The 57127-nt window shown below is 66.8% G+C and carries 57 protein-coding genes and 1 rRNA gene (1 of these 58 cut by a window edge); 27 read left to right on the top strand and 31 right to left on the bottom strand.

Annotated elements, in window-relative coordinates:
* The 6 genes from ACFC4D_RS23560 to ACFC4D_RS23535 all read right to left on the bottom strand — a co-directional run.
* Window positions 1–468, bottom strand: the 5' portion of a protein-coding gene (locus ACFC4D_RS23560; protein ID WP_364649375.1) for a class II fructose-bisphosphate aldolase. 381 nt of this gene lie to the left of the window's left edge; only the first 468 of its 849 coding nucleotides appear in the window; it begins with the start codon at window positions 466–468; the stop codon falls past the left edge of the window.
* An 8-nt stretch (window positions 469–476) separates the two neighbouring features.
* On the bottom strand, window positions 477–1517 hold the full coding sequence (locus tag ACFC4D_RS23555) for a PfkB family carbohydrate kinase (protein WP_376066619.1): 1041 nt from the start codon (window positions 1515–1517) through the stop codon (window positions 477–479).
* Window positions 1514–2689, bottom strand: coding sequence for an N-acetylglucosamine-6-phosphate deacetylase (locus ACFC4D_RS23550; RefSeq protein WP_376066616.1), 1176 nt, complete (start codon window positions 2687–2689; stop codon window positions 1514–1516). The genes ACFC4D_RS23555 and ACFC4D_RS23550 overlap by 4 nt, the downstream gene beginning before the upstream one ends.
* Window positions 2690–2732: 43 nt before the next feature.
* Window positions 2733–2921 (bottom strand): hypothetical protein, encoded by a 189-nt coding sequence (locus tag ACFC4D_RS23545; protein WP_376066614.1) that lies wholly within the window; start codon window positions 2919–2921, stop codon window positions 2733–2735.
* 78 nt (window positions 2922–2999) lie between these two features.
* On the bottom strand, window positions 3000–3983 hold the full coding sequence (locus tag ACFC4D_RS23540) for an ROK family protein (protein WP_376066612.1): 984 nt from the start codon (window positions 3981–3983) through the stop codon (window positions 3000–3002).
* 44 nt (window positions 3984–4027) lie between these two features.
* Window positions 4028–4972: an SIS domain-containing protein gene (locus tag ACFC4D_RS23535; RefSeq protein WP_376066610.1), complete on the bottom strand. Its 945-nt coding sequence runs from the start codon at window positions 4970–4972 to the stop codon at window positions 4028–4030.
* Between the two features lie 120 nt (window positions 4973–5092).
* Here ACFC4D_RS23535 and ACFC4D_RS23530 point away from each other — a divergent pair, with 120 nt between their 5' ends.
* From ACFC4D_RS23530 to ACFC4D_RS23495, 8 genes are all read left to right on the top strand, one after another.
* Window positions 5093–6346, top strand: coding sequence for an extracellular solute-binding protein (locus ACFC4D_RS23530; protein WP_376066609.1), 1254 nt, complete (start codon window positions 5093–5095; stop codon window positions 6344–6346).
* Window positions 6343–7239, top strand: a complete 897-nt coding sequence (locus ACFC4D_RS23525) for a carbohydrate ABC transporter permease (protein WP_375964083.1) — start codon at window positions 6343–6345, stop codon at window positions 7237–7239. Before ACFC4D_RS23530 ends, ACFC4D_RS23525 begins: the two co-directional genes overlap by 4 nt.
* A complete protein-coding gene (locus tag ACFC4D_RS23520) occupies window positions 7236–8120 on the top strand; it encodes a carbohydrate ABC transporter permease (RefSeq protein WP_376066606.1) in 885 nt (294 codons plus the stop codon). The genes ACFC4D_RS23525 and ACFC4D_RS23520 overlap by 4 nt, the downstream gene beginning before the upstream one ends.
* Entirely contained in the window at window positions 8117–8905 is a 789-nt protein-coding gene (locus tag ACFC4D_RS23515; protein ID WP_376066604.1) for a DeoR/GlpR family DNA-binding transcription regulator, read from the top strand. Before ACFC4D_RS23520 ends, ACFC4D_RS23515 begins: the two co-directional genes overlap by 4 nt.
* Window positions 8906–9168: 263 nt before the next feature.
* Window positions 9169–10770, top strand: a complete 1602-nt coding sequence (locus tag ACFC4D_RS23510) for a CocE/NonD family hydrolase (RefSeq protein ID WP_376066602.1) — start codon at window positions 9169–9171, stop codon at window positions 10768–10770.
* Window positions 10767–12296 carry a glycoside hydrolase family 20 protein gene (locus ACFC4D_RS23505; protein ID WP_376066599.1) on the top strand — a complete coding sequence of 510 codons (1530 nt, stop codon included), beginning with the start codon at window positions 10767–10769 and terminating at the stop codon, window positions 12294–12296. The genes ACFC4D_RS23510 and ACFC4D_RS23505 overlap by 4 nt, the downstream gene beginning before the upstream one ends.
* Before the next feature lie 11 nt (window positions 12297–12307).
* Entirely contained in the window at window positions 12308–13144 is an 837-nt protein-coding gene (locus ACFC4D_RS23500; RefSeq protein WP_376066596.1) for an esterase/lipase family protein, read from the top strand.
* Window positions 13145–13193: 49 nt separating this feature from the next.
* A complete protein-coding gene (locus ACFC4D_RS23495; RefSeq protein ID WP_364649402.1) occupies window positions 13194–13646 on the top strand; it encodes a DUF4254 domain-containing protein in 453 nt (150 codons plus the stop codon).
* Between the two features lie 318 nt (window positions 13647–13964).
* On the opposite strand, the gene ACFC4D_RS23490 is transcribed toward ACFC4D_RS23495, so the two are convergent.
* On the bottom strand, window positions 13965–15500 hold the full coding sequence (locus ACFC4D_RS23490; protein WP_376066594.1) for an ATP-dependent DNA ligase: 1536 nt from the start codon (window positions 15498–15500) through the stop codon (window positions 13965–13967).
* Window positions 15501–15627: 127 nt separating this feature from the next.
* Here ACFC4D_RS23490 and ramB point away from each other — a divergent pair, with 127 nt between their 5' ends.
* The 8 genes from ramB (at window position 15628) to ACFC4D_RS23450 (ending at window position 24531) form a co-directional block, all read left to right on the top strand.
* Window positions 15628–17037, top strand: coding sequence for an acetate metabolism transcriptional regulator RamB (ramB, locus tag ACFC4D_RS23485; RefSeq protein ID WP_364649408.1), 1410 nt, complete (start codon window positions 15628–15630; stop codon window positions 17035–17037).
* A 70-nt stretch (window positions 17038–17107) separates the two neighbouring features.
* Window positions 17108–18607 (top strand): serine/threonine-protein kinase, encoded by a 1500-nt coding sequence (locus ACFC4D_RS23480; protein WP_376066592.1) that lies wholly within the window; start codon window positions 17108–17110, stop codon window positions 18605–18607.
* A gap of 326 nt (window positions 18608–18933) precedes the next feature.
* Window positions 18934–20124 (top strand): urea ABC transporter substrate-binding protein, encoded by a 1191-nt coding sequence (gene urtA, locus ACFC4D_RS23475; protein ID WP_364649534.1) that lies wholly within the window; start codon window positions 18934–18936, stop codon window positions 20122–20124.
* Window positions 20125–20264: 140 nt separating this feature from the next.
* Window positions 20265–21149: an urea ABC transporter permease subunit UrtB gene (gene urtB, locus ACFC4D_RS23470; protein ID WP_364649414.1), complete on the top strand. Its 885-nt coding sequence runs from the start codon at window positions 20265–20267 to the stop codon at window positions 21147–21149.
* A complete protein-coding gene (gene urtC / locus ACFC4D_RS23465) occupies window positions 21146–22324 on the top strand; it encodes an urea ABC transporter permease subunit UrtC (protein ID WP_376066590.1) in 1179 nt (392 codons plus the stop codon). Before urtB ends, urtC begins: the two co-directional genes overlap by 4 nt.
* Window positions 22321–23124 (top strand): urea ABC transporter ATP-binding protein UrtD, encoded by an 804-nt coding sequence (gene urtD, locus ACFC4D_RS23460; RefSeq protein WP_375964053.1) that lies wholly within the window; start codon window positions 22321–22323, stop codon window positions 23122–23124. The genes urtC and urtD overlap by 4 nt, the downstream gene beginning before the upstream one ends.
* Entirely contained in the window at window positions 23117–23809 is a 693-nt protein-coding gene (urtE, locus tag ACFC4D_RS23455; protein ID WP_376066589.1) for an urea ABC transporter ATP-binding subunit UrtE, read from the top strand. The genes urtD and urtE overlap by 8 nt, the downstream gene beginning before the upstream one ends.
* Window positions 23810–23823: 14 nt before the next feature.
* Window positions 23824–24531, top strand: a complete 708-nt coding sequence (locus ACFC4D_RS23450; RefSeq protein ID WP_375964048.1) for a GntR family transcriptional regulator — start codon at window positions 23824–23826, stop codon at window positions 24529–24531.
* Between the two features lie 175 nt (window positions 24532–24706).
* Here ACFC4D_RS23450 and ACFC4D_RS23445 read toward each other — a convergent pair whose 3' ends face one another.
* The 3 genes from ACFC4D_RS23445 to ACFC4D_RS23435 form a co-directional block, all read right to left on the bottom strand.
* Window positions 24707–25246 carry a carboxymuconolactone decarboxylase family protein gene (locus tag ACFC4D_RS23445; RefSeq protein WP_376066586.1) on the bottom strand — a complete coding sequence of 180 codons (540 nt, stop codon included), beginning with the start codon at window positions 25244–25246 and terminating at the stop codon, window positions 24707–24709.
* A 76-nt stretch (window positions 25247–25322) separates the two neighbouring features.
* Complete coding sequence (locus tag ACFC4D_RS23440) at window positions 25323–25964, bottom strand: GNAT family N-acetyltransferase (RefSeq protein ID WP_375964043.1); 642 nt, start codon at window positions 25962–25964, stop codon at window positions 25323–25325.
* 292 nt (window positions 25965–26256) lie between these two features.
* Window positions 26257–27030: a TetR/AcrR family transcriptional regulator gene (locus tag ACFC4D_RS23435; protein ID WP_376066584.1), complete on the bottom strand. Its 774-nt coding sequence runs from the start codon at window positions 27028–27030 to the stop codon at window positions 26257–26259.
* Between the two features lie 119 nt (window positions 27031–27149).
* Between ACFC4D_RS23435 and ACFC4D_RS23430 the strand changes: the two genes are divergently transcribed.
* From ACFC4D_RS23430 to ACFC4D_RS23410, 5 genes are all read left to right on the top strand, one after another.
* Window positions 27150–27527 (top strand): VOC family protein, encoded by a 378-nt coding sequence (locus tag ACFC4D_RS23430; protein WP_376066581.1) that lies wholly within the window; start codon window positions 27150–27152, stop codon window positions 27525–27527.
* An 80-nt stretch (window positions 27528–27607) separates the two neighbouring features.
* Window positions 27608–28183 carry a dihydrofolate reductase family protein gene (locus ACFC4D_RS23425; RefSeq protein WP_376066579.1) on the top strand — a complete coding sequence of 192 codons (576 nt, stop codon included), beginning with the start codon at window positions 27608–27610 and terminating at the stop codon, window positions 28181–28183.
* 16 nt (window positions 28184–28199) lie between these two features.
* Window positions 28200–28556 carry a YciI family protein gene (locus tag ACFC4D_RS23420; protein WP_375964035.1) on the top strand — a complete coding sequence of 119 codons (357 nt, stop codon included), beginning with the start codon at window positions 28200–28202 and terminating at the stop codon, window positions 28554–28556.
* Between the two features lie 119 nt (window positions 28557–28675).
* Window positions 28676–29962 carry an RNA polymerase sigma factor gene (locus tag ACFC4D_RS23415; protein ID WP_376066577.1) on the top strand — a complete coding sequence of 429 codons (1287 nt, stop codon included), beginning with the start codon at window positions 28676–28678 and terminating at the stop codon, window positions 29960–29962.
* Window positions 29963–30136: 174 nt separating this feature from the next.
* Window positions 30137–30862, top strand: coding sequence for a transglycosylase SLT domain-containing protein (locus tag ACFC4D_RS23410; RefSeq protein ID WP_375964031.1), 726 nt, complete (start codon window positions 30137–30139; stop codon window positions 30860–30862).
* Between the two features lie 85 nt (window positions 30863–30947).
* Here the strand turns inward: ACFC4D_RS23410 and ACFC4D_RS23405 are convergent, their stop codons facing one another.
* Window positions 30948–31793: an SDR family oxidoreductase gene (locus ACFC4D_RS23405; protein ID WP_376066576.1), complete on the bottom strand. Its 846-nt coding sequence runs from the start codon at window positions 31791–31793 to the stop codon at window positions 30948–30950.
* 111 nt (window positions 31794–31904) lie between these two features.
* Here ACFC4D_RS23405 and ACFC4D_RS23400 point away from each other — a divergent pair, with 111 nt between their 5' ends.
* Window positions 31905–32294, top strand: a complete 390-nt coding sequence (locus ACFC4D_RS23400) for a winged helix-turn-helix transcriptional regulator (protein ID WP_375964026.1) — start codon at window positions 31905–31907, stop codon at window positions 32292–32294.
* A gap of 65 nt (window positions 32295–32359) precedes the next feature.
* Window positions 32360–32833: a nucleoside deaminase gene (locus ACFC4D_RS23395; RefSeq protein WP_376066574.1), complete on the top strand. Its 474-nt coding sequence runs from the start codon at window positions 32360–32362 to the stop codon at window positions 32831–32833.
* Window positions 32834–32985: 152 nt separating this feature from the next.
* On the opposite strand, the gene lpdA is transcribed toward ACFC4D_RS23395, so the two are convergent.
* From lpdA to ACFC4D_RS23380, 3 genes are all read right to left on the bottom strand, one after another.
* Window positions 32986–34389: a dihydrolipoyl dehydrogenase gene (gene lpdA, locus ACFC4D_RS23390; RefSeq protein WP_364649459.1), complete on the bottom strand. Its 1404-nt coding sequence runs from the start codon at window positions 34387–34389 to the stop codon at window positions 32986–32988.
* 34 nt (window positions 34390–34423) lie between these two features.
* A complete protein-coding gene (locus tag ACFC4D_RS23385; protein ID WP_376066573.1) occupies window positions 34424–34732 on the bottom strand; it encodes a nuclear transport factor 2 family protein in 309 nt (102 codons plus the stop codon).
* A gap of 88 nt (window positions 34733–34820) precedes the next feature.
* On the bottom strand, window positions 34821–35819 hold the full coding sequence (locus tag ACFC4D_RS23380; RefSeq protein WP_376066570.1) for a dipeptidase: 999 nt from the start codon (window positions 35817–35819) through the stop codon (window positions 34821–34823).
* Window positions 35820–35856: 37 nt separating this feature from the next.
* On the opposite strand from ACFC4D_RS23380, the gene ACFC4D_RS23375 reads away from it, so the two are divergent.
* Together ACFC4D_RS23375 and ACFC4D_RS23370 are read left to right on the top strand one after the other, a co-directional pair.
* Window positions 35857–36864: an AraC family transcriptional regulator ligand-binding domain-containing protein gene (locus ACFC4D_RS23375; protein ID WP_376066569.1), complete on the top strand. Its 1008-nt coding sequence runs from the start codon at window positions 35857–35859 to the stop codon at window positions 36862–36864.
* Between the two features lie 107 nt (window positions 36865–36971).
* Window positions 36972–37985, top strand: a complete 1014-nt coding sequence (locus tag ACFC4D_RS23370; RefSeq protein ID WP_376066567.1) for an NADP-dependent oxidoreductase — start codon at window positions 36972–36974, stop codon at window positions 37983–37985.
* Between the two features lie 64 nt (window positions 37986–38049).
* Here the strand turns inward: ACFC4D_RS23370 and ACFC4D_RS23365 are convergent, their stop codons facing one another.
* Complete coding sequence (locus tag ACFC4D_RS23365) at window positions 38050–38217, bottom strand: hypothetical protein (RefSeq protein ID WP_376066565.1); 168 nt, start codon at window positions 38215–38217, stop codon at window positions 38050–38052.
* A 153-nt stretch (window positions 38218–38370) separates the two neighbouring features.
* Here ACFC4D_RS23365 and ACFC4D_RS23360 point away from each other — a divergent pair, with 153 nt between their 5' ends.
* The gene (locus tag ACFC4D_RS23360) at window positions 38371–40428 is read left to right on the top strand and encodes a prolyl oligopeptidase family protein (RefSeq protein ID WP_376066563.1); all 2058 of its coding nucleotides are present in this window, start codon (window positions 38371–38373) and stop codon (window positions 40426–40428) included.
* 16 nt (window positions 40429–40444) lie between these two features.
* Here the strand turns inward: ACFC4D_RS23360 and ACFC4D_RS23355 are convergent, their stop codons facing one another.
* The 11 genes from ACFC4D_RS23355 to ACFC4D_RS23305 all read right to left on the bottom strand — a co-directional run bounded on the left by ACFC4D_RS23355 (window position 40445) and on the right by ACFC4D_RS23305 (window position 50466).
* Window positions 40445–41308, bottom strand: coding sequence for an alpha/beta fold hydrolase (locus tag ACFC4D_RS23355; RefSeq protein WP_376066560.1), 864 nt, complete (start codon window positions 41306–41308; stop codon window positions 40445–40447).
* A 118-nt stretch (window positions 41309–41426) separates the two neighbouring features.
* Window positions 41427–42059, bottom strand: a complete 633-nt coding sequence (locus tag ACFC4D_RS23350; RefSeq protein ID WP_364649483.1) for a TetR/AcrR family transcriptional regulator — start codon at window positions 42057–42059, stop codon at window positions 41427–41429.
* A gap of 456 nt (window positions 42060–42515) precedes the next feature.
* On the bottom strand, window positions 42516–42638 hold the full coding sequence (locus ACFC4D_RS23345; protein ID WP_364649487.1) for a hypothetical protein: 123 nt from the start codon (window positions 42636–42638) through the stop codon (window positions 42516–42518).
* A 92-nt stretch (window positions 42639–42730) separates the two neighbouring features.
* Window positions 42731–43351 carry a peroxidase-related enzyme gene (locus ACFC4D_RS23340; RefSeq protein ID WP_375964004.1) on the bottom strand — a complete coding sequence of 207 codons (621 nt, stop codon included), beginning with the start codon at window positions 43349–43351 and terminating at the stop codon, window positions 42731–42733.
* On the bottom strand, window positions 43344–43901 hold the full coding sequence (locus tag ACFC4D_RS23335) for a hypothetical protein (RefSeq protein WP_376066558.1): 558 nt from the start codon (window positions 43899–43901) through the stop codon (window positions 43344–43346). The genes ACFC4D_RS23340 and ACFC4D_RS23335 overlap by 8 nt, the downstream gene beginning before the upstream one ends.
* Window positions 43898–44908, bottom strand: coding sequence for a putative FMN-dependent luciferase-like monooxygenase (locus tag ACFC4D_RS23330; RefSeq protein ID WP_376066556.1), 1011 nt, complete (start codon window positions 44906–44908; stop codon window positions 43898–43900). Before ACFC4D_RS23330 ends, ACFC4D_RS23335 begins: the two co-directional genes overlap by 4 nt.
* Before the next feature lie 19 nt (window positions 44909–44927).
* Entirely contained in the window at window positions 44928–45746 is an 819-nt protein-coding gene (locus tag ACFC4D_RS23325; RefSeq protein ID WP_376066555.1) for an ABC transporter ATP-binding protein, read from the bottom strand.
* Window positions 45736–46716: an ABC transporter ATP-binding protein gene (locus ACFC4D_RS23320; RefSeq protein WP_376066554.1), complete on the bottom strand. Its 981-nt coding sequence runs from the start codon at window positions 46714–46716 to the stop codon at window positions 45736–45738. The genes ACFC4D_RS23325 and ACFC4D_RS23320 overlap by 11 nt, the downstream gene beginning before the upstream one ends.
* Window positions 46697–48532, bottom strand: a complete 1836-nt coding sequence (locus ACFC4D_RS23315; protein ID WP_376066553.1) for an ABC transporter permease — start codon at window positions 48530–48532, stop codon at window positions 46697–46699. The genes ACFC4D_RS23320 and ACFC4D_RS23315 overlap by 20 nt, the downstream gene beginning before the upstream one ends.
* The gene (locus tag ACFC4D_RS23310; protein WP_376066552.1) at window positions 48533–49693 is read right to left on the bottom strand and encodes an ABC transporter substrate-binding protein; all 1161 of its coding nucleotides are present in this window, start codon (window positions 49691–49693) and stop codon (window positions 48533–48535) included.
* A 134-nt stretch (window positions 49694–49827) separates the two neighbouring features.
* A complete protein-coding gene (locus ACFC4D_RS23305; RefSeq protein WP_376066549.1) occupies window positions 49828–50466 on the bottom strand; it encodes an HAD family hydrolase in 639 nt (212 codons plus the stop codon).
* Window positions 50467–50599: 133 nt separating this feature from the next.
* Here ACFC4D_RS23305 and ACFC4D_RS23300 point away from each other — a divergent pair, with 133 nt between their 5' ends.
* Window positions 50600–51424 (top strand): GNAT family N-acetyltransferase, encoded by an 825-nt coding sequence (locus ACFC4D_RS23300; protein ID WP_376066952.1) that lies wholly within the window; start codon window positions 50600–50602, stop codon window positions 51422–51424.
* Window position 51425: 1 nt separating this feature from the next.
* On the opposite strand, the gene ACFC4D_RS23295 is transcribed toward ACFC4D_RS23300, so the two are convergent.
* From ACFC4D_RS23295 to rrf, 5 genes are all read right to left on the bottom strand, one after another.
* Window positions 51426–51890 carry a MarR family winged helix-turn-helix transcriptional regulator gene (locus ACFC4D_RS23295; protein WP_376066547.1) on the bottom strand — a complete coding sequence of 155 codons (465 nt, stop codon included), beginning with the start codon at window positions 51888–51890 and terminating at the stop codon, window positions 51426–51428.
* Window positions 51883–52308 carry an SRPBCC family protein gene (locus tag ACFC4D_RS23290; RefSeq protein WP_376066546.1) on the bottom strand — a complete coding sequence of 142 codons (426 nt, stop codon included), beginning with the start codon at window positions 52306–52308 and terminating at the stop codon, window positions 51883–51885. Before ACFC4D_RS23290 ends, ACFC4D_RS23295 begins: the two co-directional genes overlap by 8 nt.
* 133 nt (window positions 52309–52441) lie before the next feature.
* Window positions 52442–54487, bottom strand: a complete 2046-nt coding sequence (gene fusA, locus ACFC4D_RS23285) for an elongation factor G (RefSeq protein WP_376066544.1) — start codon at window positions 54485–54487, stop codon at window positions 52442–52444.
* A gap of 312 nt (window positions 54488–54799) precedes the next feature.
* Window positions 54800–56938 carry a hypothetical protein gene (locus tag ACFC4D_RS23280; protein WP_375963979.1) on the bottom strand — a complete coding sequence of 713 codons (2139 nt, stop codon included), beginning with the start codon at window positions 56936–56938 and terminating at the stop codon, window positions 54800–54802.
* Between the two features lie 98 nt (window positions 56939–57036).
* Window positions 57037–57127: ribosomal RNA gene (gene rrf, locus ACFC4D_RS23275) — 5S ribosomal RNA — on the bottom strand; the annotation flags it as partial.

Here is a 57127-nt window from a genome sequence, read left to right as displayed (position 1 = left end):
GGCCACCGCCTCGTCCGGATCGGTGCGCACGCCCGGGACGTGCGCGCCGTTCTTGCCGCCGACCTCACCCAGTTCGGCCTCGACGTAGACCTCGCGCTCATGACACCAGCGCGCGATCTCCGCTGTGACAGCGACATTCTCGGCATAGTCGAGCGCCGCCCCGTCGTACATGACCGAGCCGATCCCGACCTCGACGGCCTCCTTGATCAGGTCGATCTCGGTGGCATGGTCCAGATGCACCGCGAGCGCCGCCGAACTGTCCTGCGCGATCTGCAGGCAGGCGCGGGCCAGCGGTTTCACACTCCCGTGATAGCGCGCGGTGTTCTCCGAAATCTGCAGGATCGCGGGCCTTTCCACGGCTTCCGCGGCGGCGGCGATGGCCTCGGCGTGTTCGAGGGTGATCACATTGAACGCGCCGAGTCCGCCCGGCCGGGCCAGTTCGATCAGTCGTGGAATCGGGGTGAGCATGAATTCTCCTAGTAGAGCCAGGTGTTCCACTCCCGCACCCGGATCTCCGGAATGAGGCGGGCGCGTAGGTCGAGATCGATCTCCCCCGCCACCGGCCGGGCCACGGCCGCGGCGGAGGTTGCCACCACCTCGGCGACCAGTGCGGGCCAATCGAGTTCGGGCGCACCGAGCCACCCGGGCGGGACGGTCGCCAGAAACGGCAGCTCCGGCGGAATATGGCGCGGAAGTTGGGGCAGCGCCGCCAACCCCGCGATGAGCGCGGCGGCGGCCGCATCCCCCGCCCCGGTCGGATTCCCGCTGATCTCGGCGGGTGGCGCGGCGGACCAGCCCTTACCGCGCACCATCGCGAACACCCCGTCCCGGCCGCGCGTCGCGACGATCACCGCCGCCCCCGACTTCTGTAGCGGCTGCACCACATCCAGCAACCGCCCTGGATCGTCCGGCACAGCTCCGACCGGCGCGGCACGGTCGCCCGCGACCCCGCCCAGTAGCGCGGCGAGTTCGTCCGCGTTCGGCATGAGCACGACGCCCTCGACCTTGGCGGCCTGCCGCAGGGCTTCGCCGTCGACGTCGCAGATGACCGGGACGTCGGCGCGGATCGCGAGGCGGGCCAGGGTGGCGGGGAAGGCGGGGTCGAGACCGGCGGGTAGTGAGCCGGAGATGACCAGGCCGCGTGCCTGCGGCAGCCGGGCGGCGATGCGGTCTTTCAGGTCGTCGGGGGCGGCCGGATCATTCAGTGCCGCACCGGGTTCCCACAGGCCGGTGGTGGTGCCGTCGGCCTCGCTGAGTACGACGGTGCGCCGCACGAACGGGAGCGCTTCGACGAAGTCGACCGGCAGTTCCGCTGCGGCCGCGCGGGCGAAGGCCGCATCGGCGAATCCCATCGCCACGACCTCGTGTCCGAGCGCGCGAAGCACCCGCGCGACATTCAGGCCCTTACCGCCGACTCGCTGTTCGACCTCCGGAATGCGCTGTACCGCAGCGTATTCGAACTTCGCCAGCCGATAGGTCAGGTCGTAGGCCGGATTCATGGTGACGGTAAGGATCATGACAACCACCGCCCGCGATGCAGTACCCGGCGCAATGCCAATTTCTCGTCCACGGCGATGATGTCGGCGTATCCGCCCGGTTTGAGATCCCCGATATCGGTGAGCCCGGCGGTGGTCGCGGGCGTCATGGTCGCGGCGCGCACCGAATCATCAAGGGACGCACCGCATTCCCACACCGCCCAGGCCACGCAGCGCAGCAGATGCGCCGTGCCACCGGCGATGGACCCGCTCGCGATGCGCGCCACACCCTCGCTGACCTGAACCTCCTGCGGACCGAGCCGGTACGCGCCGTCCGGCATTCCGGCCGCGGACATGGCATCGGTGATGAGTGCGATCCGCTGCGGGGCGGCGGCGAAAACCAGTGCGCCGAAACCGGCGTCGACATGCACCCCGTCACCGATGAGTTCCACGGTGGCGTGCCCGCGCGCGGCGGCCGCGACGGCCGCAGCCACCGGCCCGCCCGATCGATGATGCAGTGGCCGCATTCCATTGGCGAGATGCGTGACCGAGCGGGCAACACCGTTGGGCTGCACGGCATCCCGGAAGACTCCGAACTCGGCGTCGGTATGCCCGAGCGAGACGGTCACCCCGTGATCGGCGAGCAGACTCGCCACGGTGGCGTACCCGTCCCGTTCGGGTGCCATGGTCATGATGCGCAGATGCCCGCCCGCGGCTTCGAGCAACCGCCGCGCCAGCACCGGATCGGGATCACTGAGATAGCGCGCATCCTGTGCACCACAACGTGTTTCGGACAGGAACGGCCCCTCGGCATAGATCCCGCCGATCACCCCGTCCTGCGCCAGCTCCCGCAGCGCCGCCGCCTGCGCGACCATATCGTCGGGCGCGGCCGTAACTATCCCCGCCAGCACGGTGGTGCTCCCCCGCGACCGGTGATACGCCGCCGCCCCGGCGGCCTCCTCCTGATCGACCGTATCGAACCGATGCCCCGCCCCACCGTGCACATGAATGTCCACCAACCCCGGCAACAGCATCCCCTCGAACGGCAACTCCCCCGACCCCGGATGCGTCACCGCCCACTGCTCATGCGTCCGCACCGCGATAATCCGTTCCCCCAGAACAGATATCACCCCATCCTCAACCACATGGCTCGGCGCGAAAACCCGCCCGCGAATATGCACCCCGGCATCCACCGCGAAGCTAGGCACACTCACCGCAGCGTCCTCGACTTCAGCCTTCCGCCGCGACCTGCTCCGACTAGACCGGCTCATACCCCCACCCCATCCATATATCGCCCGGCACCACGCCGCCCGCCGTCACATCGCCCGGCGTCACCTCGACCGCCGTCCAGTCGCCCGGCATCACGCCGCCCGTCCTCCAGTCGCCCGGCGTCACGTCGCCCGCGGTCACATCGCCCGGCGTCGCAGCGCGACCGCCCCTCGTCATCCCGGCGTGCTCTTGGCCGGGATCCACACCGGCCGCGCACCAGCGGATTTCGGTGCGATGGTGAGCTCAGCCCGCACCTCATGCCAGCACTCCGTACCGGGCGAAGAGCGCCGCGCCGGTAAGTCCCGCGCGAGCGCCGAAGGCTCCCAACACCACTTCGGGCGCGGGAACGACGCGCAGTCGCGCGGCGAGCGCATCGCGCAGCGGTTGGGCGAGCGCTTCACCCGCACCGGCGAGACCGCCGCCCAGCACGATGCGTTCGGGGCAGGCGGCGTGGATGACACCGAGCAAGCCGTCCGCGAGTGCGTCGACGGCATCGTCCACCACGGCGCGCGCGTGCTCGTCGTACGCGCGCGTACCGCCATCGCGGACGTCGGTATCGTCCCCGGCATCCGCAAGTCGCTCGAATACCATTGCCGCGCTGTCACATTCGATACCCGTCCGCCGAGTGTAGGCGCGCGCTATGGCGGCGGCCGAGGCGACCGTTTCCACGCAGCCGGTATTGCCGCAGGGACAGGGCAGTCCGTCCGGCCGCACCGCGATATGCCCGTACTCCCCGGCCTGCCCGATCCCGCCGCGCACGAATCGCCCTCCGACGGAGAGGGTTCCGCTGATCCCGGTGCCGATGATGACCACGCACACACTGTCCCGGTCACCGCCAGCCCCGAAGCGCCATTCGGCCCATCCGGCGGCCGCCACATCGTGTTCGATCACCACCGGCATGGCCCACCGTTCGGTGAAGCGCGAGCCGACTTCGATATCCCGCCATCCCACGTTCGCGCTGAACACCGCGATGGAGTTGGCTGTATCGACCACCCCGGGCAACAGCACCGCCGCCCGCTCCACGCGCGCCCGCTCCGATTCGGAGAGCTTGTCCAGCAACGCGTCTCCGAGCGTCAGCATGGCGTCGAAGGCGGCCGGACCGCGCGGGGTGGCGACATCACCGGCGGCGAGCACCGCGCCCGCGGCATCGCTGATCTCGGCCTTGATGGTGGTGCCGCCGACGTCGAGGCCCAGTACCAGGGCCTGCGGGCCGAGTCCGATGACGGGTTGCAGGTTCATATCGGGCTCCGATCGGACGAACACGCTCAGGCTCACATCATGACTCAGAAATCGAGGACCACTGAGCGAGTGAGGCTACGCGGATGATCGGGATCCAGCCCGATATCGGCGGCACGAAGTACGCAGAGCCGATGTACTCGAACCAGATCCGCCATCGGATCGATATCCCGATGCTCGAGGTGCGCGCCGGTGGCGGCGATATCGGCGGTGAAGCCGGGCAGCAGCGGTCCGAGCGCCCAGACCGCGCGGCCGGGCGCGGCAATGCTGATCGGCCCGTGCCGGTATTCGGTGGCGAGATAGGACTCGGTCCAGGACTGGCAGGATTCGCGCAGTTTGAGCGCGGCCTCGTCCGCGAGCGCGGCCGCGAATCCCATTCCGGTGAAGGTGATCTGGTCGGCGTACCGCACGTCGGCGAGCCCGCTCGCGGGCTCCTCGGCCAATACCGCGCGAGCCTGCGCGATCACCGGGGTGAGGTCTTCCCCCAAACTCCAGCGCAGGATGGCCAGCGTGGTGGTGGCGAACCGGGTCTGCACCACCGAGCGCTCGTCCACCTCGTCGATGAGGATCGAATCGCCAAGAGCGAGAACGGGTGTGCCCGGGCTCGAGCAGATGATCACGCGCGGTGTCCCGGCCGGGAGCGCGCGCACCGCGTCGATCACCTCGGTGGTGGTGCCGGAGCGGCAGATGATGACGTAGCGGTCGTACTCGCGCCCGATCGGCGGTTGCCCGGCGGGCCAGGCGTCGGTGAGTCCGTGTCCGGCGCGCTCGCGCAGCGCGGCGTAGGCCCGCGCCATGAAAAGCGAGGTGCCGCAACCGATCGCGGCCACGCGTTCGCCGGATGCGGGCAGCAGTGCGCGATTTCGCTCGGCGATGACCCGCGCGTGGACCCAGTTGTCCGGCTGCGAGGCGATCTCGGTGGAGAGGTGGGTGGCTGGGGTGTGTTCGGCGGAGGACAGCACCAGCCCAGCGTGCGCCCAGTGATCGTTCATGTCAAATTTACAGCCAAAGTAGTCACAATCAATCACGGCTGGGTTAGATTCGACAACGATCACCCGGTCGACCCATCATCCCCCGTTTGACCCGGGTGTGTGTATCGAAAGGTTCGACAAGTGAAAAGACGTCTCCATCGGACACTCACCGGCGTAGCCGTGCTCACCGCGGCGGTGCTGGCCACCTCGTCCTGCGGCTTCGGTTCCAAGAGCTCCGACGATAACGACCCGAACACCGTCAAACTGCTCGTGCCCTCCTACAGCGATGGCGCGCACGGCACCAAGGCGCTGTGGGACAACATCATCAGCGGATTCCACGACAAGAATCCGGGCATCAAGGTCGATCTCCAGATCGAGTCCTGGAACAGCATCAATGACGTGGTGCGCACCAAACTGCAATCGCAGTCCACCACCCCGGACATCCTGAACATCGACGCGTACTCCACCTTCGCCAAGGACAAACTGCTCTACTCGGCCAAGGAGGTCACCTCCGACGCCACCCTGGCCGATATCCAGCCCGCCTTCGCACAGAACGCGACCATCGACGGAACCCAGTGGGCACTACCGCTGTTCGCCTCCACCCGCACGCTGTTCTACAACTCCGAGCTATTCGAGAAGGCCGGCATCACCACCCCGCCCAAGACCTGGGCCGAACTCACCGACGACGCCAAGAAGATCCAGGCGCTCGGCGGCGGCGTCTCCGGTTACGGGCTGCCGCTGGGAAGTGAAGAGGCGCAGGGCGAAACCTCCATCTGGACCTTCGGCGCGGGCGGAAACTGGTCCGACGGCGGCAATCTCACCATCGACACCCCGCAGAACCTGGCCGGCGTGAAGGCCATGAAGGCGATCGCCGATGCCGGTGTGACACAGCCGAATCCGGGCGCGACCGACCGCAAGGACGTGATCAACGCCTTCATCCAGGGCAAGATCGGCATGATCGAGGGCCTGCCCCCGGTGCTCGGCATGATCAGCGATAAGAATCCGGCGCTGAAGTACGCCACCGCGCCCTCGCCCACCGAGACCGGCGCACCCGTCACACTCGGCGTGGCCGATCATCTGATGGCGTTCAAGAAGGACGGCAAGAAGCAGGACTCCATCCGAAAGTTCCTGGACTACTTCTACACCGCCGACGTGTACTCGAACTTCGTCAAGAGCGAGCACTTCATTCCGATCACCAAGAGCGCGGTCACCGCATTGGCCGACGATCCGGTGACCAAGATCTTCGCCGCCACCCTCCCGGTCGCGAAGTTCTACCCGAGCAACAATCCCAAATGGGGTGCGGTGCAGGGCGCGATCAAACAGCAGATGGGCACCATCGCGCAGGGCGCGGATCCGGCCGATGTGCTGAAGAAGATCACGCAGGCGGCGAGTTGAGCAGGCGGACAACACGATTCACGGCGGGGCTGGCCGCCCTGCCGTGGATCGGCCCGGTGCTGGTGCTGATCGCGGCGATCGTGGTCTTCCCGGCCGGGTACATGCTGTGGACCAGCACCCGGGCGCTGAGCCCGTACGGGCAGGATCAGGGGCCGGCCGGATTCGCCAACTACCGCAGGCTTTTCGCGATTCCGGAGCTCGGGCCGATCCTGGTGCACACGGTGGTGTGGGTGGTGGCGGTGGTCGGATTGACGCTGCTGCTCTCGGCCGCGCTGGCGCAATTCCTGAACAAGGATTTCCCGGGCCGCACCGCGGTGCGCATGGCGGTGCTGGTGCCGTGGGCGGCGTCGGTGGTGATGACGACGACGATCTTCTACTACCTGCTCGATCCGGATGTCGGCATCGTGAACCGGTTCCTGGTCGATATCGGCCTGCTCGATCGCGGTTACGGTTTCACCAAACAGCCGACGCAGGCGTTCATCGTGGCGGTCGTGGTCGGCGTATTCGTCTCGGTGCCCTTCACCACGTACACGATTCTGGCCGGACTGCAATCGATTCCGGCCGAGGTGCAGGAGGCGGGCCGGGTGGACGGCGCGAATTCCTGGCAGCGCTACCGGCACATCACGCTGCCGCAGCTGCGCCCGGCGATCGCGGTCGCCGCCATCATCAACATCATCAACGTCTTCAATTCGCTGCCCATCCTGCAGGTCCTGACGGGCAGCATCGCGGGCTTCTCCGCCGACACCACAACCACCTTGACGTTCAAGCTGATTCGGCAGAACCAGCAGGTCGATACGGCCGCCGCCATGAGCGTGCTGAACTTCGTGCTGATCGTGGTGATCATCGCGATCTACGTGAAGGTGATCCGCCCGACCGAGCAGGTGGACGCATGACGATCGCAGCGCCGCTGCCGCACGAACAGCGCAAGCCGGACGCCCGCGCACCGCGACGCAAGCGGCGGCGCTGGGAGCTCACCGCGGTGGGTGTCCTACTCGCGGCGATCTTCCTGATCCCGTACATCGTGATGGTGCTGGGTTCGCTGAAATCGCGCGCCGAGATCCTGCACATCCCGCCGACGTATCTGCCGCAGCAGTGGCATCCGGACAACTACTCCACCATGTGGAACACCCCGGAAACCCCGCTGGCGTTCAATATGGTCAGCACCATCGTCATCTCGGTGGCGGCAACCCTGCTGGTCCTCCTCGTGGCGATCCCCGCCGCGTATTACACCGCGCGCCGCCGCTTTCCGGGCCGCGTGGCCTTCCTGGGCCTGGTGCTGATCACCCAGATGCTGCAACCGACCGTGCTGGTGACCGGCCTGATCCGGGAGTTCTTCACCCTCGGCATCAATGACACCTGGCTGGCCATGATCCTGGTGAACTCCGCCTTCAACCTGTCCTTCGCGGTCTGGATCCTGCACAGCTTCTTCGCTTCGGTCCCGGTCGAGATCGAGGAGGCCGCCCAACTCGACGGCCTGTCCCGCCTGCAAATCCTCACCCGGGTCAGCCTGCCCCTGGTCTGGCCCGGCATCGTGACCGCCACCATCTTCACAGTGGTCGCCTGCTGGAACGAATTCGCCGCCAGCCTGGTCATTCTCACCACCCCGGAGAACCAGCCGCTCTCCGTAGCCCTCACCAAATTCATCGGCCAATACGACACGGCTTGGCAATACGTCTTCGCCATCTCTACGGTCGGTATCGTGCCGGTCGTCATCCTCTTCGCAATTATCGAAAAACGCCTGGTCGCCGGTCTCACCGCGGGAAGCGTGAAATGACCGCAGCGGCCGATAGGCCCATGCGCTGGAACCGTCTGCTGGAGTTGCTCGCCGAGGCGGGGCGGCTCTCGGTGGAGGAGGCGTCCGAGCGACTCGGCGTCTCCCCCGCCACGGTGCGGCGGGACTTCACGGCGCTGGCCGAGCAGCAGTTGGCGACGCGGACGCACGGGGGGATCGTGGCCACCTCGGTGGCCTATGACCTGCCCGCGCGGTATCGGCTCGGGGATGAGGCCAAGCAGCGGATCGCGGAACATGCTGCGGGGCTTATCGATACGCATGCGGTGGTGGGGTTGAACGGGGGGACGACGACCACCGCGGTCGCGCGGGCGCTGGCTACGCGGCCGGATTTGGCGGCGGCTACCGATGAGCGGTTGACGCTGGTCACCAATGCGCTCAATATCGCGGCGGAGATGGTGTTGCGGCCGTATCTGCGGACCATCTGCCTGGGCGGGATGGCGCGGCGGGAGTCGTATGAGCTGCATGGGCCGCTGGCCGAGCGGTCGCTGGCCGAATTGCGGTTGGACACGGTGATTCTCGGGGTGAACGCGATCTCGGTGGAGGGTGGGGCACAGTGCACCCATCTGGACGAGTCGGGGGTGAACGCCGAAATGGTGCGGCGCGCACAGCATGTCATCGCGGTGGCGACCTCGGACAAACTGCATCGCACCGCGCTGGCGCGGATCTGTCCCATCGACCGGATTCACGTGCTGGTCACCGACAGCGATGCCGATCCGGAATCGGTGGCCGAACTGCGCGCCGCCGGGGTCCGGGTGGACCTCGTCTGAGCCAGTGAAAACCGGAACTTCCCCGGGTACTGCCGCGTCCAGATTGAATGATTGTTAATGATCGATTTCTCTATAGACAGAGCAGAAATGCGCACCTACTCTCGGATGCACCGATAAATCCGGCGCTGTCTCAGAGGACTTCTCATGCATGAACTGCCCGCCCCAGATCTGATCGGCACGATCCTCGGATATCTGCTCATGTCACCGATGTCGTTGCTGCACAACCTCGGTCAACTGCTCGCGACCCTGCGGTGAGGGCGGCCATGCGAACACCACTGCTCGGCGCGCTCGCCGCCGCACTGCTCGCCACCGGCAGCGCGGTATGCCTCGCACCCGCCGCCGCCGTGCCGATTCCCGGCGGACAGGCGACCACGCTCTTCCTGCCCGGGGCGGACGGGGTGCCGATCAACGCGGTGATCACCGCACCGCCGGATCTGGCCGAGCACAGGAACCCGCTGGTACTGCAACCTTCCGGCTGGGGCATGCCCGCGGTCGGGAGCATCGGATCGGCGTACAAGCTCTCCAGCGGAGAGGGATTCGTCTCCATCGAATACACCGCGCGCGGTATGTACCTGTCCGGCGGTGAGGTCGACCTGCTGGGTGAGAAGGACGCCGAGGACGCGTCGGCGCTCATCGACTGGGCCATCGCGAACCTGAATATCGATCCGGATCGCATCGCCATCGCGGGCGGATCGTACGGCGCGGGCATGAGTTTGATCGCGGCGGCGCATGATCCGCGCATCAAGGCGATCGTGGCCGATTCCCCGCCCGGTGATGTCACCGAGGCGCTCGCACCCAATGGCACGCCCAAGACCGGCGGGCCGATCGCGCTCACCGTCGCGGGCGCGGCCACCAATCGATTCAGCCCGGAACTGGTGACGCACGGGCTCGACGCCATCGTGAACCACAATGCCAACGCCTTTGCCGCCCTGCCGAATCGGCATCTGCTGGCCAAGGCGATCCCGCAGCTCAATGCCAATGGCACGGCGGTGTTCCTGGCGCACGACTGGCAGGACAGCCTGCTGCCGGTCGGGCCGATCTACTCCATGTTCGACCAGCTGACCGGGCCCAAGATGCTGTACGTCGTGCCCGGTGATCACTCCACCGGCGGCGGTGCGGGCGGTGTCGCCGGACTGCCGAATTCGATCTGGGACGCGGGTCTGCGCTGGCTGTACCACTACGTCAACGGGGCCGACAACGGTATCGACCGGGAGCCGACGGTCAATATCCAGCCCGCCAATACGGTGAGCCTGCTGCCCGATCCGGCTGCGCTGGTGCACTTCTCGTCGGTCGGTGCGGCGGAGTTCGCGGCGCGCGAGTTCGCGCTGTCCGCGCCCGGCGGCGGGGTCATGGGGGCGGATCGCGGCGAATCATGGAGTCAGGCAATGATTTCCACGCCGACCACCGCCGTCGCCGCGATCCCGTATGTCACCGGCTCGCTGGCGCAATTGGGGCTGGCCCCGGCCATTCCGCTCGGCACCGTGGACCGTAACGCGGCGGGGGTATGGCGCACCGAGCCGTTCGCCGGTGGCGGCGTGCTGTCCGGTACACCGCACCTGCGCATTACCGCCGCACCGCCCGGGCCGGACCTCACCATGATCGGCATCCTCTACGACGAGAGCCCGGACGGCACCGGCAAGACCATCAGCTACTGGCCGATCACCCGGCACGGTCTCACGCCCGGTGTGCCCGCCACGCTGGAATGGGATCTCGCGCCGACGTATTGGAATCTCGCGCCCGGGCACCGGCTGACGCTCACCGTCACCACCCAGGATCCGATTCCGTTCGAGAGTTCGACGCCGATGGGGAGCACCGTCGTCTTCGGTTCGCCGTCTGCGGTCGAGCTTCCGGTTAGCGGATCGTGAAATCGTTGCGGCACAGCGTGGCCGGAAAGCCGGGTGCGCTCGCGGTGCTGGCGGCGGTGGCACTGTGCACCGTCGCCCCCGGCGCACGGGCCGACATCGCCACCCTTCCGGTCAGTGTGCCGAGCGTGCACGAGTTCGCTGCCGGATCAGGCAGTTTCACGCTCGGCGGCGCGGCGCGGATTGTCGCCCCGGGCCCCGCCGCATCGATTGCCACGCGTTTCGCGGCCGATATGAACCGAGCCGGGCGCACCATCACGGAGGGGAATGGCGCGCCCGGTCCGGGTGATGTGGTGTTGCGCATCGACGATTCCGGACCCGAACGCCCGGAGTCCTTTCGCATCGAGATCGGCGCGGCGATCACCGCCACCGCGCGGACCGCAGCGGGCGCGGTACACGCGACACAGACTCTGCTGCAATGGTTTTCCCAATCCGTCACGGTGCCCACCGGAACCGTGACGGATTGGCCGGACTACCGCGAGCGCGGGATGCTGCTGGATCTGGGCCGCAAGTTCCTCACCGTCGACTGGATCAAGCAGCGCATTCGGGAGATGGCGTACTACCGAATGAACCTGCTGCAACTTCATCTCTCGGATCACTACGGCTTCCGGCTGGAAAGCCGATCACATCCCGAGATCACCTCACCGGAGCATTACAGCCGCGCCGATATCGCCGAAATCGTCGCCTACGCGGGCGAATACGGTATCGAGGTGGTGCCGGAAATCGGCTTCCCCGGACATATGAACGCCATCCTCGCAGCGCATCCCGACTTGATCCTGCACCCGGCCACCACCGGTCCCCTGGACGCCGTCACGGACAGCGTGCTGAGCGGTTCCGCCGACGGGCGCATCGATCTGTCGAATCCCCGCGCCCGGCCGCTCATCGAAGATCTACTGCGCGAATACCTTCCGCTGTTTCCCGGCCGCTATTTCCATCTCGGCGGCGATGAGTACGTCAGCGATTACAGTCGCTATCCACAGCTCGGCGGCCCGGAACTGGTCGCGGAGACCTTCAACTGGGCCAATGACATCGTGCGTTCGTACGGTAAGACGGCGCGCATCTGGAATGACGGCATCCCTCGCGACAGCCGTGTCCCCGTCGACAATTCGATCATCGTCGATCATTGGACGGCCGGAAACGGCCTGCTGCCCTGGATCGGAACCGACGGCGGCCCCGAAGAACTCGCCGACCGCGGCTACACCCTGAGCAATGCCGCCTTCACCCCCACCTACTGGGCCACCGGCGGCTACGCCGCACCGCTGAACTCCCCGCCGGAACTGCTGTACGCCTGGGATCCGGGCCTTTTCGTGAACGGCACCCGGCTGCGCCCGGATCAGCAATCCCGGCTGCTCGGCGCGAAACTCTGCATCTGGGCCGATGATCCGACCACCATGACCGAACAGCAGATGATCGCCCCGGTACTGACTCGCCTGCCGATCATGGCTCAGCAATTATGGAGCGGGACAAAGAATATCGAGTACGGCGAATTCACTTCCGCCGTGCGTACCGTCGGGCTCCCGCACGACTGAACCGAGGATCCATGCGTCACATCATCCGGGCCGCACGCACCGCCGCGAAGACCGTACTGGCGGGCGGCATCGCGGTAGCGCTGACGGGTTCCGCGACCTTGATCGGTACGGTCGCCGCCCCGGCAGAGGCGGCGCAGACCTGTCGTCCGAGTGCGGAGCATCCGTATCCGGTGGTGCTGCTGCACGGTACAGCGGACGATGCCACCGCGTGGAATGTGCTGGGCCCCAAGCTGACCGATGCCGGATACTGCGTCTTCGCGCCCAGCTACGGCAAGGATTCGCCGCTGATTCCGTTCGGCGGTATCGCCGCGGTGCGGAGTTCGGCCGATGAGGTGGCGGCCTATATCGACGGCGTACTGGCCGCGACCGGTGCGAGCCGAGTGGATATCGTCGGGCATTCGCAGGGCGGCACCATTGCCGAGTACTACGCCAAGAACCTGGGCCGGGCGGCGAATGTGCACGCGGCGTTGCTGCTGTCGCCGGTCAGTCACGGCACCACGCTCGGCGGCGTCACCGAGCTCGCGAATCAGGTTCCAGCACTGCGCGATGCCGCCGATCGACTCGTGCTGCCCGCCATCTGCGCCGCCTGCGCGGACCTCGAGGTGGGTTCGGATCTCACCCGCGCCCTGAACGACGGTCCGATCGCGCAGCCCGGCGTGCGCTACGCGGTGCTCGCCACGCGCGACGACACCATCAGCACGCCGGCGGGCGGTGCGTCATTCCTCGAAGAGCCCGGTGTCCGAAACGAATACGTTCAGGATTTGCGCCCGGGCGTGGTGACACACAAGGACATGCCCAGGAATGACACGGTGATCGCGTGGGTGTCGGCGCAACTCGCCGCGAATTGATCAATCGTCCGCGAATGTCGTTGCCAATCGGAGATATTCGCGTAGCAGGATGGCCGCCGTGCCTCTGCTCCCGCCGAAACATCTGCTGCTGCAGGCTTGCCGCGGCCTCCCGCCCGAAGATCGACACCCGGTGCTGCACTGCGCGGGCTTATTGGCGGATCTGCACGAGAAGCGACTGACCGCGGAAGCCGGGGCGACCGGGCTGATCGACCACGAACGAGCCCGCATGGTGCTCGATATCGACCGGTGGGTGGCGATGGAACTGCCCAAGGCCGACCGCGACGCCCAACTGCACACCGAGACCGTCGGCACCGTGATCGATCGGCTCGCGCAATTCTCGGCGCTGGCCTACCTGACACTCGCGTACGCCGATGAGGCCATGCACGAGGCGGCGACGCGACTGCGCGAACTCGCCCTGGCCTACGAACATCTGGCGACCGAATTGGCCGCGGGCCGACGCCGACTGCCCAATCTGACCGGGAATCGCGAATACGAGTACTGATCGCCCGGATACGGGACTGACCACAGCGCGGATCGACTATCGATCAACGCGCGAATTCGTGTCGTCGACGGCGCCCGGCGAGGGTACGGGACGCCGTCGACAGCACAGGTGAGCCATGCGCAACCCACCGTCGAGACCCGGGCCAGGGTTTACAGCGAACAGAACCCGCGTGGGAGTGCGGTGGCAGTGCCCGTTCGCTGTTACCTGACAACCACCAGGCTCGAGCTCGACCTATGAATCGTGCGCCGCGAAGCTCGGAACCGGCATCCATCCCGCTGTGAACTTCCTGGGAACCGGGGTCCTGGGCGTAACGCCTGGTCAGTCGGCCGGTGCGGCGGCGGAGGGTTCCGGGAGCAGGGCTCGCAGGGTGCCGATGGTGTCGGCCTGATGCGGTTCCTTATCGGGGCGATACCGGACCACGCGGGCGAAGCGCAGCGCCAGACCGCCCGGATAGCGGGGGCTGACCTGGACGCCGTCGATGGCGATCTCGACCACCAGCTCCGGCCACAGGTAGACGGTGGTGCCGTCGCGCTCGCGCTCATGGCGCGGGAATTCCGCTGTCTGCCACTGCAATAGCGCATCGGTGAGGCCCTTGAAGGTCTTGCCGACCATGATCGGCTCGCCACCGTCCGGATCCCGTGCGCCCAGATGCAGATTCGACAGGTATCCGGTGCGGCGGCCGTAACCCCATTCCGCGCCCAGCACGATCAGGTCCAGGGTGTGCGTGGGTTTGATCTTCAGCCAGGACCGTCCGCGCCGCCCCGCCGCATAGGGCGCGTCCAGGGCCTTGATCATGATGCCCTCGTGCCCGGCGGCCAGCGCACCGTCGAAGTATTCGGCGGCGGCCTCGGCATCGGGGGCGATGAGCGCCGGAATGCTCAGCGCGCCAGCGACTTTCGTGAGCGCGGCGCGGCGCTCCCGCAGTGGCGCGTCCAGCAGATCGGTACCGTCCAGATGCAGGCAGTCGAAGAAGTACGGGTGCAGCAGCAATTCCTGCGCGGTCGCCGCGCCGAACCGGCTCATGGTCTCCTGGAAGGGACGCGGGCGACCGGAATCGTTGAGCGCCAACGTTTCCCCGTCCAGCACCACACTCGTGCAGTCGAGTTCCCTTACCCGCCCGACCAATTCGGGGACGCTCTTGGTGATATCGCGCAGTGTGCGGGTGAATACCCACACCTGATCGCCATCCCGGTGCACCTGAATGCGCGCACCATCCATTTTGTGCTCGACGCTGACGTCACCGTCGAATTCCGACATGGCCTCATCGAGTGCCGCACCCGGCGAAGCGAGCATGGGCTGAATCGGCCGCCCCACCTCGAGCCGGAACGCCTCCAGTGCCGCCACCCCGCCGGTCGACGCCGCGACCGCGGTCACCGGTAGTCGCCCGGACAGCATGTGCGCCCGCCGCACCGCGTCGATGGGCACCTCGAACGCCTTGGCCACCGCCTCCGCGACGATCGCGGTCAGCGCCCCCTGCCGCATCTCCCCGGTCAGCAGCCGCAGCACGAAATCGTGTTCCTCGCTTGTCGCGGCGCTGAACAGTTTCGCCAGTAATTCCCGCCTGCGCGCCGTCGACCCGCTGCCTCCGACGCCCGCGAGCTCGGTGAACACCCGATCCACCTCGCCGACCGTGAGCGTCGACTCCGCCGCGGATTCGACCTCCATCGTGGTCAGCGTCCGCCACCCGGTGCCGATCCGCCCCTGCGGCAGCTCCCCGGAAACCCAGGCCACCACCTGGGCGAGTTCATCGGGTCCGGCCTGGCCGAGCAGTTCGGCCAGCGTTGCGATCTTGATCTTTCGCGATGAAGTCGCGCGTACCGCCCGCAACGCCTCGACCACTTGCGACAAATACATCACCCGACGGTAACGCCGACGTCCGACACATCGGGGACCTTCCGCCGAGCGTCCCTGTGACGCACCCCTCAGCAAGGGTGTTAATTCCGGGTTGGCAGGGTTGCGAAACCGCCCATAAACTGGGCGCATGGCCAAGACTTTCGTCGGTGCGCGGCTGCGTCAGCTGCGCACCGAACGCGGGCTGAGTCAGGTCTCCCTCGCCAAGAAGCTGGAGATTTCGGCCAGCTACCTCAACCAGATCGAACATGACGTCCGCCCGCTCACCGTACCGGTCCTGCTGCGCATCAGCGAGGTCTTCGGGGTGGACGCCGGATTCTTCTCCTCCCAGGACGACACCCGGCTCATCGCCGAACTCCAGGAAGTCGTCATGGACCAGGAATTGAGCATCGAGGCCGATGCCCAGGAAATCGCCGAAATGGTTTCCGCGCACCCGGGTTTGGCGCGCGCCATGGTGAATATGCATCGCCGCTATCGCAATACCACCGCGCAGCTGGCCGCGGCCACCGAGGATCGTTTCGCCGACGGCAGCGGTTCCGGGGCCATCTCCAAACCGCACGAGGAAGTACGCGACTACTTCTATCAGCGGCAGAACTATATTCACGAATTGGATACCGCCGCAGAGGAACTCGCCACCAGAATGCGCTTCCACGGCGGCGATCTGAAACGCGAGATCGCGCGCCGCCTCACCACCGCGCACGGGGTGCAGATCGTCGAGCGCATCGATCTCGGCGACGGGATGCTGCACAGATACGATCCGGAATCGCGCCGCCTGGAAATCGCGCCGCATCTGTCCGGCGGGCAGCGGGTTTTCAAACTCGCCGCCGAACTCGCCTATCTGGAGTGCGGGGATCTCATCGAGAAGCTGGTCGAGGAAGGCAATTTCTCCAGTCCGGAGTCCCGGGTGCTGGCCAAGCTCGGCCTGGCCAACTACTTCGCCGCCGCAACGGTGTTGCCCTACAGCCACTTTCATGAAATGGCGGAGGATTTCCGCTACGACATCGAACGCCTCTCGGCCTTCTTCACCCAGTCGTACGAGACCATCTGCCACCGGCTCTCGACCCTGCAGCGCCCCCGCCTGCGCGGCGTCCCGTTCTCCTTCGTCCGCGTCGATCGCGCGGGCAATATGTCGAAACGCCAGTCCGCCACCGGCTTTCACTTCTCCTCCAGCGGCGGCACCTGCCCCCTGTGGAATGTCTACGAGACCTTCGCCTATCCGGCGAAGATCATGACCCAGATCGCCCAGATGCCGGACGGCCGCAAATACCTCTGGGTGGCCCGCACCGTCGAACGCCGCGCCACCCGCTACGGCGAACCCAGCAAGGTGTTCGCCATCGGCCTCGGCTGCGAACTCCGGCACGCGAGCCGCGTCGTCTACGCCGACGGCCTGGATCTGAACGAACCCAAGGCCACCCCCATCGGCGCGGGCTGCCGCGTCTGCGAACGCTCCAACTGCCCGCAACGCGCCTTCCCACCCCTGGGCAAAACCCTCGACATCAGCGAACACCGCAGCTCCATCTCCCCGTACGTCATTCAATGACACATTCGTGCGCGCGCACCCGGACTCCGTAGGGTGGAGCCGGTTTGTCGGCTGGGTGGAAGGTGCTGTGATGCAGGGGGCGGGACTCGTCACCGGTGCGATGTTCGCGGGGTTCCGCATCGAAAAGGTGCTGGGCCGGGGCGGCATGGGCACGGTGTATCTGGCGGGGCATCCGCGGTTACCGCGGCTGATCGCGCTGAAGCTGCTCAGCCGGGAACTGTACGCGGATGAGGAGCTGCGGCGGCGGTTCGAGCGGGAAGCGGATGTGGCTGCGGCACTCGATCATCCGAATATCGTCTCGGTGCTGGATCGGGGCGCGGAGGACGGGCAGCTGTGGATCTCCATGCAGTACGTCGACGGGTCGGACGCCGGGGAATTCGATGAGCCGGTGGATCCGGTGCGGGCGGTGCGGATCATCGCGCAGACCGCCGACGCACTGGATTTCGCCCATGAACGCGGTGTGCTGCACCGGGATGTGAAGCCCGCCAACATATTGCTGACCGCCGGGCGCGGCGGTGACCGAGTATTGCTGACGGACTTCGGCATTGCCCGGCTGCTCGACGATCAGCATCATCTGACCCAGACCGGTCAATTCCTGGCCACGCTGTCCTACGCTGCGCCGGAACAGCTTTCGGGCGAGCCGGTGGACCACCGGGTGGACCAGTACGCCCTCGGCTGCACCCTGTACACCCTGCTCACCGGTCAACCGCCGTTCGTGGCGGCCAATCCCGGCGAGATGGTCGCCGCGCACCTGACCCGCCCGGTGCCGCGCGCCAGCCATGCGGTCCCCGGCATACCGCCCGCCATCGATGCCGTGATCGCCCGCGCCATGGCCAAGCTGCCGGGCGAAAGATATTCCAGCTGTAGCGAATTCGCCGAGGCGGCCGCGCACGCACTGACTGTGGGATCGCAGGCCGGACAGCAGTACGCACCGCCACCGCCGGTACCGGCCCCACCCGCCCCGGCCCCGGGCTACCACGCCCTCGAACCCACCGTGATCGCCCCGGCCCGCCGCCAGGTGTCCGCGAACTGGCGGCTCACCTCGGTCCTGCTGATGGTCATGGCGCTGGTGGCCGTCGCGGGCATCGGTGCGGTGGGCGTCTACTGGAAATTCATTCGCCCCGTACCGATTCCGCCGTCCTGGGGCGATCATGCGGATATCACCTTCGCCTTCCCCGAACTCATTCCCCGGTATCCGAACGGCACCGCCTGGCACGGCGCGCGCTGCTCCGCGGTCGGCACCATCGTGGCCACCGCCGGTGATCCGCCGCCCGTCCGCCAGATCACCTGCACCGATTCGGACAACATCACCACCTGGTACACCCAATACGCCACACCCGCCGACCTCCAGACCTACCTGGAGGCGCACACCGTCCGAATTGGGCAGCGCGCCACCACGGCTCCCGCCGATATGGTGCTGCACCAGCCCAAGGACCCCGCGGCCCCGTTCGCCCTGGCCACCTACCGCCTGGTCACCCCCGACGCCCGCACACTGCTGATCGAGGTCTCCTGGCCCGGCCATACCTTCGAGCAGACCCGTGACCAATGGTGGGAACCCGCCCCGATCTGAGCCGCGCCGTGCCCGATTTCGCCCTTCAGCTGCGGTGATAGCCGAAGTGATCGACTCGAACGGCGTTGCGGTGAGCTGAAATTCACGCGTGGGAAACATCGGCAATCGGACTGTCATCGAGAGTCATTCCGGCGCAATACTTCCCGTTTACGGTTCCCCTCACGAATACAGCGGTTGTATACGCGGCCGTATTCGCAAGCGACGCACGTGGCGTCGATGTGCAAGTGAGAAGGGTCCGCCCAATGCAAGATTCCCACCGCCGGCAGCGAACTCAGCGCCTGGTCAAGGCCATCACCATCCCGACCGCACTGGTGCTGTCCGCAGCCATGATCGCCGGTTGCGGTTCCCGCGACAGCGATACCGCCGCGGGCTCCAACGCCAAGTCCTGCGTCGACACCTCCAAGGACACCATCAAGATCGGGTCGCTGCACTCGCTGACCGGCACCATGGCCATCAGCGAGGTGACCGTCGCGAACGCGACCAAGATGGCGGTGGACCAGATCAACGCGGCCGGCGGCGTCATGGGCAAGAAGATCGACCTGGTGCTCGAGGACGGCGCCTCGGATCCGAAGACCTTCGCCGAGAAGGCCGAGAAGCTGATCAGCTCCGACTGTGTCGCAGCGGTTTTCGGCGGCTGGACCTCGTCGAGCCGTAAGGCCATGAAGCCCAAGTTCGAATCCCTGAACTCGCTGCTCTACTACCCCGTGCAGTACGAGGGCCTGGAGGACAGCAAGAACATCTTCTACACCGGCGCCACCACCAACCAGCAGATCGTCCCGGCCCTGGACTACCTGAAGCAGAAGGGCATCACCTCCCTCTACCTGGTCGGTTCGGACTACGTCTTCCCGCAGACCGCCAACCGCGAGATCAAGGCGTACGCCAAGGCCAACGGCATCGAGATCAAGGGCGAGGATTACGCCCCGCTCGGCTCCACCGATTTCTCCACAATCGTCAACAAGGTCCGCAACTCCAAGGCGGGCGCGGTCTTCAACACCCTCAACGGCGACTCCAACGTCGCGTTCTTCCGCGAGTACTCCAACGCGGGCCTCAAGCCCACCGATATGCCGGTGGTCTCGGTGTCCATCGCCGAGGAAGAGGTCGCGGGCATCGGCGCGCAGAACATCGCGGGCCAGCTGACGGCGTGGAACTACTACCAGACCGTCGACACCCCGGCCAACAAGGCGTTCGTCGCCGCGTACAAGGCCGCCTTCGGCGCCAACAAGCCCACCTCGGACCCGATGGAAGCCGCCTACACCTCGGTCTTCCTGTGGAAGAACACCGTCGAGAAGGCGAAGTCCTTCGCGGTGGCCGACATTCAGGCCGCGGCCGACGGCGTCAGCTACGACGCCCCGGAGGGCACCGTCACCATCGACGGCTCCAACCACCACATCACCAAGACCGCACGCATCGGTGAGATCCGGCCGGACGGACTCATCTACACCGTGTGGGATTCGGGCAAGGCCGTACAGCCGGACCCGTACCTGAAGTCCTACGACTGGGCCAAGGGCCTCAAGTAATCAGCTAGCCGCCGATGAGGGGCGGCCGGTGCGGAACTCGTTGCCGCACCGGCCGTTACGGCGGCTATCCCGGCCATGAGGATCGCCCACGACGCGCTGCCCCGCCACGGCGGCGCGAGAGAACCACAGAGGTATTCACAATGGAAGTCGCTGTCGGACAGCTGTTCACGGGTTTGAGCCTCGGCTCTATCCTGCTGCTCGCCGCGCTCGGTCTGTCCCTGACCTTCGGTCAGATGGGCGTGATCAATATGGCGCACGGCGAATTCATCATGGCCGGGTGTTACACCACATTCGTTGTACAGCAAGTCATTCACTCCACCGGCGTCGCGCTGATCGTGTCGCTGTTCGTCGGATTCCTGGTCGGCGGTCTGCTGGGCGCCGCCCTGGAAATGGGTCTCATCCGCTGGATGTACGACCGCCCGCTCGACACCCTGCTGGTCACCTTCGGCGTCGGCCTGGTGCTCCAGCAGGTCACCCGGGACATCTTCGGCGCGCCCGCCAAGAACGTGGTGGCCCCCGACTGGCTGACCGGCGGCATCACCATCGCCGGAACCGTGGTCCCCAAGACCCGCATCTTCATCATGGTGCTGGCGGTCGCCGCGGTCATCGCGCTGGCCACCGCGCTCAAGACCACACCGCTGGGCCGGCGCATCCGGGCCGTGGTGCAGAACCGCAGTCTCGCCGAAACCTCCGGCGTCTCTTCCCGATTCACCGATATCAGCACCTTCTTCATCGGTTCGGGCCTGGCCGCCGTCGCCGGTGTGGCACTGACCCTGATCGGCTCCACCAGCCCCACCATCGGCCAGTCCTATCTCGTGGACGCCTTCCTGGTGGTCGTCATCGGCGGCCTCGGCCAGATCAAGGGCACCATCATCGCGGCCTTCGGCATGGGCCTGCTGAATTCCTTCGTCGAATACTCGACCACGGCCTCGGTCGCCAAGGTGATCGTCTTCATCGTGATCGTGATCTTCCTGCAGGTGCGCCCGCAGGGCCTGTTCACCGTTCGCACCAGGAGCCTGGCATGACACTCCTCCAGCGGCTCAACGCCAATTCCTCGCTCAAGGCCGTGGGCGGATTCGCCTTGGCCGCAATCGTTCTCTTCGGGTTGGCACCCGCGGTACTCACCGATTTCCGGTTGAGTCTGCTCGCCAAATTCCTGTGCTTCGCCATTGTCGCGGTGGGTATCGGGCTGGCGTGGGGGCGCGGCGGGATGCTGACGCTCGGGCAGGGCGTGTTCTTCGGGCTCGGCGCGTACATCATGGCCATGCATATGCAGATGGCCGATGCCGCCAAGGCGCACGAGGATGTGCCGGAGTTCATGTCCATCGCGGGCATCTCCGAATTGCCGTCGTACTGGCAGCCTTTCGCATCCGCGCCGGTCGCGATCATCGGGATTCTGGTGCTGCCCGCCGCCATCGCGGCGGTGCTCGGGTTCGGTGTCTTCAAGCGCCGCGTCAAGGGCGCGTACTTCGCCATCCTGAGCCAGGCGCTCGCGGCGGCGCTGGCGATTCTGCTCACCGGACAGCAGACCATCGGCGGGTTCACCGGGCTCAGCGATTTCAAGACGTTCTTCGGCTTCCGGCTGGACGATCCGGTGAACCGGCGCATGCTGTTCTTCATCGCGGCGGGCGCGCTGCTGATCGTGGTGGCCGTGGCGCGGCAGCTGATGCACAGCCGGTACGGCGAACTGCTTGTGGCAGTGCGTGATCAGGAGGAGCGCGTACGCTTCCTGGGCTACGACCCGGCCAATATCAAGATCGTCGCCTACGTGGTGGCGGCGTTCTTCGCGGGTATCGCGGGTGCGCTGTTCACCCCGATCGTCGGCATCATCTCCCCCGCCGATATCGGCGTGGTGCCCTCCATCGCCTTCCTCATCGGCGTCGCCATCGGCGGGCGCACCACCCTGCTCGGCCCGGCGCTCGGCGCGATCGGCGTGGCGTGGGCGCAGACCAGTTTCTCGGAGGAATTCCCGTCCGGCTGGATCTACCTGCAGGGCGCGCTGTTCATCGTGGTGGTCGGCTTCCTGCCCGCCGGTCTGGCCGGATTCGGGCCCATCGCAAAGCAATTGGCCGAACGATTGCGGTCCGCGCGCAGCGCGCCGGCCGTTCCGGCGGGCACCGCGATCGTGGCCTCGGTCATGTCCACCGGCGCACCGGCCGAACCGGAAACCCCTGCGGACGAAGCGAAGGTGACCGCATGAAAATGGACAGCGAATACCTCGAGATCCGCGGCCTGTCGGTCAGTTTCGACGGCTTCAAGGCCGTCTCCGACGTGGATCTGACTGTGCTGCAAGGGGATCTGCGCTTCCTCATCGGACCCAATGGCGCGGGCAAGACCACGCTCATCGACGCCATCACCGGATTGGCCGCCGCCACCGGATCGGCGCAGAAGTCCGGGAACGAGCTCATCGGCAAGAAGGTGCATCAGATCGCGCGGCTCGGGGTCGGGCGCACCTTCCAGACCGCCTCGGTGTTCGAACAGCTCACCGTGCTGCAGAACCTCGATATCGCCGCCGGGGCAGGACGTTCCGCGCTCACCCTGCTGCGCAAGCGCAAATCGGTGCTGCCCGCCATCGAGGAGGCCCTCGACACCATCGGTCTTACCGAACTGCGCGATAAGCCCGCCGGAATCCTCGCGCACGGACAGAAGCAGTGGCTGGAGATCGGCATGCTGCTGGTGCAGAACGCCTCGGTGCTGCTGCTCGACGAACCCGTCGCGGGCATGAGCGCCGAGGAACGCGAAGAGACCGGAAACCTGTTGCGCCGCATCGGAACCGAACGCGTCGTCGTGGTGGTCGAACACGATATGGACTTCATGCGCGCCTTCGCCACCTCGGTGACGGTGCTCGCCGGTGGCCGCGTGCTGAGCGAGGGCACCGTGGAAGAGGTGCAGGCCGATCCCAAGGTGCAGGAGGTCTACCTCGGCACCGCCGCCGCGGGCGAACTGCCGCCCGCCACCGAAGCCCCATCCACCGATGTCACGGAGGCCGCGAATGCTTGAACTCGTTGACCTGACCACCGGCTACGGCCGGACCCAGGTGATTCACGGTGTCTCCCTTAATGTTCCGAGCGATGGCGTGGTCGCCGTCATGGGGCACAACGGGGCCGGGAAGACCTCGCTGCTGCGCGCGGCGGTGGGATTGCTGCCCGCAAAGTCCGGCAAGATCCGCTTCAATGACGAGGACATCACCAAGATGTCGCCGTCCAAGCGGGTGAAGCGCGGTATCGCCTATGTGCCGCAGGGACAGCAGTCGTTCCCGCAGCTGTCCACCATGGAGAACCTCCAGGTGGTGGCGGACGGGCGCAAGCGCGCCAAGGAACTCATCGCCGAATCCCTCGACCTGTTCCCGGCTTTGAAAGAACTGCTCACCCGCAAGGCCGGGCTGCTGTCCGGTGGTCAGCGCCAGCAGCTCGCCATCGCCCGCGCGCTCATCACCGAACCGAAACTGCTCATCCTGGATGAGCCGACCGAGGGCATCCAGCCGTCCGTCGTCGCCGAAATCGAGCGCACCATCATCGATCTCACCAATCGCGGTGGTTTGAGCGTGCTGCTGGTGGAACAGCACATCGGCTTCGCGCTGCAGGCCGCACAGCAGTACTACGTGCTGCAATCGGGGCGCATCACCTCCACCGGGGCGGGTGGAGCGGGCGCGGAATCCGATGTCCGACTGGCCATGGCGATCTGATCAGGCGATCCGACATGGCGCGCAGGGGGCGTATTCCATTGTCCGAGCGGGTCTACCTGGCCCTGCAACGAGATCTGGCGGCAGGCGTCCTGACCCCCACCGAACGGCTCGGCGAGGAACGCCTCGCCGAGACCTACGGCGTCTCCCGCACCCCCGTCCGCGAGGCTCTGGCGCGCCTCTACGCCGACGGCCTCCTCGAACGCCACACCGACGGCCTCTACCCCTACCGCCCCCGCGTCAACGAACTCGGCGACCTCTACGAACTCCGAATAGTCCTGGAAGCCAGAGGAATCCAGCGGCTGCAACATGTGGACGACGACGCGTCCCAGCTGCTCCATGACGCCGAGGCATTGCGCCGCGAGTTGGAGCTGTGGCGGCAGCTACGCGACCAGCCACCCGAGCCGGGTGCGGAACTCATCGCCGCCGATGAGCGATTCCACTCCACCCTGCTCGTAGCCGCGGGCAATTCGGCCCTGGCCGACGCCCTCGCCACCGTGCACGCTCGCGTCCGCCCGGTCCGCGCCATCGATATGCCCACCGCCGAACGCGTAGCCGCCATGGCGGAGGACCACATAGCGATCGCCGAAAGCCTGCTCGCAGGCGACCTCGACACCGCCCTGCGCACCCTCATGGCCCACCTCACCAGCTCCCGAGCCCACGTCCTGACCCGAGCCAAACGCGCGATCGAAATGACGAAACTCGCCCAGGCCGTGCGGGAATGAACAAAAGAGGCCCGGAGGGCACGCGCCTCGCTACCGCGCGACCGTAGTTCCACGTCGTCCATGGCACGGCGGACGCGATCTCGGTGGAGGTTCCGCTCGCCCTGGCGCGACTCGCTCGGGGCTGCCGGCGCTGGGATGGGCCGCCGGGCAAGCATGGCGACGTCTGCCGGACTGCTCAGTGGTCGGTTTGGATGCGCAAGGCGGTGATGGTGCTGGCCAGGCCCTCGTACTGGTTTATCAGCAGCACGATTTCGATGAGGCGGCGCTCGTCGTAGTGGGTGGCCAGGGTCTGCCAGGCGGCGTCGTCCAGGTCGCGGGTGGTGACCAGTTGGTCGACGGCGGCCAGCAGGGCGCGTTCCTTGTCGTTCCAGCCGGGGGCGGTGGGACCGGTGCGAATCCAGTCGAGCTTCTCCGGGGTGACGCCCGCACGCTTGCCGAGGCGAATGTGATGATCCATCTCGTAATCGCATTCGCGCAGGTGAGCGACGCGAATAATGACGAGTTCGGACTCGTAGCGACGCAGGCGGCCGCCGGGCATGAGCTTGCCGGAGAAGTGCAGCCAGCCGCGGAACAGGCCGCCGGTGCGGCCGAGCGTGCTGAACAGGTGGGCATCCTCGGTCCCGGCGGCGCGCGAAAGCGCCTGCCAGACAACCCAGTTGATCGGACCGAGCTCACGGAGACGGCCGGGAGCTATGCGTGGCTGCGTCGACACCATGCCTCACGCTAACAGCCTGTCCCAGTCAGCGGCCACCAGATGTTCGACGCGGCGACCGCGGGCGCGCGGGCGCTCGCTACGGTTCCGCGCGGTGGCGGGCGCGGGAACCCAGTGCGAGAGGCAGGGTTTCGGCGGGGTGGTCGCCGCGGACGCGGGCGTGCAGGTGCATGTCATGCCAGCCGTCGGCGTGCAGGGTGGCGCTGCGGTTGACGCCCTCGAGGAGGAAGCCGCATTTGCCCGCCACCCGGCAGGATTGCTCGTTGTGCACCGAATGGCGCAGTTCCAGGCGGTGGAAACCGATATCGTCGAAGGCCCAGGAGGTGACCGCTTCGACGGCGCGCGGTGCGATCCCGCGGCCACGCGCGCCGGGCATCACCCAGTAGGCGACGGCCGCGGTTCCGTGCGGTAACTCCATCCCCAGGACCGAGGCGCGCCCGACCACTCGGCCCGAACGACTGTCGGTCACCGCCCAATTCGCGTCCACGCCGCCGTGCCAGGTGCGACTCCACGCCGCCACCAGCTCCCCCGCCTCCTCGATGGTCTCGGCGGTGCGCCGATGCCAGCGCTGAATGAGCGGATCCTGGAAGGCCGTGAACACCTCATCGGCGTCGCGTCGCAGCCAGGGCCGCAACACCAGATCCTCGCCCGCCGGGAGCACCGGTTGCGCGGTTCTGGTGAAGGCTTCGGCGGCAACGATTGCCGGGATGGAACGCGGCATACTTCGAATTCTGCCCCGTGCGCCGCAGTGATGTCGCGGGAAATATCGATCGGCCGCAATCGGACTGCGGGGTCGCATTGCCGCAGCGGGCCGCCGGTTGCGCGAAAGACCTTCCAGTCGAACAGGATTCGCGCCGACGGCGACAACAGACGACAGCGCCCGGCTACGTTCCCGGCGATCCCCGGCGCGATTCGGCCACTGGCGCGACTCGGACATCGGCAGCGGAATTCGTCCGGCCCACCCCGCCCGGAGCCAACCCCGCGCAACACTCACCCGACCCCGCAGGATCAGTTCACCCCGCGCGAGATTCGATCATGGCGGCGAGGCCGTCGAGGGTGCGGGCCAACCCGAAGTCGTAGGCGTGATCGGCACTGTAGGCGCTGTCGTGCGCCTGCCCGGCGGCGGCCCCGACCCGCGCGGCGAGCGGATAGCGCTCGGCGGGCATGACCCGTTCCAGCAGGGGCGCGGCGCGCTCCCACCATTCGTGATCGGATTCGCCGCTGTCGGCGGCCGCTCGCGCGGTATCGATGGCGATGCGCGCGACCGAGGTGACAAAGCCGAGCAGATAGGTCAGCGCGGCGTCCATCTCCACATCGCTCAGGCCGAGCCCGTCGAACGCCCGCAGCTCATGGTCGTATTTGGCGGTGACGCCCGGCCCCAGCGGCGGCCGCGTGGTCGGCACGTACGCGACCCACGAATGCGCCGCGAGCAATGCCCGATTCTCCGCCGCGATCACGGAAACCTTGTCCCGCCAAGGCATTCCGGTGAGATCCGCGCGCGGCATCGCGTGATAGACGGTATCGAGCATGAGATCCAGCAGTTCGGCCTTACCCGGCACATAGGTGTAGGTGGCCATCGGCGTCACCCCGAGTTTCGCCGCGACCGATCGCATGGTGAGCGCGCCCAGCCCCTCGGCATCGGCGATCTCCAGCGCCGCCGCGACCACCGCGTCCACGGTGGTGCGCTGTTTGGGCCCGCGCGCCGGACCGCCCTGCCCGGGCTCGCGCCACAGCAGTTCCAGCGTGCGCACCGGATCTCCGGCCGAACTGCGCTCTCGTGCGCCCATCGCCTCACCTCCACGCCGATCGTATCCATGTGACGCGCGTCACGATGCAGGCCATCGGGAATTTACGTACAAAGTACAGCGTACTTAGTACAGAGTTTATCGGCAGCGAGGAGCCACCCATGAAGATCACCGCATCCGCCCTTTCCCTGAACGTGCCCGATCCGGCCGCCTCGGCGAAGTTCCTCATCGACCACTTCGGCTTCACCGAGGCCATGTCCGCCGACGGCTTCGTCTCCCTGACCCGCCCGGACGCCGGAATCAATGTCATCTACCTGCGCACCGGCCTGGGCAGCTTCAAACCGGCAACCATCGCGGGCAGTGCCGGACAGGGCGTGCTCGTCGTATTCACCGTCGAGGACATCGACACCGAATACGCCCGGGTCCAGGCCGAAGGCGTCCCGATCGTCACCGAGATCGAGACCGAACCCTGGGGTGAGCGCTACTTCCAGACCCTCGATCCGAACGGAATCGTGATTCAACTCGTGCAGTGGGTCTAATCGTGTCGATTCCGTCCCTTCCCGTTCGAGGAGTAGGTGAGGACCGCTGAACGGTCCGCCTCGAACGGGAAGGACGGGCAATGCGCAAAGTAGTGGCAATCGAGAACATGACCCTGGACGGGTACGTGGACTCGCAAACCGGAATGGGGTTCGAATGGACCTTCCGCGGCTACAGCGAAGAGGTCGACGCCTTCGGTAACCAGCATGTACGCGCCGATGTGGACACCACCGTGTACGGGCGCAGGACCTTCGAGGGCATGCGCGGCCACTGGACGCAGGTGCCGTCGAACCCCGACGCCACCCCGGGTGAACTCGCGCACGCGGAATGGGTCAATAACGTCGACAAGATCGTCTTCTCCACCACCATCGGCGACCCCGAATGGGCGAACACCCGCGTCATCGCCGCCGACGCCGCCGCGCGCGTCGCCGAACTCAAGGCCGGAGACGGTGGGACGCTTGCCATTTACGCCAGCCCCAAACTCGTGCACTGGTTCACCGACAACGGCCTCATCGACGAATTCCGGATCATGGTGCATCCGGTGACCATCGGGTCCGGCACACCGCTCTTCCACGACAAGGCGAAACTGGACCTGAACCTGCTGGAATCCAAGACCTTCGACTCGGGTGCGGCATATGTCCGCTACCAGGTCGCGTGAGCGAGAGGATCGAACAATGCGACACATGGTGCTGATTCGCCTGGACCCGTCCGCCGCACCCACCGGTGGCCCGGATGAGCAGTTGATGGCGGATATGAACGTGCTCATCGAAGAGATGACCAAGGCCGGTGTACTCCTGGACACCGCCGGGCTGCGCCCCACCGAGGAGGGCACCCGCGTCCGCCAATCCGGCGGCAAGCAAACCGTCATCGACGGCCCCTTCACCGAATCCAAGGAAATCATCGGCGGCTACTGCCTGCTGCAAACCCGCTCCAATGCCGAAGCGGTGGAATGGGCCTCGCGCTTCCTGCGCGTGCACGGCCCGGAGTGGGAGATCGAAGTCGAGGTCCGGCAGCTCGACGACCAGGGCTGACCGGATGCGGCCACCCGAGCGCCCGACATCCCACAGCGGCGATGTGCCCGCCTGACGCGGAGCCTCCAGGCCGCGGGGCTGAAACCTCGCGGCCGCCGGAGGAACGCGCACGCCGAGCGGTGGAGGCGGCGTGGCGGATCGAGTGGCCGCGGCTCGTCGCCGGGCTCACCCGGATCGCCGGGGATATGGGCACGGCCGAGGAACTCGCCCAGGATGCCCTCGTGGCCGCGCTGGAACAGTGGCCGCGTGACGGGGTCCCGCCGAATCCGGGCGGCTGGCTGATGCTGACGGCGAAACACCGTGCCATCGACCGGATTCGGCGCGACGCCACCTTCGCCCGCAAACTCGAATTACTCGGACATCAATTGCGCATCGACGAGCACGGGCCGCACGCCGACGCGTTCGGCGACGATCCCGCGGCATCGGCCGTGTCGGCGTCCGATGAAGGCGACGCGTTCGATGATCTGCTGCGGATGATGTTCACGGCCTGCCATCCGGTGCTGACGCCGCCCGCGCGGGCGGCGCTCACGCTGCGCATGGTCGGCGGGCTGAGTACCGGGGAGATCGCGCGGGCCTACGTGATTTCGGAATCGACTGTGGCACAACGGATCGTGCGAGCCAAGCGCACCATCGCGAACTCCCGGGTGAAGTACGAGGTGCCGCGCGGGGCGGAATTGGCGGCGCGGCTGGACTCGGTGCTCGAGGTGATCTACCTGATCTTCAACGAGGGGTACACCGCGACGGCGGGTGATCGCTGGGTGCGCACCGAATTATGTGAGGACGCACTGCGTTTGGCACGCATCCTGACCGGACTGCTGCCCGATGAGCCGGAAACGCACGGGCTGGCGGCACTGCTGGAATTGCAGGCGTCCCGCCTCCAGGCGCGGCACGGCGCGGCCAATGAGCCTGTGCTGCTTGCCGATCAGGATCGCGCACACTGGAACGGGCTATACATTCGGCGCGGCTTCGCGGCGCTCGGGCGCGCGCACGCGCTGAACCGCGCCCAGGTCCGCCCGCCGGGACGCTATGCGTTGCAGGCGGCGATCGCGACGGTGCACGCCATGGCCCCAACCGCCGCCGATACCGACTGGCGTCGCATCGCTGGACTGTATGCCGTTCTCGCCGAACGTTTTCCATCACCGATCGTGGAACTGAACCGCGCCGTCGCGGTGGCCATGCTGCACGGTCCCGCCGCCGGACTCGAACTCGCCGACAAGGCGGCACAATCCGGCGCGCTCGACGGCTACCACCTGCTGCACGCGGTACGCGGCGATCTGCTCGCCCGCCTGGACCGCGGCCCCGAAGCCCGCGCCGCCTTCCTGCGCGCGGCCGAACTCACCGGCAACAGCACCGAACAGGCGCTGCTGACGAGCCGGGCAGCACGAATCCACCAGCAGGACGACTAGACACCGCCGTGGGTACCGCTCCGGAAAAGCTACGAGCATAGACCGCCGAACAGCGCGAACCTCGGAAGTTTCCGATTCGGCGCGCCGGTCCGGCTCCCACGCGAACCGTCGCGCGGCGCGTACGGTGGAAGCCTCTCCGCCCTAGTCGTGATTACGAAAACCATTGGAATTCTCGTGATCTCGGTCGCGCCGATCCTGTTCGGCGTCGGCAGCCCGGCCGCGTACGCGGACACCGGCACACCGCCCGCCGGAAACTCCAGCCCCACCGGCGGCAGCAGCAGCGCGCAAGCACCCACCAAACCGTCGCGGACCGGGCCGGTCTGGCAGGGCGGTGGATTGCGCTGGGTGACCGATACGGGGCAGGAACGCAGGCGGGTCACCGCGGCCGAGATCGCGCAGTTGTCGGAGTACACCAACGGGCTCTCGGACCTGTCGGTGGGATTTCTGCAATTGACCGCGGGACTCTCCCAGACCGCTCCCACGCTGCTCGGATTGGCCTCGGGCGTCACCTCGCTGTCGCCCGGGATGTCCGAGTTGTCATCCAGCCTGTCCGAACTGGCCTCCAGTTCGAGCGGTGCGGCCGGATTCCTGGAGCCGTCCTGGGTTTTCCCGCGACCGGCGCTGAAAGCCATGGCGCTGAGCATCGTTCCGCTGGATCAGTTCGGCGCGTTCGACCAGATCATCTCGCACGAGAGCAGTTGGCGGGTGTTCGCCGTCAACCCCTCCTCGGGCGCGTACGGACTGGCTCAGGCCCTGCCCGCGCACAAGATGGGCGAGGAGGGACCGGATTGGATCTTCAATCCCCTGACCCAATTGCGCTGGGCCTACAAGTACATGAACGAGCGCTACGGCAGTCCGATGGCGGCCTGGGCGTTCTGGCAGGAACACAACTGGTACTGAACCAGCCTGGATCTACAGCTCTCCGCCCCGGGGCCCGGTCGTATTCGACCGGGCCCGAACGCAATTCGAATACCGCAGACCGCGCTCAGTTGAGGGCGGTGCGGAAGACCTCGACCGCCGGGGTGGTCTCGCGGCCCAGCAGTTTACGCAGGTCACCGCTGTCGACGGCGAGAATGCCCTGGGCGATGCCCGCGTCAGCGTCGGCAAGTACGGCGGCGTAGCCCGCGGGGACACCGTTCTGCTCGAGGGCGGCGGCGTAGTCGGCCTGGGGCAGATCCTGATAGCGCACCGGCTTACCGGCGGCCTCCGAAATCGCCTGCGCCAGTTCGGCATAGGTGGCCAGATCGCCACCGAGTTCGTAGGTCTGACCCTCGTGCCCGGGGGTGGTGAGCACCTTGGCGGCGGCCTCGGCGTAATCGGCGCGGGCCGCGCCCGCCACCTTGCCCTCGCCCGCCGCGCCGTAGAAGACGCCGGACTCGGCCGCGGCGGTGACGCCGTTCAGATAGTTCTCCCAGTACCAGCTGTTGCGCAGCCGCACCACGGGTACGGACGCCTCGTCCAGCGCGGCCTCGGTGCCGCGGTGCTCCTGCGCCAGGATGAGCTCATTGCGCTCGGCGTTCGGAATGCTGGTGTAGGCCAGCAGGTTCACGCCCGCACGCTCGGCGGCGCGAATCACATTGGTGTGCTGGGCCACTCGGCTGCCGAACTCATTGCCGGAGATCAACAGGACGCGGTCGACGCCGGCGAAGGCACGGTCCAGCGCCTCGGCGTCGTCGTAGCTCGCCTCGCGAACCTCGACGCCGCGCTCGGCCAGATCGGCGACCTTCGAGGCATCGCGGACCACGGCCACGGGCTGTGCGCCCTCGCGCAGCAGCGCCTCGATGGTGAGGCGACCCAGCTGACCACTTGCTCCGGTGACGGCGACGGTCATGACTTCCTCCAGGTATTCAAGGGAATGAACTGCGGTATCGACGTGTACTAACTAATAGTAAGCACATACCATTCCCGCACCGCAACCCGAACGGTTAGGTAATCTCGAATCATGAGCACGCCCGCCCCGGATCACGACGACCCCACCCTGGAGGCCGACGTCTTCGCGCGAAACTGCGGATCCCGCCCGGTCCTGCAGAATGTGGCGAGCCGCTGGGGCGTCCTCGCCCTGGTCGCGCTCCGTGAAGGCGCGTTCCGCTTCAGCGCCCTGCGCCGCCGCGTCGACGGCATCAGCGAACGCATGCTCTCGCAAACCCTGCAGACCCTGGAACGCGACGGCATGATCCACCGCGAAGTCCAGCAATCCATCCCCCCGCACGTCGAATACACCCTCACCGATCTGGGCGCGAAGGTCGCCGACCAGCTCGAGGGCCTGGTGGTGCTGCTCGAAACCAATATCGATCAGATCCGCTCCGCACAGGAGACCTACCACCGCGACTGAGCAGCGTCGTGATCAGCGGGTCGTGATCAGCTGTGCGACAACACCATCGACGAAGGAGCGGCATCATGCCCACCGATCTGCACTACCTCGAACGCTGCGTCGAACTCGCCACCGAGGCACTGGACGCGGGCGACGAACCCTTCGGATCGGTCCTGGTGGCCGCCGACGGCACCGTCCTCGCCGAGGACCGCAATCGCGTCTCCGGCGGCGATCAAACCCGGCACCCGGAATTCGAACTGGCCCGCTGGGCCGCCGAAAACCTCACCCCCGCCGACCGCGCCACAGCAACCGTCTACACCTCCGGCGAACACTGCGCCATGTGCTCGGCCGCCCACGCCTGGGTGGGCCTGGGCCCCATCGTCTACGCCGCCTCCACCGAACAGCTCACCGCCTGGCTCACCGAATTCGGCGTCCCCCAGGGCCCGGTGAACCCGCTCCCCATCAACCAGGTAGCCCCGAATATCCCGGTCAGCGGCCCATTCCCGGAGCTGACCGAACGAATCCACGCCCTGCACAAGCGCTTACACCTGGGTGACTGATCGTTTGATGGAGTAGGACATGCCAACGCCCGGCCTACTCTCACTCCTTGTCAGCGACCGCATCCCGGCGGACCGAGCCGGATACGAAACGGCCCGGTACCGGGTGTTCCACCGGTACCGGGCCGAATGCTGTTGTACTGCGGGCGAAGTGATCAGAAGTTGATCATGTGGCCCGCGAGGCCGTGGATGGCCTCCTGGAGGGCTTCGCTCAGGGTGGGGTGGGTGTGGACGTTGCGGGCCAGTTCGTTGACCGTGAGGTCCCACTTCTGGGCCAGGGTCAGCTCGGGGAGCAGTTCGGAGACGTCGGGGCCGATGAGGTGGCCGCCGATGAGCTCGCCGTACTTGGCGTCCGCGATGAGCTTCACGAAACCGGTCGGATCGCCCAGGCCGTGCGCCTTGCCATTGGCGGTGAACGGGAAGGTGGCGACCTTCACGTCATAGCCCTCGTCGCGGGCCTGCTGCTCGGTGAGACCGAAGCTGGCGACCTGCGGCTGGCAGAAGGTGGCGCGCGGCATCATGCGGTAGTCGCCCAGCGGCAGGGTTTCCGCGCCGCCGATGGTCTCGGCCGCGACCACGCCCTGCGCCTCCGCGACGTGCGCGAGCTGGAGCTTCGCGGTGACGTCACCGATGGCGTAGATGCCGGGGACATTGGTGCGCATGTACTCGTCGATGGCGATGGCGCCGCGATCGGTGAGCTGCACGCCGGTGTTCTCCAGGCCGTAGCCGTCGACGCGCGGTGCGAAGCCTACGGCCTGCAGCACCTTGTCCACGGTGACGGTCTCGATATTGCCGGACTTGTTGTCCTTGATGGCGACGGTGACCTTGGAGCCGTCGTCATCGATGGACTGCACGGCCGCACCGGTGGTGATGGTGATACCGAGCTTCTTGTACGCCTTGGTGATCTCCTTGGAGACGTCGGCGTCCTCGTTCGGCAGTGCGCGGTCCAGAAATTCGACGATCCGCACATCAACGCCGTAGTTCTTCAGCACGTAGGCGAATTCCATGCCGATCGCGCCCGCGCCGACCACCAGGATCGAGCCCGGCAGGTCGCGGGTGAGGATCTGCTCCTCGTACGTCACCACATTCGCGGACAGCGAGGTCCCCGGCAGCAGCTTCGTGGTGGTACCGGTCGCGATGATGACATTGTCGAACGTGATGGTCTCGGTGCCGCCCTTGGACAGCGCGACCGAGAGCGTCTTGGCATCGGTGAACGTGCCAGCGCCGTCGAACTCGTCGATCTTGTTCTTCTTCATCAGGAAGTGGACGCCCTTGACGCGGCCGTCCGCCACCTTGCGACTGCGATCGAAAGCAGCGCCGAAGTCGAAGCTCACCTCACCGGAAATACCGAAGGTCTTGGCCTCTTTATGGAAAATATGGGCCAGCTCCGCGTTTCGAAGCAGCGCCTTGGACGGAATGCAGCCCACGTTCAGGCACACGCCACCCCAGTATTTCTGCTCGACAATAGCTGTTCGCAGGCCGAGTTGAGCGGCGCGGATCGCAGCGACGTAACCGCCGGGACCAGCGCCGAGAACGACGACATCGTAGTGGGAAGTCACGCCTGCGAGCCTAGCCCCGCCGCGCGCGTCGCACTCATCCAGCCTGCCCGGTTTCGAAGCGGCTGATCAGACCGTCCCGCACCGTGAAGCGCCATGCGGTGCGCATGCTCCCCCACCGGTCATTGGCGTAATCGGCGACGAATTCGGTAGGCGCGGTGACCGATTCGACCTGCATCCGGCCATTGGTGGTGAAGATTTCCGAATCGGTCCACTGGGCGAGATTCCGCTCATTGCCGTCATCGGACATGCTGGCATCGGGGGTGAGGGTCTGGAAGAACGCGTCCACGTCATGCGCGTTGACGGCGTCCACGAATTTCTGCACCGTGCGATCGAGCTGCGTCATCTGATCTCCCCTTCGATACGGAATGGGTTGAGCAGGGCAAACACCGGGTTCGAGTCTAGCGGCGAAGATCGATTACGCCAGGGGTCGTTCAGTCCCGCCAGACCTGACCGGCGATGCGGGCGAAATTGCCGTGGAAGACGGCGGCACGCTCGGCGGCCGATAAACCGCGGTTCGCGAGCACCTCGTCGAGTCCCGGCACATCGGATTCGCCGAGCAGATCCTCCGGCGGCGTCCACTGCAATGGACCCCAGCGGGTGAACTCCGCGGAGAACACCTCCGGATTCGCCGCCACCTCCGCATTGAAGTCATCACCGTCGAACGAGAAATCCGAGCTGAACCCGATGTGCTCGAATCCGACCAGCTCCGCGCCGTAGACGATGTGATCGGCCATGGCCTCGACACGTTCGGCGCGCTCACCCGGCGCATTGCGCCCCAGGAAGATGCCGACGCCGTTGATGCCGATCACCCCGCCGGTGGCGGCGCACGCCCGCGCCTGATCATCGGAGATATTGCGCGGATGCGCCCACACCGCAGCGAAATTCGAATGGCTGTAGACCATCGGAACAGTGGTGATATCGGCGATGTCCAGACCCGTGCGCGGCGAACAGTGCGAACCGTCCGCGAACATGCCGACCTCGTTGAGCGTGCGAATCAGATCGCGGCCGTATGCGGTCAGCCCGGTGTCCTCGGTATCGAGGCAGCCGCAGCCCGCCGCATTCGCGTAGTTATAGCTGGGCAGCAGTGACCGCACACCCAGGTCGTAGAACATCTTCACATTGTCGAGGTCACCGCCGAGCGGTCCGGAATCCTCCAGATCGAAGGCGAGCGCGATGAGATCCGGATCCGGATCGACCGCATCCGCGATGCGCTCAACCAGCCGGAATCGGCCGTCCGCCAAGGCATCTCGGCGGAATTGATCGATCATCCGCTCCGAATCCCGGGTGGAGTGCAGCGAATAACCCACATTCACCGAAAGATACGAACCCAGCGGATAGCGCGCCAGCTCGGCGATATCGGCCGAGGGCAGCAGCGGCAGGCAGCAGTGCTGTTCCCACAGCAATCCGGGACCTCCTGGGCGGATCGGCATAAAAACAGCAATCCTAACGACGATTAATGTTCCAGGCGTGAACCCGCTCGACGGCACCGCCTCCACCCATCTCATTCGATTGGTGCGGGACGCGGCGCTGCGGGCCGGGGTGCGCCCCGAACAGATCGCCGCCGTGCACGGTGTGGACGAAGCGGCGCTGACCGGGGAACTCAATCGGATTCCGCTCGATTCGCTGGTTCGCCTGTGGGAGTTGATCGCGCACACCCGGACCACCCCCGGCGCAGGTGTCGCGGTGGTGCGCGACGCACCGCTCGGCAGCCTCAATACCTGGGATTACCTGGTGACAACCGGTGCGACACTGACCGATTCGCTGCACGCCGCCCAGCCCTACCACCGCCTGGTCACCGCCGCCGCCGAGGGTTTCGACCTGGACGGCGACGGCGATCTCACCATCGGATACCGCACCACCGCGGGCGATCCCGCCGTCGTGGCCGTCGTCAACGAATACGTGCTCGCCTACTACCTGCGTCGCGCACGGGAGGCCACCGGTCGCCCGATCCGCCCGTCGCGCGTGACATTCGGGCATGCCGCGCCCGCCGATCACTCCGAATTGGCGGCCGCGTTCGGCACCGAGAACATCGAATTCGATGCCCCCGCCGACTCGATGACGTTCACGGCCGCCGATGCCACCGCTCCGCTGTTGCGGCCGGACCCGACCCTCAATCAACTTCTGCGCAGCCATGCCGATCTGGTGCTGGCCAGCGCCCGCCCCATCGCCGATCCGCTCGACGCCTTCCGCGCCGCGCTCGCCGAAACCCTCGATCGCGGTGAGGTTTCCCTGGATACGGTGGCGCGCCGTCTGCTGCTGAGTCGGCGCACCCTGCAACGCCAGCTCGCCGAACACGGCACCACGTGGCGGCAGGAAGTCGATCTGGCCCGCTACGAGCAGGCCAAATCACTTCTCGCGGAAGGGAAATTGACCACCGCGGCCATCGCGAACAAACTCGGCTTCGCCGATGATCGTGCCCTGCGCAAAGCCTTCCACCGCTGGACCGGAGTCTCCCCCACCGCGCTGGCGCGTTAGGGCCGGGCGGTGGCATCGCGGGACCTGGGATGCGTCGCGCACTCGCCATAACGTTATCCACATCGGAACGGACAACTCGCTCCGGATAGCGAAAAGGTTAGTGCGACATGACAACTCAGCTTCGTACCGGTCATGAGATCCAGCTCGCCGCGCGTCCCGACGGCGTGCCGACCGCCGCGAACTTCGCCCTCGTGCAGCGGCCGATCCCCGAGCTCGCGGACGGTCAGATCCTGGTGCGCAATACCTGGATGTCGGTGGACCCGTACATGCGCGGCCGGATGGACGATCGCCCGTCCTACATCCCACCGTTCGAACTGGGCGCGGCCCTGGAGGGTTCGGCGGTCGGCGAGGTGATCGAATCCCGTTCCGCCGCAATCCCGGTCGGCAGCACCGTCTCGCATTTCGGGGGCTGGCGGGAACTGGCGGTGGTCGACGCCGAGGCCGCCAATCCCATCGATACAACGCTGGCCGCGCCGCAGCAGTACCTCGGCGCGCTCGGCACCACCGGTCTGACCGCCTACGCGGCGCTCACCGAGGTGGCCCCGGTGCGGCCGGGTGACACGGTCTTCATCTCGGCGGCCGCGGGCGCGGTCGGCAGCGTCGCGGGCCAGATCGCCAAGGCGCTCGGTGCGTCCCGGGTGATCGGCTCGGCGGGCGGCGCGGCCAAAACCTCGCTGCTGCGTGACGAATTCGGCTTCGACGCCACCATCGACTACCGCGCCGGGGATCTGGCCGGGCAATTGGCCGCCGCCGCGCCGCAGGGCATCGACGTCTACCTGGACAGTGTCGGCGGTGAGCACCTGCGCGTCGCGGTCGAAGCCATCGGGCAGCACGGCCGCATCGCCCTGGTCGGCGCGATCAGCGGTTACAACGGCGTCGAGCCCGCCCGGACCCCCGACCTCTACCTCGCGGCGACCAAGGAGGTCACCCTGCGCGGCATGCTGGTGACCAGCTACCTCGGGCTCTTCCCGGAGTACATCGGCAAGGCGGCGGCCTGGCTCGCCGACGGCACCCTGCGCACCCGCGAAACCGTCTACGAGGGCCTGGACCAAGCCCCCGCCGCCTTCCTGGGCGTCCTGTCCGGAGCCAACACCGGCAAGATGCTGGTCCGACTCGGGTGACACCCGAACTCCCGGGAATCACCCTCGGCCACAGCCGCACCCGAACGGTGCGGCTGGTCGTCGTCTACTGGGCGGGCGGCTGGTGCTGACCCTCGCCCGGCTGCGGATTCTGCTGTTCCTCGCGGCGCTTGGCGCGGCTGCGACGCCAGGCGACGCCGCCCGCGGCCGCGGCGGCGATCAGGCCGCCGCGCAGTGCTCCGCCGACAACCTCGTGCAGAAGATCGGATGACATTGTTCCCCCTGGTTTTCGGTGTGCGAACGGCAGCCGAAAGACGCTCCCCCCGATTGCCTTCGCAGATTCTGACAGCACCCGCCGACACCGGCAAACGCTGGCGCAAGCGGTGACCGGACGCCGGGCGAGCGGAGGCTCGGCGACAATGTACGCATGACCGGTGTGGACGAGGGCGTGACGGATCCGTATCTGTGGCTGGAAGAAGTCACCAGTGAGCGGGCGCTGGATTGGGCGCGAGCGCATAACGAGGTGGTGCTGGAGCGCTTCGCGGCGTCGGAGCGATTCAGCGGACTCGAATCGCGAATTCTGGCCATGCTCGACACCGATACCCGCATCGCCTATCCGGGGCGGCGCGGCCGGTGGCTCTACAACTACTGGCGCGACGGCGCACATCCCAAGGGCCTGTGGCGGCGCACCACTTTCGCCGAATACACCAAAGACGAACCGGCGTGGGAAGTGCTCATCGATCTCGACGCGCTCGCCGAGGCCGAAGGCGAGAACTGGGTGTGGGGCGGGGCCGCGGTATTGCGCCCCGAACAGCAGCGCGCCCTGATCAGCCTGTCCCGGGGCGGCGCGGACGCCAAGGTGGTGCGCGAATTCGATATCGAGGCAAAGGTTTTCATCGAACCGGAGAATCAGGGCTACTTCCTGCCGGAAGCCAAATCCGAGATTCGCTGGATCGATATCGACACCGTCTACGTGGGAACGGATTTCGGTCCGGGCGCGCTCACCGATTCCGGTTATCCGCGCATCGCCAAGCGCTGGAAGCGCGGCACCCCGCTGACCGCCGCGGAAACCGTGTATGAGGGCGAGTCCACCGATGTGGCCGTCTCCGCGGGCTATGACCGCACCCCGGGCTACGAACGGCATTTCGTCGGCCGCGCCACCGACTTCTTCAACGAAGAGGTCTATCTGGTCGAATCCGATGGCACGCTACGGCATCTCGACGTGCCCACCGACGCCTCGGAATCCTGGTACAAGGATTGGCTGCTGGTGCAGTTGAAATCCCCGTGGGAGATCGCGGGCGTCACGCACCCGTCGGGCGCGCTGCTGGCCATCGATTTCGAGCGATTCCTCTCCGGCGCACGCGATTTCGAGGTGATCTTCACCCCCGACGCGCACACCGCCCTGCACGGTTACGGCTGGACCGAGAACCATCTGCTGCTCATCACCCTCGAGGATGTGCAGACCAAGCTGTACGTGCTCACCCCCGGCCCGGACGGCTGGACCCGCGAGGTGCTCGCGGACGCCCCGCCGATGGCCACCACCAGCGTCATGAATCTGGATCCGCTGGAGGGCGGTGACGAATTCATGCTCTCCACAAGCGGTTTCACCAGTCCCACCACGCTGCTGGCCAGTTCGGTGGGTGGCGGCACCGAGGTGCTGAAGAAGGAACCCGAATTCTTCGACGCCGCCGGCGTGCACACCGAACAATTCTTCGCCCGCTCCGATGACGGCACCATGATCCCGTATTTCGTACTGCGGCACCGGGATCGGCTGGACACCCCCGGCCCCACCGTCATGTCCGGCTACGGCGGTTTCGAGGTCTCCCGCACCCCCGCCTACAGCGGTGCGGCCGGAATGGGCTGGCTCGAACGCGGCGGCACCTGGGTGATGACCAATATTCGCGGCGGCGGCGAATACGGCCCGGAATGGCATACCTCCGTGCAGAAGGCCAACCGGCACAAGGTGTATGAGGATTTCGCGGCCATCGCACGGGATCTGGTGGCGCGCGGCATCACCACGCACGAACAGCTGGGCGCGGTCGGCGGCAGCAATGGCGGCCTGCTGATGGGCGTCATGCTGACCCGCTATCCGGAATTGTTCGGGGCCATCGTCTGCCAGGTGCCGCTACTGGATATGAAGCGCTATCACCTGCTGCTGGCGGGCGCGTCCTGGGTGGCCGAATACGGTGATCCGGATAAGCCGGAGGAGTGGGAGTACATCTCGAAGTATTCGCCGTATCAGAACACCGATCCGGCGGGCGCGTACCCGCCGATCCTGCTCACCACGTCCACCCGCGATGATCGCGTGCATCCGGGTCATGCCCGGAAGATGGCCGCGCTCTTGGAATCCCAGGGCCACCCCATCTGGTACCACGAGAATATCGAGGGCGGGCACGGCGGCGCGGCGGACAATAAACAGTCCGCGTTCCAGGCCGCGCTCATCTACGAATTCTTCACTCGCACACTGATCGAGCGGGACGCCTGACGATCCCGTTCGCGAATCAGCGGTCCCGGAGCCATTTCTCGACGTAGTCGACGGTGTTCCCGGGATCGCTGATCCAGCCGTTGTGCCCGTGCGGAGCCGGATTGTGCCAGGTGCTGACCTCGGCGTTGGGCAGCTTCTGCAGCAGCAGTTTCGCCGCCCGGACCGGTGTCAGATCGTCACCGGTCATGGTGATCGACAGCACCGGCAGTTTGAGCCGGGAAATGCGCTCCTCGTAATCGATATCGGCCCCGGTGGGTTCGAAGCGTCCGGTGCGCGCCACCCGCGCCCAGTCCTCGATGAGCAGCCGCGACTGCCGCCCGAAGCTGCCCGCGACCACGGTGTCGCCCGGCCAGAACCCGGCGAGGTTGGCGGTCAACGAGATTGCCGCGCTGCCGAGCAGGAACCCGGGACCCGTGAGTCCGCCGTAGCCCCGATGATGCGGCGTCCCCGAGGCCACCAGAATGAGCCCGGCCAGCCGCCCGCGAATCCGCGAGGCGTACATGAGGCCCAATTGCCCGCCCATGCTGTGCCCGAGCAGATACGGGGTGCTGTCCGGAAACCGTTCGCGCACCACCTGGAACATGGCCGGGAAATCCACCGCGACCAATTCCTGATAGCCGTAGCCGCCGGGCGCTCTGCGATTCGCCGCGCGGCTGTCGCCGTTACCGCGCATCTCCAGCAGCGCCACATCGAACCCGCGTGCCGCGAGCGGGATTCCGAAGAGCGAGTAGTACTCCCCCGGCACCCCGAGCCCGGGCGCGATCACCACCACCGGTCGCGGCGTATCGGGCGTAATCGGATGCCGGTGCGGGCCTTTCGCCGGAATAAGCCGCACCGTGACGGTCGTCCCGTCCGGCATCTGGATCGGCACACTCTCCACGCACCGCACGCTACCGCCTGCCCCGCCCGCACCCGCACAGCGGCACGAACGCGGCCCTGTGGGCAACACAGGACGCCGCACCGGCGCAAAGCCGGTGCGGCGGACGCTGTTCGGTATGTCAGGCGCTGACGGCGCCCATGATGACGCGGCGCAGCACGCTGATGACCTCGTCGAGCGGCTGGCGCGGTTCGGAACCGCTCCAGGCGTCGACGACGTAGTTCACCGCGCCGATGATGGCCAGTACGCGCATTTCGTAGTCGCCGGGCGGGATTTCGCCGTGCATGGCGGCATCCTCGGCGGCTCCGGCGAGCAGCGCGCCCCAGGCGCGGCGCAGTTCCAGGCGGAACTTCTCCACCTTCGGCCCGGCGCCCACGACTTCGACGAGGGCGACCCGCGCCTTGCGCGGATCTCGCCCGATCGACTCGATATAGGCGCGCACGGCGGCGTCGATGATGTCGATGGCACTGGCGTCGGAGTGATCGGCGATGGTGGCCGCCACGGCTTCCCGCGATTCGCGATCGATCTGCTCGTAGAGCTCGAGCAGTAGCGATTCGCGCCCGGTGAACTCCTCGTAGAACTGGCGTGAGGAGAGTCCGGCGTCCTTACAGATGGCGCCGACGGAGCTGTTGGCGTATCCGTCGCGTGCGAATACCGTCAGCCCCGACTCCAGAAAACGTGCACGACGCTGCCGTTGCCGGTCTTCTACGGGCTGCCCGGCGTACATTCTTCCCGCGTTCGTTTCCTGAGACATTGCGCCAGACAATACCGAAGGGCCCGATCCCCTCGTCATGGATCGGGCCCTTCGTTTGCACCTTCGGTATCCCGCGCGATAGCCGAAAGTTGGCTCAGTGGTTCGGAACGTTGCGGCGCACCTGGGAGCGGCGGGTATAGGCAGGGGAACCGCCCCAGGTTCGGAACGCGAATCCGGGGGGAGAATCGCTTTCCGATGCCGCATTGGACCGAAAATCACTGATCGTTTGCCACTCAGCACGATACAGAGCAGGCGAACTGGACGGAATACTTTTGCAGGAGATTTTTAGGATTTATTTCCCGGCTTATCGGTGACCGGCCGACGATCGCCGCGGCACCGCCGCGCACCCCCGACTTCGGCCGGACATGAGAAAGGGCCCGATCCCCTCGTCAAGGATCGGGCCCTTTCGTGCCTCCTCGGCTCCCGCGCAGTAGCCGAAAGATGGCATTCGCGTGGCTACTTGGCGGAACCGCTCGCCGAGCCGGTCGCGAGCAGCTTCAGGATGGTCTGCACGAGGACGTCAGAGAGGAGGTTGGTCATGGTGGTGCTCCGATCGATAACCAGTGTCAGTGCGGTCACTGACTGTTTGCCATCGGGAACATACCCAGCCCAACCCCACCCGGGGAAGCTTTTGCAGGAAAATTCTAGAATTTTTTCGATAGGGCCCTAGATCACCCTCTACCAGCGGGAACCTCCGGCTCACCGAGGGTGAGCATAAGCCGATTGGCCCAGGAGAAGGAAGCGGTCGAGAGCACCAGATCGTGGATCTCGGCCTCGGCGAAACCCAGCTCACGAAGTCGCTCGATATGCGCCGGCCGCGCCCGCGGCGGGTTCGCGGCCAGCGCGTCCACGAAATCGACGACGGCGTCCCACCTTTCGTCGATCCGCACGCCATTGCCCTCGTCCAGCAGCCGCTGGACGTCGGATTCCCGTTTGGACAGCGCCGAGGTGAAGCGCGAATGCACCGAAGCGCAATACTCGCAACCATTGTGGCGCGAGGTCACCGTGGCGGCGAGTTCCCTTTCGGCCCTGCCCAATCCATCCCGGCCGTAGAAGATCTCCCTGTCATTTCCGCTGCGATGCGCGAGCACGTCGGCATTACGCGCCAATACTCGAAAATATGGTCCGACACCGCGATCTCCCGCCAGCAGCGGAGCCTGTTCCGCGTCCGCGTCGGCGAGTTTTATCGGCTCCACCCACGGCACCCAATCCAGCTGCTCCTGCGTGAAACCCGCAGGGCGACGGGCAGGTTCGACACTGCGCACCTCGCGCACGGCCGCGTTCTCACTCATGTTCCGCTCCGATCAGCGTGAGCCCGGCCAGCAGCCGGACCTGGAAATGCACGTAGCCGATGAGCTGAGCCACGGTGACGATGTCGTTCTCGGAAAGGCCGACCGCCGCCAGCGCCTCGATATCGGCGCGCGTCGCGGTGGCGGGCGCGGTGCTCACCAGCGCGGCATGCCGCAGAATCGCCGCCAGCACCGGATCACCCTCCGCCGGAACGGTTCCCAGACCCGCGTAGTGCGCGGCCAATTCCGGCGCACCCGCCAGCTCGGCCACCGCCACGGCCGTCGCTATCAATCGCGACCGCCCCACCGACTCCGCCGCCGGACCGTTCAGCAACGCCTCGTACACGCCCTGGGTGTGCTCCACGACAGCCGGTCGCTCGTTCCGGAGGTCCCGAACGGCCGCGGCGCGGGGACCGAGCACCGCGGCGATCACATCCGCCACCTCGGCCGTGAGTTCGCGTTCGGCCGTGAGTCCACCTGCGGCAGTGCCGCTCCCACCCGGCCGCGTGTCCTCGGCCACGGGTATGCCCGTGCCGGTGGCTGTTTCGCTCACTGTTCCGTTCCTTCCCGCCGACCCAGTTGCGGCGCAACCTCGGTGGCAATGAGTTCGATGGAGCGCAGGGTCGCCTCGTGGCCGGGATCGACCGGATGCACCTGCACGATGAAATCGGTGGACTGCCGCAGCGCGGTGTCGGCGGCGAGTTTCGCGACCACCTCGCCGGGGGTGCCGATGAAGGAATCGCGCAGCACCTCTTCGACACTGCCGCCCACGTCCGGACCGCCGTTGCGGCGCAATTGCTCCAGGAAGCGTGTCGCGCCGCGTTCGGCGAACTTCCACGCGGTGTCGTGATCGTCGGCGACGAAAATGCCTCGGGAAGCGCCGATTCGCGGCTCGACCCCATCCGGCAGTGCGGCCAGGTACGCCGCCACCAGCGGCTCCTGGATCTCCCAGAGGGTGGCACCGGCGGTCTCCGCGTCCCGCGGCTGCGCCTTGGACAGCAGCAGGCCGTCGCCCGCGAGTCCGGCCCGGTGCGCGCCCGCGGCGGAGAAGGTGGCCTGCCACACCCGATTCCGCAGCGTCCCCGCCGGTGGATTCAGACCGCGATCCCCGACCAGCGCGGCACCCGACAGCGCGGCCGTCAGCACCGCGAGCTTCTCGGCGTACACCTGCTGCCGATCGGCCCCGGCGAGATCGAACAGTTCGAAGGCGTGCCTGGAACCGCCCGCGCCGAAACCAATTTCGAGCCGACCGCCACTGAGCACATCCAGTACGGCGGCGTCCTCGGCCACCCGGATCGGATCCTCCAGCGCGAGCGTCACAATCGCGGTCCCGAGCCGCAGCTTCGGATACCGCGCGGCCGCATGCGCCAGGAATACGAACGGTGACGGCAACCCGCCCTCATCCGGATCCAGGTGATGCTGCGCCACCCACGCCGCGTCGTACCCGAGCCGCTCGGCCAGCTCGAACTGCTCGAGCGCGTGCCGGTAGACGGTGGCCGCGTCCTCGGTGGCCTCCGAACGCACCAGCCTGGTGAACAGCCCCAACCGCTGTGGGGTCATGCCGTCTCCTCCCTATCGATCACGCCGTCGCCTTACCCAGGTAGGCATCACGGACCGCCGGGTTGTCGATGAGTTCCTCGGCCGGGCCGTGCAGCACGATCTCCCCGGTGCGCAGCACATTCGCGGTGTGCGCGATGCTGAGCGCGAGTTCGGCCTGCTGTTCCACGATCAGGATCGCCAGGCCCAATTCCCGGTTCAGCCGGGCGATTTCATCGAGCACCCGGTCCACGAACTTCGGTGACAGGCCCATGGTCGGCTCATCCATGCAGATGAGCCGCGGCTTGCTCATGAGCGCGCGGGCGAAGGCCAGCATCTGCTGTTCACCGCCGGACAGGGTGCCCGCGCGCTGCGTGCGCCGCTCGGCCAGACGCGGAAAATGCTCGAACATCTCAGCGGCCCGCGCCGCCAGCACCGAACGACGCTCCTTGCGGATATAGCCGCCCACGAAGAGGTTCTCCTCGACCGTCATGGCGGGGAAGACGCGCCGCGCCTCCGGAACCGACGCCAGCCCGGCCTTGATACGCGCCGACGGTGGCGTGGTGCTCACGTCCACACCGTCTATGCGCACCGTGCCGGAACTGGGCTTCAACAGCCCGAGAGCGGTCTTCATCGTGGTCGACTTCCCGGAAGCGTTGCCGCCCAGCAGCGAAACGATCTCCCCCGGCCGAACCCGCAGCGACACTTCGTTCAAAGCCCGGGATGCGCCGTAATGCACCACAACCCGGTCGAATTCGAGAATCGGCACGACAGTCTCATCGAACTCCTCCCCGATTACCGCGGTGGGTTCGGCAAGCCCCCGGCCGCGTTCGAGGACATCGGCTGTAGCGCTATCCGACATCGGCGGTCACCTTTCCCTCGGTTGGCGATGTGTCGCTCGCCGGGACATCGGGCGACACGTCTGCTCCTGGCACATCCCGGACCACATCCACGTCCTCGACCGGATCGATCGGCGCGTCTTTCCCGGCCCGGCTGCGGCCGAGATATGCCTCGATCACCCGGGGGTTCGCGAGCACTTCGGCCGGGGTGCCCTCCGCGATCACGCGGCCCTCGTCGAGTACCAGTACGCGGTCGGACAGGTCGTGGACGAGGTCCATTTTGTGTTCGACCAGCAGCACGGTGTGACCGTGCGCCTTCAATTCGGCGAGTTGCCTGCCGATTTCGGCGGTCTCGGTCTGGTTCATGCCCGCGGCGGGCTCGTCGAGCAGCAGCAGATCGGGTTCCAGTGCCAGGGCGCGGGCGATCTCGGTGCGGCGGCGGTTGGCGTAGGACAGGGTGTAGGCGGGATCGTCGGCGCGCGGGCCGAGCCGCTCCTGGAAGCGGGCGATCTGCGCGTCGATCCGTTCGGCGGTGGCCTTGCGTTCGGCGCGGGCGGCCGGGGTCGGGATCAGCGCGACGAAGACCTCGGCGAGCAGGGATATCCAGCGCAGCAGGGGAATTGCGGCGAGGGCGCGCAGCGGGCGCGAGGCCCGCAGGGTGGTCTGCAAGCCGACATCCACGTTCTCGCGGACGGTCATATTGCCGAACACCCGCCCGTTCTGGAAGGTGCGCGCGATACCCGCCGCCGCGGCGGCTTCCGGCCGTCCCTGGCGAATTCGCGTGCCCCGCACCAGAATATCCCCGCTATCCGGCTTCAAAACCCCGGAGATCAGGTTCACCGTTGTCGATTTCCCGGACCCGTTGGGCCCGATGATCGAGACGAATTCGCCGGGCGCGATGGTGAATTCGATTCCATCCACAGCTTTCAAACCCCCGAACGAACGCCGTAGCCCGCGCACCGCGAGTACCGGTTCAGGCTGTGACTCGGACACGTTCCCTCCTCACCAGAATGCCCTGCGGCCGGAACCGCACGACCAGTAGCAGCACCAGGCCGTAGAGCACGATGCGCAGTTCGGGCGCGAGCCGCAGCGCCTCCGGCACACCGATCAGCACGGCCGCGCCGAGCACCGCGCCGTAGGGCGAGGCGGTGCCTCCTAGTACGAGAATCGTCACCACCAGCAGTGACATCGGCAGGTTGAACACGGTCGGATCGATGTACGAATACTGGTGCGCCAGTAGCGCACCGCCGATCCCGGAGAAGAACGCGGCCAGCGCGAAGGCGAGCGCCTTGTAATCCCGCACTGGGACACCGGCCGAGCGCGCCGCGACCTCATCCGCGCCGATGGCCCGAATGGCGGTGCCCAGCCGGGACCGCTGCACACCCAGGATCACCGCGAGGGTGATCGCCAGCACCACCAGCTCCAACCGGAAAATCTCGGTGTGCGTGGTGAATTCGACTCCGAAGAGCTCCGGCGACGGGATTCCGAAGATGCCGTAGCTGCCGCGCGTCACCGATTCCCAATTGCGAATCAGCGCCACCGTCACGATCCCGATGCCCAGGGTCGCGATGGCGACATAGTGTCCACCGAGCCGCCACAGCGGTGCGGCCAGCACCGAAGACACCACGGCCGCAACGATTCCCGCGACAATAATGGCGGGCAGGAACGCCCAGCCGTGCGAAACGGTCAGCACCGCCGAGGTATACGCGCCGATGGCGATCGGCCCGGCCTGCCCGATGGCCAGCTGTCCCGCCGATCCGGCGACCAGCGTCATGGACACCGCGATGATGGCGTACGCCAGAATCTGCGTACCCACCGAGATCCCGTAGTCATTCGACAGCGCCGGAATGACTAGTCCCGCAACGGCGAACGCGATCAGCGCATGCCACCATCGAATCCGCCACTGCCGCCCCGAACCCAGGAAGGTCCCGGTCAGCGGTTCGGATTCGATGGCGGGCGGCCGCGCCAGCAAGCCACCCGGCCGCAGCACCAGGAACACCACCAGCAGTCCGAAGGTGATCAGATCCCGGTAGCCGTCCCCGAAGGTGTAGATGCCGAACGCCTCCACCAGCCCGAGCACGAAACCGCCGAGCACCGCACCGGGAATCGAGCCGAGCCCGCCGATGGTCGCGGCGACGAAACCCGTCATGCCCACGACGCCGCCGCTGGTCGGGGAGATATTCGAGTTGTAGAGCCCGACGAAGATGCCCGCCAGCCCGCCCAGTCCGGACGCGATGGCGAAGGCCAGCGATTGAATCCGCCCCACGCTGATGCCCATTTGCGCGGCCGCGTCCGGATCCTGCGCAGTGGCGCGAATCGCCAGCCCGTACCGCCCGAACCGCAGGAAGGCCCACAGCCCGGCCATCACCGTGACGGTGATGCCGAACATCACCACGTCCGAGGTGCCGAACCGCACCCCGCCGAGCTGAAAGTTATTGGTGGACAGCACCTGTGGGAACGGCCGGGTCTCCGGGCCGAACACCAGCGCCACCACGTTCTCGATGATCAACCCGACCGCAACGGTGGCCAGCAGGGCCGCGATGGCCGGGGCGCGGCGCAGCGGCCGCACCGCCAGCACATCGATGCCGACGCCGACCAGCGCGGTCACCCCGACCACCACGATCAGCGCCAGCCACAGCGGCAGCCCGTGCTGGGCGATCAGCCACCAGCCCAGCACCGAACCGAACGCGAAGATCGCACCGTGCGCGAAATTGATGACATTGCTGACCCCGAAGATCAGGGTGATGCCCACGGCAATGAGCGCGTACGCATTGCCGTGCACCAGACCCGCGATGAGCGTGTCGAACATCTACTTGTTACCGGTCGGCACGAAAGCGCCGTTCTTCAACAGCAATTCGATCGGCTTCACACCGCTGGGCCGACGCGTCTGCTGATCGAACGCGAACGAATTACCCAGCCCGATACCGTCGAAATCCTTGACCTCGCGCAGGCCCTTCAGAATGCCCTCGCGAGTGGCCCCGCCGTGCTTGGCGGCCTTCACCAGCACATTGATGGCGTCGTAGGCGTACACGTTGAAGTCGCCCGGATCAGTATTGAACTTGGCCTTGAACTTGGTGACGAAGTCCTGCACCTTCAGGCTGGTATCGGTCGGCGCGAAAATGCCGTTCACGATATCGCCCTCGGCCGCGGTCCCGGCCAGCTGAATGAACTGCGGGGTGTTCTGGCCGCCGAAGAACTGCCCCTTGTACCCGACATCACGCAGCTGCTTGACGATCAGCGCACCGTCCGGGCCGTAACCCAGGTGCACGAACGCGTCCGGATTGGCATCGCGGCCCTTGATCAGCACGGGACGGAAGTCCTGCGAATCCGGCAGAATCGATGAGGAGTAGGCGATCTCGATGCCCTTATCCTTCGCGGACTGCTGGAAGAACTGGAAAGCCTGCTTACCCCAATCGGTCTCGAGGTAGACCACGGAAACCTTCTTGGCCTTGGCCTGCACCCACTGCGCATTGCGCTCCTGGAACACATCCAGGGTGATGGACGGGCTCCACGAATAGTCGCCGCCCTTGGTGAAATCCACCGAGGAATTGGTGAAGCCGTACTGCACCAGCTTGCCGCGGTTGTACACCGGCGACGCCGCGATCGACGCGGGCGAGGAGAAGTCGCCCAATTCCGCGATGATGGAATTGTCGCCGACGAACTTGGTGGCGATCGGCACCGTCTGCTTCGGGTCGGACTGCGAATCCTCCCACTTCAGCGCGACCTTCTTACCGTTGATGCCGCCCGCCGCGTTGACCTGCTCCAGCGCCAGATCGAAACCCTGCTGCCACAGCCGCCCGTACTCCGCCGAAGCGCCCGTCTTCGGTCCCGAGACACCGAAATACACGGTGTCCCCGCCGCTGTCGGATGACGAACCGCCACAGGCCGACACCAGCGCCGCCACCATGGCCGCGGACGCGACCCCAGCCAAAACCCGAAGCCGGCGCGACCCGGACCACTGCTTGCTCATCTGATTCCTCTGCACTCCACCGACTCCCCAGCCGGAGTATGGGAGCGCAAACGTATCGATCCGCGCGCGGCGCGAACACCGTTCGAATCAGCGTGACGGCAAAAGTAGGATGAATAGCCCAGAGTTGTTGGGATTCAGCGGATTAGATGAGACCGCAACCACGCCGGGAACTCGGTGAGATCGGACAGCACCACATCCGCGCCCTCCGCCGACAGCTCCTCGGCCGCATACGGTCCCGTGGTGACCGCCACCGAGAACGCGTCCGCGACCTTGGCCGCGCGCACATCACCCAGATGATCACCGACATAGATGGACGCGCCGTGCTCGCGCAGCACCGCGCCCTTCTCCTCCGCCCACGCCCCGCCGACGAGGTCGTCCACCTCGAGCCCGAGATGATCGAGATGCAATTGCGCGTGCGGGCCGTTCTTGGCGGTGATCACCAGCACCTTGCCGCCCACGGCGTGCACGGCGGCCAGCGAATCCCGCACACCCGGCAGGTCATCGCTCGGCGCGATCGCCAATCCCGGATAAAGCTTGCGGTACAGCGCCACCACATCCGGCACCCGCGCCTCGGGGAACCATTCGGCGGCCTCCACCGCCAGCGGCGGACCCAATCGCGACACCACCAGCTCGGAATCGATCGGCACCCCGGTCTCGGCGGCCACCGCATCCCATACCGCGGCGATACCGGGCCGGGAATCGATCAGCGTCATATCCAGGTCGAACCCGACAACAAGTCCGTTCGGGCCGTCGGCCCCGTGATCAAAAGCCACCACCCGACCATACGGCCAGGTCGGCAAGGCCCCGAACCCAGCCGGGCCGGGCGGGCACCGCGTCCTCGAAAGGTCCGGAAAACCGGTTGCCCGCCGAACTAGGCTCGACGCCATGGCAAGCGAACACGGACCCCTGTTCTGCTCCGTCGAACTCGGCGCGCGCATCGAGCGGGTCGAGACGGGATTGATCGCCACGGGCAGCGCGGCGGCCAACGCCCGGCTCGGCGGTGAAGCGGGCTTCGTCATCCCGATCGGCGGCGGGGTCGCCTCCTTCGCCGATATGGGCTCACCGCTCAATAAGGTCGCCGGTCTCGGCTTCGCGGGCGTGCCGGACGCGGACGAATTCGATGCGGTGGAAAAGCAATTCGCCGTCCGCGACACCCCCGTACAGGTCGAACTGGCGCACCTGGGCGATCCGGGTATCGCCGAACTGCTCACCGGGCGCGGCTACCGGCTCATCTCCTTCGAGAACGTGCTCGGCATCGACCTGACCGATGCGCCGGAACCGGTAACCCCCGCGGGCGTCGAGGTAAGGGCCAGCGGCACAGGGGAATTCGATATCTGGCTCGATATCATCGCCGACGGTTTCGCCCATCCGGATACCCAGGGCGTCGCCTCGCACGAGGAGTTCCCGCGCGAGATCATCGCCGACGCCATGCGCGATCTGACCGCAGCCGCCGGAGTGCAACGCTACGTGGCGGTGCACGAGGAAGCCATCGCGGGCGGCGCGAGCATGCGCATGTCCCAGGGGGTGGCCCAATTGACCGGTGCGGCAACACTTCCCGCGCATCGCAGGCACGGCATCCAATCCGCGCTGCTGTCCGCTCGGCTCACCGAGGCCGCCGCGGCGGGCTGCGATATCGCCGTCATCACCACCCAGCCCGGATCCAAATCGCAGCAGAACGCCCAGCGCCGCGGCTTCTCCCTGCTCTACACCCGGGCCATCCTGGTGAAGTAGGTCAGTCCGGAATCCGGTGTGCGGCAATGGGTCGCAGCTGATCGCGGAGTCCTTCGCCGGAATCACCGAAGATCTGCTGATCGGTGTCGACGGCCGTCTGCACGCCCTTGCGCGCCAATTCCCTGCCCTCCGGCGTGATTTCGATGCGCAGCACGCGCGCGTCGGCCGGATCGGTGCGGCGGATCAGCAGGCCGCGCTCCTCCAGTACGCGAATCACCTTGGACCCCATCATGCGATCCGCGCCGGACATATCGGCGACCTGCTGCTGGGTCGGCAATTCCCCCTCGCGGCCCAGCCAGCCCGCCGACGCCAGCAGATTGAACTGCGTCGGCGTCAGCCCGAGCGGCCGCAGATTCCGCTCCAGCGTCGCCCGCCACTCCAGGGCCGCGTGATGCAGCCAGAAACCCGGACTCATCAGCGGACCCCGGGGTACCCCGCGAGATCCGCCCGCATCAGCCTCACTCACGCCGCAGCGCCTCCTTCTCCAGGGCCTCGAATGTGCGCGGCATATCCGCACGCATCCCCTTCTCCCACACCAGTCTGAACAGCGGCCCGAACGGCCCGTGCACCTCCACCCGCTCGGCCACCCGCACCGTGCCGTCACCGAGCGCCTCGTAGGAGCGGTGACCGCGCAGCTTTCCGAACGGAATACCCGCCTGGCTGGTCCACGAACTTCCGGCGCGCACATCGGTGATGGTGAACGGCCCGGCGGGCGCGCCCTTGGGCTTCACCCACCCCGTGGTCCCGGCCGCGAAGGGGCCGTCGATGCGCGATTTCTCCTCGTGCGGATCCCACTCCGACCAGCGCGCGACATCGGTCGCGACCGCCCAGATCCGGTCGATATCGCCCGTGATCACGGTTTCTTCGGTGAACGAGTACATCATGGCTGCCCCCTCGAGGCGTTATCTGTTGTTGCGACAACAGTAACCGTAGTCGCGACAACAATCAATCCTTCAGCGCGAATACCCGAGACAAAAGGAGTGGCCGGTCCGCTGCTGCGGACCGGCCACCCATCAACTACCGAGCCGGTGCCCGGTCGTAGCCGAGCGGGCGGCTGGTGAACGTGCCCCGGCCCTGGGTGCGGCTGCGCAATCGAGTCGCATAACCGAACACCTCGGCCAGTGGCGCGGTCGCCGTCACCACCACGGTCGAACCCCGCGTGACCGAGTCCAGGACTCGGCCGCGCCGGGCCGCGATATCACCCAGCACCGCACCGACCGATTCCTCCGGCGCGGTGACCGTCAGCTCCACGAGCGGCTCCAGCAGTGCCATGTCACTGGCGCGCAAGGCCTCTCGCAGGGCGGCCCGGCCGCCGAGACGGAAGGAACGCTCCGAGGAGTCGACCGGATGTGTCGAGCCGTCGGTGAGGGTGACCCGCACACCGAGCACCTGATGCCCACCCAGCGGACCGTCGGACAGCGCATCACGGCACCCCGCCTCCACGGCCCGCACGTACTCCGCGGGCACGCGACCGCCGACCACCGTCGATCGGAACTCGAAACCGCCTGCGGAATCGACCTTCTCGGCATCGACGTGAATGGGTTCCACATCGATCACCAGATCCGCGAACTGGCCCTGACCGCCGTTCTGCTTGGCATACCGGTAGCGGAACCCGGACACCCCGCGCAGCACGGTCTCCCGATAGGCCACCTGCGGACGACCGACTGCCACCTCGATACCGCGATCGCGGCGGATCTTCTCCACCGCCACCTCGAGATGCAGTTCGCCGACACCGGACAGCAGGGTCTGGCCCGACTCCGGATCGGTGCGCACCACCAGGGAGGGATCCTCCTCGGCCATGCGCGCCAAAGCCGTTGCCAGTCTTTCGGTTTCGGCATTGGTGTGCGCCTCCACCGCCACCGACACCACCGGCTCGGTGATCGTCGGCGGCTCCAGCAGCACGGTGGCGTCCGGTGCGCACAGCGTCGCCCCGGCCCGCGCCTGCTTCGGCCCGATCACCGCGACGATCTGCCCGGCCACCGCTTCCGCCAGTTCCTCGTGCCGATCGGCCTGCACCAGCAGAATGCGGCCGATCCGCTCGATCCGCCCGGTACCGGCATCCCGCACCTGCATGCCCTTGCGCAATGTGCCCGCGTACACGCGCACGAACGTGAGCCGCCCGGTACCCGTCGCCTGCACCTTGAACACCAGTGCCGCAAGCGGTTCCGCCGGATCCGCCGCCAACTCGAAACCGTCCCCGCGCACCGGAGGCCGATCCAGCGGGGAGGGCAGAAAGTCGACGACGGCGTCCAGCAGCGGTTCCACTCCGATATCCCGGTACGCCGCACCGCACAGCACCGCGACGACCGCACCGGTCAGGGTGAGCTCGCGCAGCGCCCGCAGCAGGGTGGCGTCCGACAGCCCGGAATGCGCGTAGAACTCCTCCAGCGCATACGAATGCTGTTCGGCCACTGCCTCTTCCAGCGCGAACCGGGCCTTGCGCGCGGCCTCGGCCAGTTCGTCCGGAATCGGCCCGGCGACCACGGTGCGCGCGGGCCAGGTCAGCGCCCGCATGCGCACCAGATCCACCACACCGGTGAATCCGTCCTCGGCGCCGATCGGCAATTGCACCGGCAGCGCCAGCGGATGCAGGCGATCCCGAATCGAATCGACGGCCGCGGTGAAATCGGCCCCGACCCGATCCATCTTGTTCACGAACGCGATTCGCGGTACGCCGTACCGGTCCGCCCGCCGCCATACGGATTCGCTCTGCGGTTCGACACCAGCGACGGCGTCGAAAACCGCTACCGCACCGTCGAGTACGCGCAGCGACCGCTCGACCTCATCCGAGAAGTCCACGTGCCCGGGCGTATCGATCACCGTGAACCGGTGGTCATTCCATTCACACGCCACGGCCGCGGCGAAAATGGTGATGCCGCGCTCGCGCTCCTGCGGATCGAAATCGGTGACGGTGGTGCCGTCGTGCACCTCACCGGTCTTATGCGTCATGCCGGTGAGGAAGAGCATCCGCTCGGTGACGGTCGTCTTGCCCGCATCCACGTGCGCGAGAATGCCGAGATTGCGGACACGATCGAGAGATTGTCGGAAAACATTGGTACGCACGGTCTTTGGTCCTTCGTGCTGGTTCTGTGAACAGAGCAGCGCGATTCCCGTGACGACGAGAACTACATCTGGGGTCGCCCGGGTAACTCAGTACCGGCCGCGCAGCCGGCACCGAGCCGGCGAGGACACCAGGATCACCTCGAAGCGAGGGCGGGCAGCGACGGTGCGCGTGACACGCATATCCGGCTCCCTTCCTGGCTCGCACCCGTGCGGTGCGAAAAACGTTGAGCGGTGAGGAAAGCGGAGACACTGGAATCTGTAAGAAGTTAGAAGGAAGCACCTCCATGGCCTCACCGCGTGCAACCGTAGCAGTCAGGCGGGGATCAAGTCACCGAGATTTTCCGGCGTGATGACCCGTGAACCGGCGGGCAACCCTTCGGGCCGGGTCAGTCCGATGAAGGTCACCGGCTCGGCAATGGGGCCACCGTCCCACAGCGCCGACTCGGAACCGGCCGACATGAGGCCGAGCAGATACCCGACATGCAGGTACTCCCGCTCGACCACCGCGCGCGCCAGCGCCGACGCGGTCACGTGGTTGGACTCCACCCGATTGAAATCCGGTGCGCCGGACAGATGCAGATGCAGCCACTTCGCCCGCCATCCGGTGCCGTATCCGGTGCGAAAGAACACCAGCGGCAACGCGATTCGGCCCGCGCCGCGCAACTCCGACTTCGCGCGCACCGTCTTCGGCTCGAACGGCTGACCACGCTGATAGGCATCGCGCGACATATAGCCGAAGAAGGACTCCAGCACCTCGTCGAAGCCCTCACCGGAGTACACATTCACCTGCGGCAGCACCATCTGCGCGGGCACACCGTCGAGCCGGAGATCGATGAACTCCGACGCACCGTCCGGCGCGGCGGTGATATCGCCGGAATGCACCCCGCCCACCGTCGTGAGATTGGTGTACGACAGCCAGCCGCAGGCCTTGAACGTGTTGTCCAGCATGACCGCGGACAGGTCGAAATCGGTCCGCTCCGCCCGCTCCTTCCAATACACGAAGAAGCGCAGCAGCTCACCCGTCACCGGCGCGATGGAACCGCGCGGCAACACACCGAAGCCGCCACCGATCCCCTTGCCGCTCAACGGCAGCGCGACCTCGAGGATGTCCGGATCCACCACCAGGCGCAGCCCCACCGGCAGCCGCCGGGTGATCTCGGCATCGATCAACTGCCCGACCAGATCCAGCAGTTCCGCGTCGATCGGATACCGCGTATCGGGAATCGACAGGCCGCGACCCGATCGATTCGCGAACAGTCGCCGCGCCCCGGAACCCCGATTGTTCAGATGCTCACGCACGGACAACAGCACTCGACCCGACACCGACTCGATGGACGACTCCAGCGCCAGCAAAACCGCCTCCCGCTCGGCATCACCGAACGCAGTGCGCAGCAGATGATCCACGGAACGGAACAGCATGCCGGGAGCCGACCGCAGTACCGACGCGGCACCCGCCACATCACCGGCAGCCAACAGCCGCTCGACTCGGGAGGCGAACGAAGGCGCTCGCAACTCACCCCGCGCCACCGCGAAAACCTTTGCCGCGGAGCCATACCGCGCATACTCGTGCGGATGCAGTCGCTCGCCGAGGCGCTTCCACGGTTCGCGGTACACGCCCACATCACCGAGCTTGGCCGGATTCTCATCGACCACCGCGTCCAGCGCCCCCAGCAGCGCTCGCCGCACGGGTCGGCGGAAACTCCGGAATCGGGTGGGCTCGCGCAGCGACACATCACCCTCGGACAGCAGGCAGGCCAGCCGCAGCACATCGGTCACCGTGTCCACCAGCAATTCCGCACCGGCGGCCAGACGCACCTCATTGAGGACCGCGCGATGCTCACGCACCGGAATGACCGTCGGCTGCGGGCCCGTCGCACAGTGCAGTGCGAGCTCGCGCAGTACCGCGACATCCTCTTCACTCAACGGCGTCACACTGCCCGCCATGGACAGATAGAGCGCCGAAACCTCCTCGGCCGGAGCGGCTCCCGCGTGCAGCACGGTCATCCGGTCCCCGGCGCTCGCGATCAGCTCATCGTGCGCGGCCACCATCTCCGCGTACTCATGCTGATACGACCCGTACGCCGGCAGCGCCAGCAGATTCACCGGGCGGATGAGCACGTCGCCGACATCGAGAATCCCGCGCAGGCAATCGGTCCAGAACTCGAGCGTGCCGGGGACGTTCTTCGGGAAATCCCGGAAGTAGACATTGTGCTCAACATGCGCACCGACCATCCGGCGCACGATGGGCAGCACCCGCACCGCGGTATCGATGACGGTACCGGCCGCCAGCCCCGAGAGTCGCGCGAACAACTCACCGGAAAGCTTGAACCCCAACGACATCAGGACCGCATCGAATTGCCTCGTCGCCCGCGCCCCATTTCCCGCAGGTCCCTCGACCGCGGGCAGACGGAACGTGCGGCGAATGATCAGCTCTTCGAGATCCCCACTCATTCAAGGATCTTCGCAGCATGCCGCTCGATCAGCGACCCAATAATGGTCGTGAAACGACGAAACCCCCTGACCGAAGTCAGGGGGTTTCGCGAATGATGTTCCGGCGGTGTCCTACTCTCCCACACCCTGTCGAGTGCAGTACCATCGGCGCAGGTGGCCTTAGCTTCCGGGTTCGGAATGGGACCGGGC

Origin of the sequence: Nocardia sp. NPDC056000 (genome assembly GCF_042269265.1) — a bacterium.
Classification (GTDB): domain Bacteria; phylum Actinomycetota; class Actinomycetes; order Mycobacteriales; family Mycobacteriaceae; genus Nocardia.
Note: the sequence above shows the minus strand (reverse complement) of the source record. Positions and strands in the feature narration are given on the sequence as shown.

Bases quoted from the DNA above. Each gene is read 5' to 3' on its own strand.
- urtB (WP_364649414.1), top strand. From the start codon at position 20,265: ATGGAAGTCGCTGTCGGACAGCTGTTCACGGGTTTGAGCCTCGGCTCT.
- ACFC4D_RS23405 (WP_376066576.1), bottom strand. From the start codon at position 31,793: ATGACCGTCGCCGTCACCGGAGCAAGTGGTCAGCTGGGTCGCCTCACC.
- urtD (WP_375964053.1), top strand. From the start codon at position 22,321: ATGAAAATGGACAGCGAATACCTCGAGATCCGCGGCCTGTCGGTCAGT.
- ACFC4D_RS23545 (WP_376066614.1), bottom strand. From the start codon at position 2,921: ATGACGAGGGGCGGTCGCGCTGCGACGCCGGGCGATGTGACCGCGGGC.
- ACFC4D_RS23490 (WP_376066594.1), bottom strand. From the start codon at position 15,500: ATGTATTTGTCGCAAGTGGTCGAGGCGTTGCGGGCGGTACGCGCGACT.
- ACFC4D_RS23420 (WP_375964035.1), top strand. From the start codon at position 28,200: ATGCGACACATGGTGCTGATTCGCCTGGACCCGTCCGCCGCACCCACC.
- ACFC4D_RS23535 (WP_376066610.1), bottom strand. From the start codon at position 4,972: ATGAACGATCACTGGGCGCACGCTGGGCTGGTGCTGTCCTCCGCCGAA.
- ACFC4D_RS23310 (WP_376066552.1), bottom strand. From the start codon at position 49,693: ATGAGCAAGCAGTGGTCCGGGTCGCGCCGGCTTCGGGTTTTGGCTGGG.
- ACFC4D_RS23325 (WP_376066555.1), bottom strand. From the start codon at position 45,746: ATGTCGGATAGCGCTACAGCCGATGTCCTCGAACGCGGCCGGGGGCTT.
- ACFC4D_RS23340 (WP_375964004.1), bottom strand. From the start codon at position 43,351: ATGAGTGAGAACGCGGCCGTGCGCGAGGTGCGCAGTGTCGAACCTGCC.
- urtA (WP_364649534.1), top strand. From the start codon at position 18,934: ATGATCGCCGGTTGCGGTTCCCGCGACAGCGATACCGCCGCGGGCTCC.
- ACFC4D_RS23350 (WP_364649483.1), bottom strand. From the start codon at position 42,059: ATGTCTCAGGAAACGAACGCGGGAAGAATGTACGCCGGGCAGCCCGTA.
- ACFC4D_RS23425 (WP_376066579.1), top strand. From the start codon at position 27,608: ATGCGCAAAGTAGTGGCAATCGAGAACATGACCCTGGACGGGTACGTG.
- ACFC4D_RS23510 (WP_376066602.1), top strand. From the start codon at position 9,169: ATGCGAACACCACTGCTCGGCGCGCTCGCCGCCGCACTGCTCGCCACC.
- ACFC4D_RS23430 (WP_376066581.1), top strand. From the start codon at position 27,150: ATGAAGATCACCGCATCCGCCCTTTCCCTGAACGTGCCCGATCCGGCC.
- ACFC4D_RS23435 (WP_376066584.1), bottom strand. From the start codon at position 27,030: ATGGGCGCACGAGAGCGCAGTTCGGCCGGAGATCCGGTGCGCACGCTG.
- ramB (WP_364649408.1), top strand. From the start codon at position 15,628: ATGGCCAAGACTTTCGTCGGTGCGCGGCTGCGTCAGCTGCGCACCGAA.
- ACFC4D_RS23515 (WP_376066604.1), top strand. From the start codon at position 8,117: ATGACCGCAGCGGCCGATAGGCCCATGCGCTGGAACCGTCTGCTGGAG.
- ACFC4D_RS23480 (WP_376066592.1), top strand. From the start codon at position 17,108: ATGCAGGGGGCGGGACTCGTCACCGGTGCGATGTTCGCGGGGTTCCGC.
- ACFC4D_RS23315 (WP_376066553.1), bottom strand. From the start codon at position 48,532: ATGTTCGACACGCTCATCGCGGGTCTGGTGCACGGCAATGCGTACGCG.
- ACFC4D_RS23395 (WP_376066574.1), top strand. From the start codon at position 32,360: ATGCCCACCGATCTGCACTACCTCGAACGCTGCGTCGAACTCGCCACC.
- ACFC4D_RS23380 (WP_376066570.1), bottom strand. From the start codon at position 35,819: ATGCCGATCCGCCCAGGAGGTCCCGGATTGCTGTGGGAACAGCACTGC.
- ACFC4D_RS23450 (WP_375964048.1), top strand. From the start codon at position 23,824: ATGGCGCGCAGGGGGCGTATTCCATTGTCCGAGCGGGTCTACCTGGCC.
- ACFC4D_RS23290 (WP_376066546.1), bottom strand. From the start codon at position 52,308: ATGATGTACTCGTTCACCGAAGAAACCGTGATCACGGGCGATATCGAC.
- ACFC4D_RS23555 (WP_376066619.1), bottom strand. From the start codon at position 1,517: ATGATCCTTACCGTCACCATGAATCCGGCCTACGACCTGACCTATCGG.
- ACFC4D_RS23360 (WP_376066563.1), top strand. From the start codon at position 38,371: ATGACCGGTGTGGACGAGGGCGTGACGGATCCGTATCTGTGGCTGGAA.
- urtE (WP_376066589.1), top strand. From the start codon at position 23,117: ATGCTTGAACTCGTTGACCTGACCACCGGCTACGGCCGGACCCAGGTG.
- ACFC4D_RS23400 (WP_375964026.1), top strand. From the start codon at position 31,905: ATGAGCACGCCCGCCCCGGATCACGACGACCCCACCCTGGAGGCCGAC.
- ACFC4D_RS23495 (WP_364649402.1), top strand. From the start codon at position 13,194: ATGGCCGCCGTGCCTCTGCTCCCGCCGAAACATCTGCTGCTGCAGGCT.
- ACFC4D_RS23440 (WP_375964043.1), bottom strand. From the start codon at position 25,964: ATGCCGCGTTCCATCCCGGCAATCGTTGCCGCCGAAGCCTTCACCAGA.
- ACFC4D_RS23540 (WP_376066612.1), bottom strand. From the start codon at position 3,983: ATGAACCTGCAACCCGTCATCGGACTCGGCCCGCAGGCCCTGGTACTG.
- ACFC4D_RS23500 (WP_376066596.1), top strand. From the start codon at position 12,308: ATGCGTCACATCATCCGGGCCGCACGCACCGCCGCGAAGACCGTACTG.
- ACFC4D_RS23445 (WP_376066586.1), bottom strand. From the start codon at position 25,246: ATGGTGTCGACGCAGCCACGCATAGCTCCCGGCCGTCTCCGTGAGCTC.
- urtC (WP_376066590.1), top strand. From the start codon at position 21,146: ATGACACTCCTCCAGCGGCTCAACGCCAATTCCTCGCTCAAGGCCGTG.
- ACFC4D_RS23520 (WP_376066606.1), top strand. From the start codon at position 7,236: ATGACGATCGCAGCGCCGCTGCCGCACGAACAGCGCAAGCCGGACGCC.
- ACFC4D_RS23385 (WP_376066573.1), bottom strand. From the start codon at position 34,732: ATGACGCAGCTCGATCGCACGGTGCAGAAATTCGTGGACGCCGTCAAC.
- ACFC4D_RS23330 (WP_376066556.1), bottom strand. From the start codon at position 44,908: ATGACCCCACAGCGGTTGGGGCTGTTCACCAGGCTGGTGCGTTCGGAG.
- ACFC4D_RS23280 (WP_375963979.1), bottom strand. From the start codon at position 56,938: ATGAGTGGGGATCTCGAAGAGCTGATCATTCGCCGCACGTTCCGTCTG.
- ACFC4D_RS23370 (WP_376066567.1), top strand. From the start codon at position 36,972: ATGACAACTCAGCTTCGTACCGGTCATGAGATCCAGCTCGCCGCGCGT.
- ACFC4D_RS23365 (WP_376066565.1), bottom strand. From the start codon at position 38,217: ATGTCATCCGATCTTCTGCACGAGGTTGTCGGCGGAGCACTGCGCGGC.